Source organism: Candidatus Thiodiazotropha endolucinida (assembly GCF_001715975.1).
GTDB classification, from domain to species: domain Bacteria; phylum Pseudomonadota; class Gammaproteobacteria; order Chromatiales; family Chromatiaceae; genus Thiodiazotropha; species Thiodiazotropha endolucinida.
Genome location: NZ_MARB01000017.1, coordinates 57672 through 103859, shown reverse-complemented (window position 1 = coordinate 103859; position 46188 = coordinate 57672). Strand labels below are relative to the sequence as shown.

The following is a 46188-nucleotide window of genomic DNA, read 5'->3' as shown; positions in this document are numbered from 1 at the left end:
GGGGCTGTTTTTGCGCCCAGCGGCGTTATCATTCGCTCATGTAGCATAACTACACCTCGCTCATTCTGCCTTGCTGGACACAAAAACAGCCCCAGCAGGGCGTATTGGATTAGTGTTAACAGGCCCTAACAGCCATAAGAGGGAAAATCAGTATTGAATGGTGTCAGGATGTCCGCATTCAGATCATAAGGGAATTTCAGGATTCGTCAATCAATGGCGGCCATCTTTGAAATGTGTGGGGCATCATCTACAATCGATAGTCTGTTGACTATCTGGATTGCATGGATATTACGGGAGCGGGAATAATGATTCGATTGGATAAACTCACTATCTTAGGCCTCTCCCTGCTAGTGACGTCCTTTATCGCGGCCTGCGGTGGCGGTGGAGGAGGCGGTGGTGACAATGGGGGTGCACAAAGTGTAACCGTCAGTGGCAGCCTGATCATTCCAGCTTTCGTGGTTACAGACAGCGATGTCAACGATGTGGTGACGACCCCGGTTCCCAACCATCCATTGACCGCTGCTCAGTCGGTACCCAACCCGGTCAATATCGGTGGATATGTAAATCAGCCTCGGGAAGGTTTTCCCGGCCACTCATTCAACTCAGGTGATCCGGACGATTATTACCTCATCGATATGCAGGCGGGTCAGACACTGCTGCTGAATATCGCCGACCTGGCGAATGATGAGGATCTGGATCTGTTCCTTTATGACATCAACGGCACATTGGTCGATGCTTCGCTGGGGGTCACCAAGTTCGAATCACTGCTGATTCCTGCGGATGGCCAGTACTATGTAAATGTCTATGCTGTAACCGGTGCATCCAATTATCTGCTCTCTGTTGGGTTGACACCGCAAGCCCAGCTGCCGAACGGTGCATTCAGGCTATCTGATGATTTTTTACCGCAGCAGGTCTTGGTCCGCTTCAATGAAGCGTCGGTTCAGGCTCGTATTGAGGACCCCCTGTTGGCGCAGTTCCAGTTCGATACTGAAAACTACGGCGGCGGCGTGCAGCGACTGAAACTGAAAGAACGGGCAGGCGTGGTGGCCTCCAGGGCAGTGGTGGAATCGCAGATGTCCGATCAGCAACGGCAAAAGCTCGATACGCTGCTCGCAATCAAGGCATTACAAAAACGCTCTGACGTGGATTATGCGGAGCCCAATTACATCGTGCGCCCCTCGGCAACGCCGAATGATGAATACTACAGCCTGCAGTGGCACTATCCACAGATCAACCTGCCCCAGGCCTGGGATATCACGACCGGGGACAACAGCGTTATCGTGGCGGTCATTGACACAGGTGTACTACTCGGTCATCCGGAAATGAATGGCCAGTTGGTGGCAGGATACGATTTTATCTCAGATGCAGAGAGCGCCGGCGACGGTGACGGCATCGATAGCAACCCCAATGATGAGGGGGATGCGGTCCAGGAAGGCGCCTCCTCATCCTTTCACGGCACCCATGTGGCAGGTACGATTGCCGCGCGTACCAACGACAGCCGGGGTGCCGCCGGTGTTGCCTGGGATAGCAGGATCATGCCGATCCGCGTGCTGGGTAAGCACGGGGGCAACACGTTGGATCTTGCGGAGGGGATTCGTTATGCCGCCGGGTTGTCCAATGCATCCGGTACGACACCATTGAATCGGGCTGATATTATCAACATGAGTCTCGGTGGAAATGCCGACAGCCAGACAACACGGGAAGCAGTGGCGGCGGCCCGCGCCGAAGGTGTGATCATCATTGCCGCGGCGGGAAACGAGAACACTTCCCAGCTCTCCTATCCCGCTTCGAATCCTGGTGTGGTTTCGGTAAGTGCGGTGGACATCAATCGCAATCTCGCCTTCTATTCCAACTATGGCTCGATGATCGATGTGGCGGCGCCGGGTGGTGATCTGCGATTGGATCTCAATGGCGATTCGAGGCCCGATGGCGTATTGAGCGCAGGAGGGGACGATTCATCCGATACGCTCAGCTATCAGTTGGTGTTCTATAATGGTACCTCCATGGCGGCACCCCATATTGCCGGGGTGGCGGCGCTGATGAAGGCGGCATATCCCGCTATGACACCCGCAGAGTTCGATGCCATGCTCGCCGGAGGAGAACTGACCAGCGATCTTGGTGATACGGGAAGAGACGATCTTTATGGCCATGGCTTGATCGATGCCTTCAAAGCCGTGGACGCCGCGCAACAACGGGGCGGGGGAGGGGTGTCTGTGGATCCGGCATTGAGCGTCAATCCTCAGAGCTTGAACTTCTCCCATAATCTGCAGAGCACCACGCTTTTCATCGAACAGATCGGAGGGGATCTGGGAAGTGTTCAGATTTCAGAAGATATCAGTTGGTTGACGCTACAGGCCAACCAGGTCGATGCTTCCGGTTATGGCAGTTACAGTGTCACCAGCGATCGATCCGGACTGGCTGCGGGTACCTATTCGGGGACTATCCAGATCAACGCCGGAAGTGCAAGCTCGTCAGTGGAGGTCATTATGCAGGTGCTCGATGCATCGATTTCCGGTGATGCAGGCATTCACTACGTACTATTGGTGAATAACGATACCGATGAGGTCATGCAGCAATTCCAGGTTGATGCGGTTGGTGAGAACGTTAACTACAGTTTCAGCGAAGTGGCATCGGGTGACTACCTGATCTTTGCCGGTTCCGACATGGATATGGACGGTATCATATGCGATGCCGGCGAGTCTTGCGGCGCCTATGCAACCGCTTCACAACCCAGCATAATCACCGTTGAATCGAACGATATCATCGAACGGGATTTTACGGCCTCGTATGAATACCAGTCGCCGAGCTCACAATCCCTTGGAATTCAAACCCGGACACTATTGTTGAGACGGCTGGATACAGAGTAAATGAGCCGCTGGAGTTGGCAACGATGCCTGATTCCAGCTCAGTAAGAACTGGAGAATGCCAGGATGTTACGATACATGATGCAATACGATTGGAAGAGATTGATCGGTTTGGGACTGATACTGCTGGTTTCTTCAGGGTGTAATACTATGGCCTCTTCATCCGTCAGTGTGCTTAAACAGGGGTACGTCTGCAGTGTCAACCAGCCTGCGGGCCTGCAGTTGGTATCCGATGCTGTAGCGAAACAGGCGGACAGTACCAGAATTGGCGTCGATACGCCGCAAAAAGATGCGGATACCAGCTTGGATCCGGAGCAATTCTGGATAGTCAGGGTCAATATGGGACAGCAACCCAGTGGCGGGTATGCCCTTCGTCTCATTTCCGACCAACTTGAGATCTCATCCGATACGGCAAGGGTTGCCTTGGAGTGGCTGCAGCCTAAACCCGGATCCGTGCAGATTCAGGCATTGACCTATCCTTGTCTCTATCTGAAGATTGCCAGGGGCAACTACTCACGTTTGGAAATCGTCGATCAAGAGGGTGTGGTCAGACATCACCTGAGTCTCAATTAGTACTTGCCGAAATAACATTGGTGCAAATCGAGTCGTAAAATTTATATTACAAGCTGTCCTCTATCCTGCTCCATGCCCGGCTGATCGTGGATAGCCTTAACCATATAAATTCATGAACTATGTTGTTTCTGGATCTTTCATCAATATCCCTCCATGTGCTTTTCACCAAACACTGTTCGTAATAGAGTGATAGGCAGCGGCTTACGGAACAGTGATTATTTGTAATAATTTGACTGTGGTGTGCAAAAATACCGAGTAAAAATTTCTAATAGGACTAGCATATAGATATAGCTTTTCGGTGAACAACCTGTCATAGGGGTATTCGTGCCGTGTTAGTAGAAGATGCAATGACTTCATTTGATGCACCACATCCTGCCGCCGTGTGGGCTGAAGCCATCTCTCTGGATCCGCTTCAGGTGGATTGTGTTACCACCATTATGTTGACGATTCTCGACAATCAATGCGAAATGGGGTTGGAAGAGCAAATTGCACTCATGGCGATCTACGGTGTGATGAAACACCGTGACGGGATTGTTTTGGAAAAGGCTGTGCATCAGGCCATTGAACGTGCACAGTTATCCAATGATCAGCAGATAACAGACGAGATCCATGAGCTTCGCCTGTATGCCGAGCGGGCCATCCCGCGGCAGATCATGCGCTATTTCAAACGTTTCTTACAAGAGTCTCTGTACGGATTCTGACCTGCAACCCGGTCAGCTTGGTGGAATGATGGAGAAAGAGAGCCAGAAAAGGGCAGCTTCGTCATCCTCTTTCAATGACTCCTTCAGAATGACATTGCCTGACTTAGTGACCCAATGAATCACCGATTCCATTCCCTGTATGACGGGAATCTGGGGATTGTTGTTGGCCGGTGCACCGAGTTGTTGCCAGAGTTGTTGTTTCAACAGTTCATGATAGTTGCCGCGGTAGCCGATCTTTACGCCATTGATCCAGCTGTCGTGGAAAAAAATGGTTACGTAGTGGGCCGGGATATCGTTGTAGATGCCGATGCGTGCGGCACATAATCGATTGCCGAAACCACTTAATTCATCTTTGCATGTCCAGAATATGTCGGGAAATACCTGTTTCAAATCCTCTTCGCTGATTTGATTATCCAGCGCTTCCAAGTTCAATGCGATCTCATCCTCGCCCCATAAGGTCAGCAGTACGATATCCGTGCGTCGCTGTCCGTCTTCCGTAAAGACCAGCCAGAATATCGGGCCGATAACAATGAAGAAGATCAAGAAACGTTTATAAAAAGAGGGTATTTTGAAATTCATGAAGTCATTGACGTTATTTGATGTCGGTATTTATTTCGGCTGCGACGTTACAGTTGTCGATCGCTGATACAATGTCATTCCCCACTACCCCATCGGTATCTTTCAATACCGATGGGGGTTCTGGGTTAGGGGCTGGAATCCATCAAGCGGTAAAAAAACCGTCCGCCAGACACCAAACAGCGGGATGCTACCTGTTTTCCCTGTTGTCGATCAGGTTGTCAACCACAGTAGGATCAGCCAGGGTAGAGGTATCTCCCAGGCTTTCCAACTCGTTGGCGGCAATCTTGCGTAGAATACGGCGCATGATCTTGCCGGAACGGGTCTTGGGCAGACCGGGTGCCCACTGAATAAGGTTGACCTTGGCAATCGGACCGATTTCGGTACGTACTAGTTTTACCAGCTCAGCCTTCAGCTCATCGCTTCCTTCTGTCCCCGCCATCAGTGTGACGTAAGCGTAGATGCCCTGTCCGGTCAAATCATGGGGATACCCGACCACTGCCGCCTCTGCAACCTGGTCGTGCAGCACCAGGGCGGATTCGATCTCAGCGGTACCCAGGCGATGACCTGAAACATTCAGTACGTCATCGACACGGCCGGTTATCCAGTAGTAGCCATCTTCGTCACGACGAGCGCCGTCACCGGTGAAATAGTAGCCGGGATACATGGCGAAATAGGTTTCAAAGAATCGTTTGTGATCGCCATAAACGGTGCGCATCATCGAGGGCCAGGGGTATTTGATGGCCAGATTGCCCTCGGCAGGATTGCCGTCGATCTCAACACCTTGATCATCGAGTAATACCGGGTCCACCCCAAAGAAGGGACGGGTCGCCGAGCCGGGCTTCAACGGTGTGGCGCCTGGCAGCGGTGTCAACATGTGGGCGCCGGTTTCGGTCTGCCACCAGGTATCGACGATTGGACAACGCTCATCACCGACTACCCGGTGGTACCACTCCCAGGCCTCCGGATTAATCGGTTCGCCCACGGTGCCGAGAAGACGCAGACTGCTGCGGCTGGTCTTTTTCACCGGCTCCTCGCCCGCACTCATCAGAGAACGTATCGCGGTGGGTGCGGTATAGAAAGTGGCGACATTGTGTTTGTCGCAGACCTGCCAGAAACGTGAGATATCGGGATAAGTCGGGATCCCTTCGAACATCACACTGATTGCGCCGTTGGTTAATGGACCATATACGATATAGGTGTGGCCGGTAACCCAGCCTACATCGGCTGTACACCAGTAGACCTCTCCGTCCTTGTAGTCGAACACAAGTTTGTGAGTCATCGCCGCCTGTAGCAGATAACCGCCGGTTGTGTGAAGCACGCCCTTGGGTTTGCCGGTTGAACCGGAGGTATAGAGTATAAACAGAGGATCGTCTGCCGCCATCTCTTCTGCGGGACAGTCGGTTGATGCACTTGACATGGCTTCGTGGTACCAGACATCCCGGTCTTCATTCCACTCCACCGGGTCGCCGCCACGTTTGACCACCAAGCAGGTATGAACATTCGGGCATTGGGCGATGGCCTTGTCGGCATTGGCTTTCAGGGGTACCCTCTTGCCGCCGCGCATCGACTGGTCTGCGGTGATCACCACCTGGCAATCGGAATCGAGAATGCGGTCGCGCAATGCATCCGGCGAGAAGCCGCCGAATACGATGGAGTGAACGGCGCCGATACGCGTGCAGGCGAGCATGGCGACTGCGGCCTCAGGAATCATTGGCAGATAGAGAGAGACCCGGTCTCCTTTTTTCACACCACGCGATTTCAATACATTGGCAAACTTAGAGACCTCTTCGTGAAGTTCACGGTAGGTGATCTTGCGATCCTCATCAGGGCTGTCGCCCTCCCAGATGATGGCCACCTGATCACCACGGTTCTCCAGGTGACGGTCGAGACAGTTGTAGGCGACATTCAGTGTGGCGCCTTTGAACCACTCGATGTGCAGATCGTCTTTACCGAAACTCCAATCGACAACTTTATCCCATTTCTTAAACCAGGTGACATACTGTTCGGCTTGTTCCCCCCAAAAGCCTTCCGGATCAGAGATCGACTGCTGATACATTTCCTGGTATTGGGCATCGTTGATATTTGCCTGTGCTGCGAAATCGGCAGGGACGGGGTAGGTCTTGTTTTCTGACATTGGGTTCTCCTCAACGGTGGTTTTTCATTTTCAACAGCAGCTGTGTCTGTGTATGCCGTTACTTTGTTAAGAGCATGCTAGATTATTCCTAAAAAATATAAACCGATATATGAAAACGGTTTTTCTCCAGAATTCTCACTATTCTATTGCCAGTCATCGTGTAAGGAAACGCTTTAGTTGACATTGGCTCAGTTGTGGCACCATCTCAGATGCCATGGCTAAAAACAACTCAGCAGTGGCGACAGCGTCACTCAATGCGTTGTGCGCCTTGTAATTGGGTAAATTATAACGCGGGCGCAGGTTGAACAGACGCAGATCTCCCGGTTGGATGGTGTGATTGCGGTGTTCAAAGATGCGTTGCGCCAATACCAGGGTATCGATAATCGGGATGACAAAGGGTGCGCCGAACAATTTTTCACAGGCGGCACTGATGAACCTCTGCTCAATCGCGGAATAGTGCACCAGCATGACTTTGCCGGCCATGTGATGCAGGAGTTCCTGCAAGGCATCATGGATCGAAACACCTGTCGCTGCCTGGTCATCGGTAATCTGATGGATGACCGCCGACTCTTCCGGGATCTCCTCGTCGATCGTGATCAACTGGTGACGTGCAGTCTCGAGTTTGATGGTCATGTGATTCATCTCAACCAGGCCAAAGCTGAGAATTTTGTCTTTGTGCGGATCGAGGCCGGTGGTTTCAAGATCCAGGGAAACGATCGATAGTTGCTGGCATTGGGTGGTTTTTGCGGTCAGCGGGGTAGAGAGATAGTCATGCAGAATCCCCGGTTCGGCTTTAGCCAAAGCCCTTTTTCGCAGAGAGTCCAAGCTGAGAAATCTTGAAAACATAACTATACGAAACGACCACCCTGGTAGCGGTTTTCCATGGCGTCCTGCATCTCCTGGATTACCCTGAAGGCATCCTTCAGGTGCCTGCGCTCCAGATCTGAAAGCTCTTCCGGTGACAGATAGTTGTCCGGCTTTAACCCTTTACGGATCTGCTCGGCCTGGTGATAGATGCGGATGCTGGCGATAAACTCCAATGCGTCGACCAGGTTCTCTCCCATGTCTCGGCTGAGGACGGTCGTTTCCGCCGCCGCCTCCAATCTCTCTGTGGTATTCACGGGTGTGAGTCCCTGATCAAGCGCGAATACGCGGGCGATATCGGTGATGGGTACGATACCCCGGTGCTTGATGTCGAAGGTGTCATCATGTTTGCCGTCATGGATCAGAACGAAGGTGCGGAAGAAACCGAGTGGTGGTCGGTGATGCAGGGCATTTGCCGCCATGTAGGCGGTGAAGATGCCGTTACCGCGGGTTTTGCTGAGAATATCGCTCTGCAATTCCTTGAAGAGCTCTACCTCGCCATAGATGGGGCGCAGGTCGAAAAAGATACTCGACAGCATCAACGCCATCGGTTCGGGTTTGTTGATCCAGGCATTGAAATACTTTCGCCAGATCCGCAGCGTCTGCCGCCATTTCGGATTTGTCGCCATGGCATCACCGGGGCAGTAGATGAAACCACAGGCATTCAGACCGTCGGAGACCCGATTCGCCAGACGCTCAAAATAGTCCGCGTGCTCAGGTTTCATCTCATCCGATATCAGCATGGCATTGTCCTGATCGGAGTGGGATGTCTGTTCACCACGCGCCTGAGAACCTCCACACAACCAGACGTAACGTACCGGTGGCGGTCCAAGTTCGGCCTCGGCCATCTCGATCAGGCGTGCAGTCAATGAATCGGTGATAGAGGATATGGCCTCGCCGATGTGTAGTGCGGAGGCATTGGAATTGGCGAGATGGAACTGAAGGTCAGGCAGCCGCTCGCTAACGTGAGCCAGGTCGTCCACGGTGGCGGACTTGCGGATATCACTGGCCAGGTAGGCCGAATTCGTGGATTGGTGCCGCGCCAGATCGGTTGCGGTCAACATGCCGACAACCTCATCTCCCCGTTTTACAGGAAGATGATGGACATGGAGCCGCGTCATGGTCATCAATGCCTGGATTGCCATGGTGCCTTCCTGAATGGTCTCCAGATTGGTGGTCATGATCTGGCTGACCGGCTGATCGACGGAGACACCTGCCGCAATACAGCGTTTGCGCAGATCCCTGTCGGTGATGATGCCCGCGAGTTTCGTGCCTTTAAGGATCATCACCGAAGAGACATTTTTGTCACTCATCAACTCCGCCGCCTGGCGGATGGTGCTGTTGATATCGATGGTGACCGGTGTCTTCTTGATCAGATCGGAGACCTCTACAGTCATTTCTGCGACGCAATTCTTATCCTCGCCGTAGTCCTGCAGGGTTCTAACGGCCTGTTTCAGCCGATCCCTGATCGATTCTGCGAAGTGGCGGTCGAAGGCCGGCTCTGTCTTGCGCAATGTTGTCAATACGTAGCACGGCAATTGATAGATCAGGCTATCCTCGACCGCCAGGCCGTGGCTCGCCCTGCTGAAATCGATCAACTGGCAATCGGTGGTGTAGAGGCCACCCTCAGCCAGCTTCTCCACCAGGTTATCCTCATCATCACGAAGCTCGATGGCGCCGCTACGCAGGATATAGATAAACCCCTGCGTCGTGTCAGCGGGTGGGAACAGGCTCCCTCGGCGCAGATAGCGAATTTCGAGGGACTTGGGAAGTTGATTGAGTTGCTCTTCCGGCAGGGCATCGAAAGGGGGGCGTTGTGCCAGAAAATCGCGAATCTCGACCAGTTCGATTTCCATAGGAGTGGCTCGCATACGGCTGGAATTGAATCCCAGTAGTATGGTGAAAAATGTTCATTTTGTAACTATTCAACAGCCCCCTGGTACCAGGCTGGTGAATAGTCACTATACAATGTGTATGCGTTGCAGTTAAAAAGGCCCCGCCGAAGCGGGGCACTCAGTTACTGCTTTAGAGTTTTTGATTAGTGATCGATGGCAGCATCCGCGCCTTTAGGTACACGGATATCCTCCACCAGGTGCTGGATGTGTTCCGGCGGCGGAGCCGTGATCTTGGAGACAAAGATGGCGACCGCGAAATTCACTATCGCACCGATGGCGCCAAAGGCGTTTGGCGAAATGCCGAGGAACCAGTTCGGGCCCAGATCACCGAGGAACGAGGTACCCGGAATGAACATAATGCCCTTGTGCTGGAACACATACAGCATGGTGACGCCGATACCGGAGATCATGCCCCAGATCGCACCCGCACGGTTCATCTTCTTATAGAAGATACCCATCATCAGTACTGGGAAGATGGAACTTGCCGCCAGACCGAAGGCGATGGCCACGGTGCCGGCCGCGAAATCCGGCGGATGGAGACCGAAGTACCCGGCCAGGCCGATGGCGCCCGCCATGGCGATACGTCCTGCCAACAGTTCGTTCTTCTCCGAGATGTCTGGCATGAAAACACCTTTCAGGAGGTCATGCGAGATGGAGGAAGAGATCGCAAGCAGCAGACCGGCAGCAGTGGAGAGGGCGGCCGCCAGACCACCGGCAACCACCAATGCAACAACCCAGTTGGGCAGATTGGCGATTTCCGGATTGGCCAATACCATGATGTCACGGTCGACCTTGGTCATCTCGTTACCCTTCCAGCCATAGCTCTCGGCCTTGGCTGCGAACTCCTTGTTCTTCTCGTTGTAGTACTGGATACGGCCGTCGCCGTTCTTGTCTTCCCACTGCAACAGACCGGTCTTCTGCCAGTTCAGCATCCACTGAGGCACCTTGGCGATTTCGATGTTGCCTTCGGCGCTTCCGACTTCACCGGTTTGAATCGTGTTCATCAGGTTCAGGCGTGCCATGGAACCGACAGCAGGTGCTGTGGTGTAGAGAATGGCGATGAAGACCAGTGCCCAACCGGCTGAAGAACGTGCGTCCTTAACCTTGGGTACGGTGAAGAATCGGATGATAACGTGGGGCAGACCCGCAGTACCGATCATCAGGGAGAGGGTATAGACAAACATGTTCAGCTTGCTGCCCATGACCTGAGTCGTGTACTGGTTGAAGCCCAGATCGGTCACCACCTGATCGAGACGATCCATCATATAGGTGCCTGAGCCATCGGCCATGGAACTACCGATACCCAACTGCGGGATCGGGTTGCCGGTAATGTTCAGGGAGATGAAGATCGCCGGTACGGTGTAGGCGAAGATCAACACACAGTACTGGGCGATCTGGGTATAGGTGATACCCTTCATGCCGCCCATTACGGCGTAGATGAAGACTATGCCCATGCCGATGTAGAGGCCGGTGTCGTATTCGGTCTCGAGAAAACGAGAGAAGGCGACGCCGATGCCCTTCATCTGACCGATTACGTAAGTGATCGAGGCGATGATCAGACAGATGACCGCGACGATACGCGCAGTACGCGAGTAGTAACGATCACCGATGAACTCAGGTACGGTGAACTTGCCGAACTTACGCAGATAGGGAGCGAGCAGCAGTGCCAGGAGCACATAACCACCGGTCCAACCCATCAGGAAGACAGAAGCGCCGTAGCCATTAAAGGCGATCAGGCCTGCCATCGAGATAAAGGAAGCGGCGGACATCCAGTCAGCAGCGGTCGCCATACCGTTGGCGACGGGGTGTACGCCCCGGCCAGCCGCATAGAACTCACCTGTGGTTCCCGCGCGTGCCCAAAAGGCGATACCGATGTAGAGGGCGAAGGTCGCGCCGACTACGATATAAGTTAATGTTTGCAGATCCATGAGTCAGTTTCCCCCATTAGTCCTCATGGACGTCAAATTCGACATCCAGAGCATTCATGCGTTTAGCGTAGACGTAGATCAGCACCAGAAAGGTATAGATCGAGCCGTTCTGAGCAAACCAGAATCCCAATCCGACACCACCGATCTTAATGGTATTCAGCGGTTCCACTAAGATGATGCCGAATAGGAACGAGCAGATAAACCAAATCGCCAGTAAGATGCTTACTAAGCGAATATTGGCTTTCCAATACTGTTCAGCAGTTTTATTCATGTCATGATCACTCCGCCATATAAAGAAGTTCTGTCATTAAGCGTGTCTGTCACTTGCGATGACTCCTGTCGTTATAGAGTGAAGCGAGATGATCTATCCCTGAAGTGAACAAACACCACGTTGTGTTACCGCGCCGATAGCGATCACACAATGCACTATTTTGTGGCGATAAACTGGATATTGTCAAATAAAACAATAGCTTAAGCGTTAAAACTTTATGCTGCATGGCAGCATCTGCGTTACCATAGGTAACGTCGGTGTATAGGGTATGTAACCGAAAGAATCGCCACGCGTTTCCATCGGTAAGAAACATTTTTTTTCCATGCTCGTGGGAAGGAGCGGAAAACGGTTGCCCGATCTCACCGGTTATACTCGGAGATCGGTACCGGGTTGGATCAGAGATGCTTTCACTCTACCGTGATAACATAAATTTCAGACCGAACCGTAACCCGCCTGAAGAGAAATGCCGGCCAGCTCTCATGATGGTGGATCTCGACTGTCAGCAAATTGTTGACTATATGACCAGGCAGTGTGGACATTTTTGGTAGACCCAGATGATCAAAGCAATCAAAGATTTTTTCGATAGCTATCTCATCCCGAATGTTGAAGAAGAGAGAGAGCAGTTGGAGCATTCGATAAGGTTGGCGGTTGTGGTATTGCTGATCGAGATAGCCGAGGCAGACTATGAAAATGCGCCTGAAGAGCGGCATGCCATTCTGAATGCGATACAGAAACAGTTTGCCTTGAACAGGGTATCGGCAGAGCAGCTGATAGCGCTTGCCAGGCAGGAGCATCAAGAATCCACCGACTATTTTCAGTTTACACGCCTGATCAATGAACACTACTCGGCAGAACAGAAGGTCAAAGTGGTGGAAGCATTCTGGCGGGTAGCCTTCGCCGATCAGGCACTACACCATTATGAAGAGCATGTCATTCGTCGGCTGGCCGATCTGATTCACGTGTCTCACAGTGACTTTATCGCTGCAAAACATAGGATTATGAACTCTTCTTAAGATTTAATTGCTTATTTGACCCTCATTGATGACTCCATTTCCTAATCGGTTCCGACGGTTCATGGTATAGTCAGAAGTGTGAAGTTATAGCTGCAGTTTGATGGAAGCAACACTCATGCAAAACAAAGAAGATCCGAAGAAAGCAAAATCATCACTTAAGGGGCGCTTGCTGATTGTAGATGATGAATCTCGTCATGCGGATAGCCTGGCAATGATGGTGGCCAGTTGGGGGTATGACGTAGACACCGCCGAGGATGGGGCAAAGGCCGCGGGTCTTTTGATCTCCAAGCCGTTCGATGTGGTGTTGCTGGACCTCCACATGCCGGTGGCGGACGGCTATAAGGTCATGGATTTCATTCACAAGCGTGGGCTGAAGACACGTATTATCACCATATCCGGTGATCCCTCCATGGATGACGCAATCAAATCACTGAAAAAGGGGGCGGATAACTTCATTCGCAAGCCGGTGACTCCGGTCGATCTGCTCAAGGCAATTGACGAGAGTCTGAGAAAAAAGGTCAAGGAGGAGCAGAGGCAGGGGGTCAAACGAAAGATCGAGATTAAGAGCAATCTGCACCGCATGATGTTCGATGTCGCTCCCAATCTTCAGTTTCTACTCGATACCAAGGGTAATTTTCGCATGGTGAATACGGTCTTCACCAAAGTGACCGGATATTCCAAACAGGAGATTCTGGGCAGGCATTGGAGTTCATTGGTTGAGGGCGACCAGATCGATCGCATGCACCATGTCTTCGAAGAGCGGCGTACTGCACCGGACAGATTTCCGGAGGTCGAGCTCAGATTGCGTTGTAAAGAGCCCGATGGTGAGAATCCGGGCAGGAAGCCTAAAACCCTTCTGGTGGCCCTGCAGTCCAGAAGGCTCTACACGCAACAGGGTAAAAAACGAGTCTTTTTTGGCACCTATGGCGTTGGACGTGATATCACCCAATACAATAAGATCGAAGAACTCAACAAATATCAGGAGTTCCATGATGACCTGACCGGACTCCCCAGCCGGGTGCTCTTCGAGGATTATCTCAGCTTCGCGCTGACACAGGCCAAACAGGACAATACGCCGTTGTGTCTTTTACATGTCGTGTTGGTGGACTTAAAACAGATCAATGAGCGTTACGGCCACTCTGCTGGTGATGAATGTTTAAAGACCATTTCAGCCAGACTTAAGCGTCAAGTCCGCAAGGGCGATATTCTTTTGCGCATTGACGGCAGCGAATTTGCTCTCTTATTACCCCATATTCAGGATGAAAAATCGGTCATTCATATCTCGGAAAAGTTGCGTATCGGGCTCTCCAATCCAATTGAGGTCAATGGCAGAAACATCACCCTCGATCTGACCATCGGATCGGCAGTCTTTCCGAAAGACGGTGAAAACAGCGACGAGCTGCTTCGTCATGCCCAGACCAGTCACGGGTTCCACCCGCTGTCGAAGCAACGGCATCTGCTGCAGACATCGAACTGGATCAAGCTGATAAAGTCACAGCATTGATCCTTAACCCGCGATCGCCTCTTCTAACCGTAGGGTGCGGCTTGCCGCACCGAAACCATCCTCTGGCGCTGCGGTATCCCTGATCATGCTTGTGAATGGTGCGGCAAGCCGCACCCTACGGGCGATTGGTTTAGCCGCAAATTTACCCAAATTACCGCGAACCATTGCAAGTGGTATGTTAAGGCTGTGTCTGTAGATGACATCCTGGGGAGTTCTGAACCCTTAGCGTAGGGGAATTACGATTTCATGCTACAGATAGATTGCGTTTGTTTGCGGTGATTGGCGTCCATTTGCGGCTTGCTAAGATCCCTCAACTTTTCTTGCCCTTTTTCTCCCGGGGAATGCCGAAACGCTGTCGACGCTCCCATAGCGCTTTGCGGCTTATTCCCAGCTGTTTGGCAAGCTCCGTTTCGGTCATATGATCCTGGTTGTCGAGTACAAAATGGCGAAAATACTCTTCAAGGGATAGATTATCGGCGGGATTGTTACTGTCCATGCGTTTGGTGGTGATATGGTGGTCGATGGCCAGCAACTGAGGTGTGATATGGTCACCTTCGCAGAGGATAACCGCACGCTCGATTGTATTTGCCAGTTCTCTGATATTGCCGGGCCAATGGTAGCGCCTGATGGCTTCAAGGGCGCTCCTGCTGAGGCTCAATGATGGACGGTTGAGCTGGCGACAGTATTTGGTCAGGAGAAATTTAGCCAGCGATTTGATATCGCTGCCCCGCTCCCGAAGCGGAGGCAGGGTCATTTCAACCACACGCAGGCGGAAATAGAGGTCGCTTCTGAAAGTCTGCTGTTGGACCAATTTACGTATATCCCTGTGGGTGGCGGCGATAATCCGGATATTGGGTCCACTGTTCGACGTCTCCTGCTGAGCGCTATAGTCATCACCCTGCAATACACGCAGCAGCCGAGCCTGCGCAGCCATGGAGAGTTCGCCGACCTCATCCATAAAAAGGGTACCGCCATGGGCCTTCGCAAGCAGTCCGCCACGCCGGGTCTCGCCTTCATTCTGGTGGCCGAACAACTCGATCTCCACCTGATTTTCAGGTACAGCGGCACAGTTGAAAACGATAAAGGGCGATTGACTGCGTTGGCTCTTTTCATGCAGTGCACGTGCGACCAGTTCTTTTCCGGTGCCCGACTCCCCGAGAATCAATACTGTGGCATCAGTGGGTGCTACCTTATCGATGCGTTTAAAGACATCGATCATTGCCGGGCAGTCGCCAATCATGCCCCTTACCGGATAGCTTTTATCCACCTCCGATTTGAGAAACTCCTGCTGACGGAGCTGGCGATCTTGTTTGATGATTCGCTCCACCACAATCAATAACTCATCGTGGTCGAAGGGTTTGGCGATATAATCGATGGCCCCCAGTTTCATCGCATCCACCGCAGAACGGATACTCGCATAGCTGGTCATGATCAGAACCGGTACCGGTGCCGCGGCCTCGATTATTTGGGTCCCGGGCGCACTGGGTAACCTGACATCACTGATGATCAGGTCGAAGGAGGCGAGGGGGCTGGATTGCGCCTCTTCTACCGAACCCGCTTCCGTGATTTGATAGCCGTTACGCTCGAGCAGACGCTTGACTGCTCGGCGGATGACCTCCTCGTCTTCGATGATGAGTATCTGATTCATGATGTCTCTGCGATGATGGCGTTCAGGCCTGCCTTTGGAAGATCGATAATGACCCGGGTGCCCTTGTCTTTTTCAGAGTCGATGCTGATGGCGCCCTTGTGGTCTGAAACTATTTTATAGGCGATGGCGAGTCCGAGCCCTGTGCCGTCGCCTGGAGCCTTGGTGGTGAAAAACGGTTCGAATATATAACCTACATCCTGCTCCCCGATGCCTTCGCCCTGGTCCTGCACCTCGATTCTCACCAGATCATCGATTTCATCGGCGCTCAGTTCCACTCGACTGTCGGGTGGCGAGGCATCGCATGCATTGGTGAGGATGTTGACCAGGATCTGCGAGATACCCTGGCGATCCGCAGTGATCGTGAGGTCGGGTGGACACAGGTTTTCACAATGGACCTGACGTCCGTGACGGGTTAATTTCACCAGACGCATCGCTTCGTCCGCCACCTCCCGTATTGAGAAAACGCATATATCGCCGCCGATACCGCCACTGCGGCTGAAGTTCATCAGTGTCTTTACGATTGTGGTGATGCGTTGGGTCTGGTTGATAATCTCTTCGATACTTTCCCGCACCAATTCCGGATCGTCCTCGTGGCGCAGGTTCTGCGCCAGGGATGCAATGCCGGTCACCGGATTTCCAATCTCGTGAGCCACCCCCGCCGCCAGCCGGCCGATCGAGGCCAAACGTTCGCTGTGGGCTAATTCAGCCTCCAGTGTCTCCAAGTCGGTAAGGTCCTCCATCAGCATAACCTGGCTGGTGCGCGCCTCTTCCACGGGGTGATCCACCGGCAGTGGTGCCGGAATGGCGGCCTTGTGCAGATTGAACCAGCGACTCTTCCCTTGATGCGTGACTTCCAGATGGTGTATGTGCTCATCCGATGCGGAGGCGAAGCCTGTCAGCAGATGTCCCCATGGGGGAGGCAATCTGTGAATCGAAACGCCGATGGCATCCCGAGCGGGCACACCGGTCATCACTTCCATGGCCAGATTCCAAATGGTCACTGTGCGTAGCCTGTCGATGGTGCAGACACCCAGCGGCAGATCGAGCAGGACCTGCCGGTGATAACGACGCAGATTGTCGAGGTCGGCACTGAGACCGCGCAGCCGCGTGCGTGAGTGCTCTAGCTGATCCTCGATAAAACGCATGGAATCTGCCAGCGCGGACTGGGTGTGGATATCCAGTTGCAGCCTTCGGTTGATGATCATGTGCGCCAGCTGCGGCCCCAGCAGACCGGACAGATTTCGCTCAATACGTTCACGCAGTCGACGCAGTTGCGCCGGACGTGTCTCGTTGACCGGCAGGCTGAGGTCTCTGAGCGCCTGTTCCACCTCCCGTTGTGCGGCTTCGCTACCCAGCATCTGCGATAATTGTTTGGTGAACTGGGCGGTTGAAACGGCGTTGACCATGCCCCCCAGAGGCACCAATGACTCGCTGCAACAGGCCTGCGCAGCCTCTCTTTCGCCTAGACTCTGCTTACTCAGCAGAGACCCTAAAACAAACAACAGGGTGTTGGCGGTGAGTGTCCAGAAAGTTGCGAATTCCCACTTGTCCATGCCGGATGTAGCCAATAGGGCCGGTATATCGAATTCGGTCCGCACCAAACCTGAACTCTCCAACAGCGGGATCAACAGTGTTCCCGTCCAGACGCCTATACCGGCCAGCAGGCCCAGGATGAAACCGAGACGGGTGGCGCGACGCCAATAGAGAAGTCCGATGATACCGGGAAGGAACTGAGCGACCGCGACGAAGGAGATCAAGCCTAGCTGGACCAGTCCCTGATGCTTTTCCAACAAAACATAGAATCCGTATCCCGCCATAATGATCAGGGCGATCAACAGTCTGCGGCCCAATAGCAGCCAGCGATAGAGATTGACCTGCGGATCGGGAAAATTGGTGGGGAGCAGGATGTGGTTCAATGTCATCGACGACAGCGCCAGCGTGGTGATGATCATCATCGCACTGGCTGACGAAATACCGCCGATAAAGGCGAGAAACGGTAACCAGGAGGGGCCTTGATCGAGGGTGATGCCGAGGGCGAAATAGTCGGGTGGCATGCTGAGACCGAGGGCCTCTCCACCCCAAAGAATCAGGGGTATCGGTAAATTGATCAGCAGGAGAAAAAGAGGGAAGCCCCAGGTGGCGGTCTTCAATGCCTTGGGTTCCAGGTTCTCCGCGAACAACATATGGAATTGCCGTGGTAACAGAAAGGCGGCTGCAAAGGCCAGTAGCAACAGGGTCGACCAGGGACCCTCTCTGACTGGCTGATAGAGGCGATCGAGCATCTCAGGATGTGCGGCAAGCCATTTGTCGAGGCCTGAAAACCCATCGAATACGCCAAACAGCGTCACCAGGCCGATGACGAGTAAGGCCACCAGTTTGACGATCGATTCAAATGCAATCGCCAACACCAGGCCCCGGTGTTTTTCGCGACTGGCGCTGTGTCTGGCGCCGAACAGGATAGCGAACACCACCAGCGTGGAACAAAAGATCAAGGCCAGGATGCGTGGCGCCACAGTATGGCTGATCATCTGCAGGGAGTCGGTGACTGCGCGGATCTGCAGTGCAATATAGGGCAGGGTGCCCACCAGCATGAACAGGGTGACCAGAATGCCCGCCAGTTGACTGCGATAGCGGAAAGCGAACAGGTCGGCCAGGGATGTCAGCTGATATTCACGGGTAAGGCGAAGCAGTGGTTGAATCAGGATTGGCGTCAGGGCGAATGCCAGTGTCACGCCCAGATAGATGGTCAAAAAGAGATAGCCTTGGGTCTTCGCGAAGCCGACGCTGCCGTAGAAAGTCCAGGTCGTGGCGTAGACACCGAGAGAGAGAACATAGGTCAAAGGGTGGCGTATCAGGCGCTCGGGAATTCGACCGCTGTCTCCCGCATGGGCGATGACGAACAGCAATCCCAGATAGAGAAAGCCTATACCAAACAGTAACCAGAGATCATGGCTCATGGTGTCGTTGATTGATCCATGCAATGAAGCAAATGACCGCCAACCAGATGAGATAGGGGAGGTACCATGGACTTCCCGGAGAAGTCCACCAGATCATGATGGGCGTTGAGAAGAGCAACAGGATCAGCAGACCCAGGGCTACGGTGCGGTCAATCAGTCGGTCGGGTGGCGGTTGTTCTCGCATCCCTAGAGCCTAGCAGTCGTTACTTTAAGTAACAACCCCCGGCAAAGAAAAGCAGCCAGCTTCAGTCGCTGGCTGCTCGGGTGTGTCTGTGTTGAGCGATATGGAACGTCAAGAAGTTTTCTGGCCGTGAATATTGTCGATCATCTCATGCAATTTGGCAGACAGCTCGGTGGGCTCAAATTTCGGCACATAGGCGTCTGCGCCCACGCCCTTGCCCAACGCCATATTGGCGTCTGCCGAAAGAGAAGAGTGCATGATAATGGGAATATCGCTGAAGCGGGCATCCTCCTTGATCTTCTTGGTAAGCACATAGCCGTCCATTTCCGGCATTTCTACGTCGGTCAATATGATCTGTATGTAATCGCTGGGTTTGTGATCGGTGGCGGCAGCCCGTTCGGCGACCTCTTTGAGTTTGCTCCAGGCCTCTGCGCCATTGGTGGTGCCGATATATTTGATGCCCATATGTTCCATGGTGCGGATGATTTGATCACGGGCGACGGCGGAATCGTCGGCGAACAGCAGTGTGATATCGCTATCGCCGATATCCTGGATGCCATCGAAAATTTCCGAATTCTGTCCGAATCCCGATGTCTGGCTGAGGACCATCTCCACATCCATGATCATGACCAATCGCTTATCCTTCAGCTCCGTGACCGCGGTCACCAGTCCGCCATGCTGCTGCGCCATCATGGTCGGTGGCACTTTTACGTCTTCCCAGGCCAGGCGCTCGATGGTATCCACTGCATGCACCAGGAAACCCTGCACATTTTTGTTGTATTCCGTGACGATTAGAATACTCGGCCTCTCTTCCGTCTGAATACCGCAGAAATCAGGCAGATTGATCACAGGAATCATGTTTCCCCGCAGGCTCACCATTCCCTCTACCGATGGGGGCATGTCCGGCGCATGGGTGATTTCCGGCACCAGCATCACTTCACGAACCTTGAAGACATTGACGCCATAGGTCTCTTCTCGGCCGGTTCGGATATCTTTACCCAGGCTGAAAAGAAGGACCTCCAGTCGATTGGTGCCGGCCAGGCGCGTACGGTCATCTACAGATTTAATAAAATTTGACATGGTCCTGTTACTCTAAAAAAGAGGGCGTTTTCTGTGGTCGGAGCGGAACTTGATAATGCTGAAGCTCTGTTCCTCATGCATTTTGTAGCGGTCAGGCAGCAAAAAGCTTTAGCCGGTGCAGCCTGTTTCGCTGCAGAACATGGTCGTTTCACAGGTGTCATCGAAATCAGGATGAGCGAGCATGCCGGATTAACGGTATCCGGTCATGTTGGTCACGACCGGATTCGCGGGCAATGACTAAATGACTGGAAAAAAAGTATCTTTTACACCAAGATCTGATTCATAAGTCTTTCGATGGGTAAATAGAGGAGAATCGGTGTGAATCCGGAGAAGGTGGTTTTTGGTTTTTTCATTGTACTTGCCCTGACACTGAATTTTGGTTTTTTTGTCGGTGAACTGGACAACCCGGATCATCACCATGTCTACGAGCTGTTTGCAGTCATCGTGGTCAATCTGATCGCCACTGTACTCAAGTTCGGTGATCGGACCCAGATGGGTGCGGTACTACTGGCTACCAGTCTGGTTGCCTTGCTGCAGCTGTTCGCCGCCGCCCTTGTATGGACGGTGGCGGTGCACGTCACCGAGAGCGGTCTTACCACGGTCACCATGGCCAGTATCGTCTCACTCTCCGGCGGTGTAATGTTGGCGAATGTGGTTTCCGTAATATTGTTGATCATCGAGACCGTCATGCTACGCCGTTAAACAGAGCCAGGCGCGGTCGTTTCACCCCATGAACAATATCTTCTTTCTTATCTTCAGGCGCATGCGGGCGCCGCTGTTGATCCTGGTGATGACCTATTCGATCGCCATGCTGGGTCTGGTGCTGATTCCGGGCAAGGATGCCGACGGAAATGTTGTATATATGGATTTCTTCCATGCCTTCTACTTCGTCAGTTTCATGTCCAGCACCATCGGGTTCGGCGAAATACCCTTTGCCTTCACTGCGGGACAGCGTCTATGGGTCAGCTTTTCCATCTTCTTTACCGTGGTGGTGTGGCTCTACTCCATCGGTACGGTATTGGCCCTGCTCAAGGATGAAACCTTTCAAAATGCTTTAACTGAGCGGAGATTTACCAAGCAAATCAATAGAATGCGTGAATCTTTTTATCTTGTTTGCGGGTATGGTCAAACCGGTGAGGCATTGGTCAAGGCATTAACTGACAGAAACCAGCACGCGGTTGTGATCGATATACTCCAGGATCGTGTCAATATGCTAAAGCTGGAGAATCTGCGTGAGTATGTTCCCGGCCTGTGTGGCGATGCCAGTCTGCCGGACCATCTCCTTGAAGCCGGCCTTAAGCATCCGCTGTGTGAAGGGGTGGTGGCGCTGACCAACGCCAATGAAGTCAATCTGATGATCGCCATAACAGCGAAATTGCTGCATCCCGAAATCGGTGTGATCTGTCGGGCCGACTCCCATGATGTGGAAAAAAACATGGCCTCCTTCGGCACCGATTTCATCATCGATCCTTTCGATGCTTTCGCGCTGCATCTGGCGACCGCTATTCAGGCGCCATGCCTCAGTCTGTTGCAGGATTGGCTCTCCCTGGGGCAACGGGATATGCTCAACGATCCTGTCTATCCCCCCTCGAAAGGACTCTGGGTGATTTGCGGTTATGGCCGCTTCGGCAAGGCGGTCTATGAAAAGCTTGTGCGCGAGGGGTTGGAGGTTATCGTTGTGGAAGCGGAACCCCAGATGACGGGGACTCCGTCCTCACCCTACATTGAAGGCAGGGGCACTGAGGCGGACACCCTTCAGCAGGCGGAGATTGAGCGGGCGGTCGGCCTGGTGGCGGGAACCGACAACGATGCCAACAATCTCTCCATCATCATGACCGCAAGGGAGTTGAACCGGGATTTGTTCGTCATCTTACGCCAGAATCTCAAGCACAACGATGCAGTGATAGAGGCTGTAGGGGCGGATATGGTGATGCTGCCCAGCGATATTATTGCCAACCGTATTCGGGTATTGTTAGGTGCTCCGATGCAGCACCAGTTTGTTAAACTTGTTTTACATCAGGATGATGAGTGGGCCTGCCAGCTGATCAGCAGGATATCCGCCCTGGTGACGCATCACGCGCCGGAGGTGTGGGAAGTGGCTTTTTCCGAGCGCGATTCACATGCTGTGTGTGCTTTCGTCAAACGCGGCAATCAGCTGACTCTTGGGGATCTGATGACGGATCCCCGGGATAGACACAGTAAACTCTCCTGTATTCCGCTGATGCTCTATCGCCACAATGACTATTTTTTACTGCCTGAAATGGACCTCAAGGTACAAAAAGACGATCATTTGCTCTTCTGTGGATCTTACTATGCCAAAAACCGCATGCTCTGGACCCTGCAAAATGAGAATGCCTTGAACTATATTCTAACGGGTGAGTCCAGGCCGGAGGGGTGGGTCTGGCGTCTATTAAGAAAAAGAGAGGTGATATGAGACCACTACTGGAAAAACTCCACAAAGACCATATCAATCTGGCTCGTCTGCTCGATTTGTTGAGTAGAGAATTGGATGCACTGAGTGCCGGTCGTGAAGCGAACTTCGATCTCAAGATCGAAATGCTGGATTACATCGAGCACTACGCCGAACAATCGCATCACCCCACCGAAGATCAGATCAATAAAATTGCCTTCCGCAAGAAATCGATGCAAGCACACAAGGCACTCTACGATCGAATAAGCAAGGAGCATGGCGACCTGATCGGGCTGGCTCGAACATACAGAAAGACCCTGGAAGGGGCCATGCAGGGTGAGGTGCTGTTGAGAGAGGAGGTGGAGACGAGGGGCAGGGAATTCGTCGCCCTGCAGCGACAGCATATCGACCTTGAGGAACAAGAGGTCTTTCCTCTGGTGGAGAACGCCCTCAACGACAAGGATTGGGAAAAACTCGAGGGTCAGATTTCACATGGCGAGGATCCCCTGTTCCACCGCCAAGACTTCAATCGATTCCGCAGTCTCATCGACTATTTGAAGGCGCACGAAGACGAATAACATCTGATTCACAACTACGCTCAACATCTTTTTTAAAACATCATTTATACGCCTGCTGGCCCTAGCCTAAGGGTCGAATGCAATGGCAGGCAGGGTAGGCTAAGGATAGGTATAGCCTGGCCGATAAGCTCTCAAGAGTGGTTAAATGCAGATTCAGTTATGATGTTTTCGGATTACAGGCAATACACCTCCCTGTCCATTATTCCCATGAGGTTTCTGGTATTGCTGGTTCTTGTCATACCTCCTTGTCTCAATGCCGCTGATCTGGAAGATCAGCTCTACATGGCGGGTATGCATGAGTCTGTCTGGGAGTTCTCTGGGTCGGATTATAGCTGTGAGCTGAAACATGAGGTACCGCAGTTCGGTGTGGCCCGATTCAGACGAATTGCAGGTGAGAATCTGCACTTTTTCATCACTAGCTTTCAACCGGTGCCAGAGTCGGTTGACGGGTTTGTCAGAGAGCTCTCGCCGGCTTGGGAGCATACTCCACCGGACACCCTGCAACTTTCAGTTGCGATACAGACAGGGATGCGGCCGATGGCCTTAAAACGGAAGCAGGCCGGGTGGTTGCTGACCTCATTGACCAAGGGTCAGATCGGCAGTTTCTCCTTTCCGGATTGGGACGACAACCGCAGACAGGTCAGGGTGCCATTGTCACCGGTCAAATTCCAAAAGCCCTATCGTGAGTTCAAGCGCTGTCTTCGCCAACTGCCGAATAGCGGGGGATTTACTGAGTTAAAGAACTCAACGGTTCATTTCGCACTGGATGTCGACGCCATCGACAATCGTGGAGAGCAACAACTCGCTCGGTTGGCCGCTTATGTTCTGGCTGATGAGAAGATCAACCGCATCATTATCGAGGGTCATGCGGACGACCAGGGATCGACGCGATACAACAAGCGTCTTTCGGCAAGGCGGGCGGCAAACGTCTACAATTATCTTTCCGGCAAAGGCGTCAAAGAAGGGATGATGATCCAGCAACACTACGGAGAGTCCCGGCCTAAAATAGCAAAGCGGACAGCGCGCGCCAGGGCAGCCAACCGACGGGTCGAAATCAATCTCCGGCAGAGCCCACCGGATTAGTGTTAACAGGCCCTAAGATTAGTTTTAACATGTCCTAGTATATGGATATGGTGCCAACATCACCCCCTGTCGCAGCTCAACTGACATGGTTTGAAAAAACCTGGCAGGCATTCTGTCGTCTTGTGGTCCGGGTGTTTTATCGTCGATTTGAGGTTGTCGGCAGCGAAAATCTACCAACGGGACAGGGTGCTATCTTATGTGCCAATCATGTTAATGCCCTGGCGGATGCCGTGGTACTGCAGGCTGCGACAACCAAAGCCATTCGGCCACTGGCGCGAAGCGGTCTGTTTGATAATCCAATACTCAAACCTATCCTGGGCTTGATCGGTGCCGTCCCTATCTACCGGCGTGGTGATCCGGGGGTCGACGTCAGTGACAATAGCGCTACATTCAGACGCTGTTATGAACTATTGGCGAAGGGGGAGACCCTTATCATATTTCCGGAGGGCCAGAGTCATGACGTGCCCCGGTTGATGGCATTGAAGACCGGGGCCGCGCGTATGGCGTTGGAAACGATCCAGGTTACAGGCAGTGAGCCGGCGGTTATTCCCGTTGGTCTGACATTTCCCGAAAAAGGCCAGTTTCGCAGTTCAGTTCTGGTCCAGTTCGGTAAACCGATTGACTTGACACTCTCGGAACAGAAGACGGATGAACAACGCGTTATCGAATTGACCGATCGCATTCGCAATGGTTTGGAAGCCATAACGTTGAATGCCGAGAGTTGGGACGAGGTGAACCTGATCACCAGATTGGAGCGATTTTTCGCCTTTCGTCACGGTAAATACCGGCAACGCAACCTGCAGCAACGTCTGCGTGCCCAGCAACGCCTGATAGATGCGCAACGTTTGCTGAGAAAATATGAGCCCGATCGGGTGAGGGCATTGATAAGCCAATTGAAGCAGTTTGAAAAAGTCTGCCGTTACTGTGGAGTGAAGGATTACCAACTGAATATAGAGTACAGACCAATGTTGATTGTGCTTTATCTGCTGCGCGTGATCTGGATGTTGTTGATTGTCTTGCCGGTGGTCATGTGGGGCGTCATCAACAGCTACCTCCCTTATAAACTGACCGAACACCTATCGCTCCGTTTTGCCAAGGGACCCAATCAGGCTGATACGACCAAAATGGTGTTGGGATTGGGTTTTTTCACGATTTTCTGGTTGGTACAGAGTTATCTAGTTTACCATAATTTCGGTTTGATATGGATGATCGCATATATTCTAAGCCTCGTTGTCAGCAGCGTAGTGGCCCTGATGGTGCGAGGAGAGATGCGCCGAATAAGGGAAAATGTCAGAGTGTTCCTGCTCTTCCTGCGCCGACGGGATCTCAAGGCATACCTGCAGTACAAGCGTCAGGAGTTGGAGCAGGAATTAGCCCGAATGGTTCGTATCGCCAACCGCCTCTCTCATCACTGAAAAAACAGATTTGAGACCTCATGAAGCATGCGTTTCCACTTACAGTGTTGTTGTTGATCGTATCATCGCAATCCCTGGCGGTTCAGACTGAGTGCGTTGTTTTATTGCATGGTATGGGACGTACTTCATCTTCGCTCAGTGCCATTGAAGAGTCGTTGCGGAGTCGACGCTACCATGTATGGAATGAGAGTTATCCCAGTTTGACTCAAAGCGTTGAGGAGTTGTCCGCGCCGGCGATTGATGCCGGATTAGTCTATTGTGAGGCAAAACAAGTGGAAAGGGTCCATTTTGTCACTCACTCCCTGGGGGGCATCCTCGTCAGATACTATCTGCAGGATCATCATATAGAGAATCTCGGCCGGATCGTGATGCTGGCGCCACCCAATCGGGGCAGTGAAGTCGCCGATCAGATGAAGGATGGTTTTTTCTACCGGAACATCATGGGACCGGCGGGTCAGGCGTTGGGTACGGACGAGAAGAGTCTGCCCAACAGCCTGAAACCTATTGCCGGAGAAATAGGCATCATTGCCGGCATCAAAGCGGGGGAGTCCTGGTTTCTTCCCGAGATCCCCGGAGATGATGATGGCAAGGTCGCGGTGGAACGGACCAAGCTGCCCGAAATGAGGGATTTTCTGTTGGTGAATGTGGGACATACCTTCATCATGGATGATGATGAGGTAATCCGTCAGGTGTCGTATTTCCTGCAACATGGTCTGTTCGACAGGTCGAAACAGGTCCAAACCACAGACGGTGCTGCAACGGAGTGGCCCTGGTGGGGATTGAGACGTGAGAAGATGGTGGGCGCAACAGGGATCGAACCTGTGACCTCTGCAATGTGACTGCAGCGCTCTCCCAGCTGAGCTATGCGCCCGCAAATAGCGAGAGGGGCATTCTAAAGAGCTATTCGAAGTGGGTCAATCGAGTGTCCTCGCAAAGCCCGGTAGTTAAGAAATAGCCGCCAATAACGCAAATCACAGCAAATGAACGCAATCAGGTTCTGCCATGCCGGCATGGATTTGTGTGAACTGACGGTAATTTACGTCCATTTGCGGCTTCCGAATCACTCCGGGTCTGATAGAATCGCGGTTTTGCCAGTAACCGGATTGCCTGCCTGACCATGACTGTTCGTACCCGATTCGCTCCCAGCCCGACCGGCTATCTCCACGTGGGTGGTGCCCGAACCGCCCTTTTTTCCTGGCTTTATGCCCGCAAGCATGGTGGAAAGTTCGTGTTGCGAATCGAAGATACCGATCTGGAGCGTTCGACCATGGAGTCGGTAAATGCCATTCTCGAGGGTATGACCTGGCTCGGTCTGGAGTACGATGAAGGACCCTTCTACCAGACCAAGCGTTTCGACCGTTATGATGAGGTGATTCAGGATCTGCTGGTGCGTGGATTGGCCTATCGTTGTAACTGCAGTCATGAGCGTCTCGACAGGCTGCGGGATGAGGCGATGCAGAACAAGCTTAAACCCCGTTACGACGGCCACTGCAGGCACCGTGATGTGAGCCCGGACGAGCCCCATGTAATCCGCTTTCGAAATCCGGAATCGGGTATCGTCGTGGTGGACGACCTGATCAGGGGAAGGGTTACATTTAACAATGAGGAGCTGGATGACCTGATCATCCGACGCACCGATGGCTCACCCACCTACAATCTGACCGTAGTGGTCGATGATCTCGATATGAGTATTACCCATGTCATACGCGGTGACGATCATCTCAACAATACACCGAGGCAGATCAACATATTGCGGGCTCTGGATGCGGACCCGCCCCAGTATGGCCATGTACCGATGATTCTCGGCGATGATGGCTCGAGGCTGTCGAAGCGGCATGGCGCAGTGAGCGTGATGCAGTACCGTGAAGCCGGTTTTCTGCCAGAGGCGTTGCTCAACTACCTGGTGCGCCTGGGTTGGTCCCATGGGGATCAGGAGATCTTCAGTGTCGATGAAATGATCGAACTGTTTGATATCGATGCGGTGAACAAGGCGGCCTCCAGCTTCAACACAGATAAGCTGTTATGGTTGAATCAGCACTATATCAAGCAGGAGAACCCGAAGCGTATCGCCCACCTGTTGAGTCCGCATATGGGGGATCTCGAGATCGATCCCTCGCAAGGGCCCGATCTGGTGGATGTGGCGGAAGCCCATCAGGAGCGTGCGAACACCCTGGTTGAGATGGCTGAGATGAGCGCCTTCTGTTACCGGGATTTCGAGAACTATGAGGAGAAGGCGGCCAAAAAGCACCTGCGTCCGGCTGCCAGGGAACCCCTGCAACGCATGCGCGATGTATTGGCCAGCCTGGGTGACTGGACAACGGAGACACTGCATAGCGTGGTGGATCAGGTCTCTGCCGAACTGGATGTGAAGATGGGCAAGGTGGCCCAGCCGTTGCGTGTGGCCCTGGTGGGGCGCGCTGCCTCCCCGGGGATCGATGTGACCCTCTATCTGGTGGGGAAAGAGGCCAGTTTAAGGCGCATCGACAAGGCCCTTGAATATATCGTTCAACGTGAAGCCAATGCCGGTTGAGTCGGTGTTAACAGGCCCCAGGGTCACAACTAAGTCAAGAAGCGAATAACATGAGTAAACCGGAACCCAGCACAACGACCAACTTCATCCGCCAGATCATCGATCAGGATCTGCGGTCGGGTAAGCACGGTGGACGGGTGCATACCCGGTTTCCCCCCGAGCCCAACGGCTATCTGCATATCGGCCATGCCAAGTCGATCGTACTTAATTTCGGTATCGCCCGGGATTATCAGGGATTGTGCAATCTGCGTTTCGACGACACTAATCCCCATAAGGAGAATATAGAGTTCGTCGACAGTATTCAGGCGGACGTCCGTTGGCTCGGTTACGACTGGGATGATCGTCTCTTCTACGCCTCGGACTACTTTCAACAGCTCTACGACTTTGCCGTTGAACTCATCCAGGCCGGCAAGGCCTTCGTCTGCGATCTCGACAGCGAGCAGATGCGAACCTATCGCGGCACCCTGACCGAGCCTGGCCGGGAGAGCCCCTATCGCACCCGTTCCGTGGAGGAGAACCTGGATCTGTTCGCCCGCATGAAGGCGGGTGAATTCGCCGATGGGGAACGTGTTCTGCGGGCCAAGATCGATATGGCTTCACCGAATATGAATATGCGTGATCCAACCCTGTATCGAATCCGCCATGGTGTGATTCATCATCAGACCGGTGAGGCCTGGTGCATCTATCCGATGTACGACTATACCCATCCGGTCTCGGATGCCCTGGAGGGCATCACCCACTCCCTCTGTACCCTGGAATTCGAGGATCACCGGCCACTCTATGACTGGGTGCTCGACAACATCTCCATTCCCAGCCATCCGCAACAGATCGAATTCTCACGCCTCAATTTGGAATACACGGTTTTGAGTAAACGCATGCTCACGCAATTGGTGGAGGAGGGATTTGTCGAGGGATGGGATGATCCGCGCATGCCGACGATTGCCGGGATGCGGCGTCGCGGTTACAGCGCGGCATCGATACGGGAATTCTGTCAACGGATCGGTATCACCAAATCTGACGGCCTGGTTGAGATGGGCATGCTGGAAAACTGTATTCGCGAGGATCTCGATGCCCATGCGCCGAGGCGTATGGCGGTGCTGCATCCACTCAAGGTAGTGATCGAAAACTATCCAGATGAGAAGAGCGAGACATTGACCACATCCAATCACCCCAAGGATGAGACCATGGGGGTACGTGAAATCGAATTCTGTCGAGAGGTCTATATCGACCGGGCTGATTTTCGAGAGCAGGCGAATAAAAAATACAAGCGTCTGGTGACTGGGGGCGAGGTGCGTCTACGCAATGCCTATGTCATCAAATGTGAAGAGGTTGTGAAGAATAACCAGGGTGAAATAATCGAGCTGCGTTGTAGCTACGATCCTGAAACCCTTGGAAAAAACCCTGAGGGGCGGAAGGTCAGGGGTGTCGTCCACTGGGTATCCGCCAGGCATGGCATAAAAGGTGAAGTCAGACTCTATGATCGTCTGTTCGGCAAGGCAGACGCGGGCCGGGTCGATGAAGGGGGCCGTTTTACAGATAATCTCAATCCCGATTCCCTGCGCACCCTGACTGACTGTTGCTTCGAACCGGCGTTGGGGTCAGCGATAGCGGGCGAACAGTATCAATTTGAGCGTGAAGGCTATTTCATGCTCGACAGCCGCGAGGCCGCCAGAGAGGAGCCGGTCTTCAACCGCATCATCACCCTGCGCGACTCCTGGGCGAAGATCGACAAGCCGGGGGGGTGAGGGGGTGTCAGGATTCATGCCGCAAATGGACGCCAATCACCGCAAATAAACGCAAAAATCAAGCTAATTTACAGGGTACACACATTGTAAGTCAGTTGCGTCAATTCGCGGTGATTGGCGTCCATTTGCGGCAATATTTTTCTCTTGACCTGTATGGTCTAAGGATCACCGGGACGGGAAAAAAGCAGTGGACAAAAGTGCCATAATCACCTAATATTCGCGGCTTTCCGGGGCCATAGCTCAGCTGGGAGAGCGCAACACTGGCAGTGTTGAGGTCGGCGGTTCGATCCCGCCTGGCTCCACCAATTTCTTGCACAGCAGGCGCCGATTCAACAGACCTGGGTATCCACACCCGCTTATGTCCATGGAACCCTCCTCAACGCGATCACTCGACAGGCTGGCTATATGCTCTGGATCGATATTCTGATCATCGCGATCATCGCGCTTTCGGCAATCATCAGTCTGATCCGCGGCTTTGTACAGGAAGCCATCTCTCTAGCCACCTGGATCGCCGCATTTATGCTTGCCTGGCTGTTCTTCCGTCCGCTGGCAGTGGAGCTGGAACCCTGGATCGATGTGCAGTCCATCAGACTGGGCGTAGCCTACGGTATAATTCTGATATTGGTGCTGATCATCGGGGCAGTGGCGAACCATTTCATGAAAGTTTTGGTGAGTACCACGGGGCTGACAGGTACCGACCGTCTTATAGGGATTTTCTTTGGTGTCGCGCGGGGCGCTGTAGTGGTCGCCGTGCTGATTCTGCTTGCAGGGTTGACCCCGTTCCCGAATGACAATTGGTGGCAGTCATCACAATTGATCCCCTATTTTAAGGATATAGCTCTTTGGCTGCAGAGCTATCTGCCTAGTGATATTGCTGCAAACTTCCACTACTGATCCGGAGAACTGAAGCATGTGCGGTATTGTGGGAATTGTGGGTAAGACACCCGTAAACCAGTCACTCTATGATGCACTCTTGGTGCTTCAGCATCGAGGGCAGGATGCGGCCGGCATCGTTACCTGTGAAAAGGGCAAACTCTATTTGCGCAAGGCCAACGGCCTTGCCAGAGATGTTTTTCATACGCGCCACATGCTGCGGTTGAAGGGTAATATGGGCATCGGTCATGCCAGATATCCCACAGCCGGTTGCTCTTCATCCGCGGAGGCTCAGCCGTTCTATGTCAATTCACCCTACGGCATTACCCTGGCGCACAACGGTAATCTGACCAACACCACTGAGTTGACCAGGGATCTCTTCGTCGAAGACCTGCGTCATATCAATACCTCATCCGATTCAGAGATACTACTCAATGTATTTGCCCATGAGTTGCAGATGCAGAATAAGCTGCGGATCGCTTCGGAGGACATCTTCAAGGCTGTAGCAGGGGTGCATCGCCGCTGCCGGGGCGCCTATGCGGCAGTAGCCATGATTCCGGGGGTCGGGTTGCTTGGATTTCGTGATCCTCACGCCATACGCCCCATCGTCTATGGCAAGCGGGAGACCGATCTGGGGACGGAATACATGATCGCCTCGGAGAGTGTCGCCTTCGACACCCTGGGATTCGAGCGGGTTCGCGATCTGGAGCCGGGTGAGGCGATTTTCATCAGTAAAGAGGGTCAGCTGCATTCCCAGATGTGTGCCGCCCACACGGTAAAATCCCCCTGTATCTTTGAATTTGTCTACTTCGCCCGCCCAGACTCCATCATTGACAATGTGTTCGTTCACAAGGCCCGATCGCGTATGGGCAAGAAGCTGGCGAGAAAGATCATGAGGGAGTGGCCGGATCATGATATCGATGTGGTGATTCCGATACCGGATACCAGTCGGACAGCGGCCCTGACCCTGGCCAATGAGCTGAAACTTCGTTACACAGAGGGTTTTATAAAAAACCGCTATATTGGCCGTACCTTCATCATGCCCGGTCAGACAGTGCGCAAGAAATCTGTCAGGCAAAAGCTCAATGCCATCGATCTCGAGTTCAAAGACAAGAATGTCCTGCTGGTCGACGATTCCGTGGTCAGAGGGACCACCTCTCAGCAGATCGTGCAGATGGCACGGGAATCGGGCGCCAAAAAGGTCTATTTTGCTTCAGCCGCGCCACCGGTGATCTATCCCAATGTCTATGGTATCGACATGCCCGCTGCCAGTGAGTTGGTGGCGCACAACAGAAGCGTGGAAGAGGTGAGGAGTATTATCGGTGCAGACCGCATGATCTATCAGGATATCGAGGATCTGATCGATGCGGTACAGAAAAAGGGCAAGACCGATATCGAACGCTTCGACACCAGTGTTTTCAATGGCGATTATGTCACCGGTGATGTCAGCGAAACCTATCTGGAACAGCTGGAGCTATTGCGCAACGATGGCGCCAAGAGCAAGGACGAGACGGCTGAGAAGAGTATCCTTGATCTTCACAACGATGTGTAAGGCGGATTACTGTCGGATGCGGTCGTAGTAGCGTGCCCGGTAGAGCAGGCGGGCCTGTTCCCCATCTGTGAAACCGCTCCGGGTATGTAACACGTTATTAGAGATCAAACCCTGTCCGGCCTGAAGTTTTGCATGAAATTGCCAGGGCGAGGGGCTATGCAGCAGTGATTTCATGTATTTCACCGCCTCTTTGAGCAAGGGATCATCCAGCCATTCGATACTGCGGCTTCTGTCTGTATAACGCATATGTAAATGGCCATCCGGGTAAACGGTAAAAACCGGTCCCGTACGCGCAGGCCTGAGTTCTTCGCCGTCGACGATATTGGCCGGGATGGTCATGGCCTGAGGGTTCATCAAGGCACGGATGTAGGCGGGATTTCGCTCCATTATCTGAATAAACAGGATCTCATGATCAAGCAGGTCATTCTCACCACCTTGTTCTGCGGGATTGACGCAATGCAGCAGCAGTGCATGGATCTGCTGCTCAGGAAGGTTGTAATAGCCATCAGTGTGCCAGGCGATGGGACGGTCGGAATAGGGGATATAGCCGTTTCGCAAGGCATCCGATTGTACGGTCAACGAGGAGATGGCGTCATCATCTGCGCACATATTGTGATCCAGATGGCTGAGACCGAATGCCGAGCCAAGATCGCTGATAATGTGTTTATCCGAATCATGCCCCGAGAGGCCTGCCCAGATCGCCATATTGGTCTTTCGGCAAAGGGAGAGGATTTTATCGTGCTCAGCTGTTGAGAGCCGGCGCGGATCGCGGATTTCGACGATCAGTTCCCCCACTGTTTCAGGGTAACTGTCGAGCTTTCCATCCCGCCAGATCGCATAGGCGTCTTGGTTTTCGGGCAGGAATGGTGATGGATGGTGTTTGGACATGCCAGCAATTTTCGCAGATTTTGTTGAGTGTTGGTATGATATTATTGTTTGCCCTAAGCCGGCTGGAAAAACAAGCGATTATTTACGGATAGGCATCCGAAGACAGGGGTTCAGGAAAGTTAATCTTTGAGGCGCACAATTATGCATGCAGTCAAGCAACGTCCGAAAATGCCCAAACCACTATCCTTGCCACTACGGCTGATACCCCAAAAGGCCCATGGTGTTATTCTGAGCTCAGTCTTGAACAGACTGTTTCGAAACGAGCTTCTGGAAGGGGAGTTGGATTTTCTGCAGGGACGGGTTGTACAGATCAAGGTGAGTGATCTTGGTCTTGGTTACAATCTGACATTGACCAATGGCGTGATTTCGGAAGCCGGCGGCATGAGAGTAGATCTGAGCATAACCGGGTCCGTTTACGATTATCTTTTGTTGATCAGTGGCAAAGAGGATCCGGATACCCTGTTTTTCCAAAGGCATCTCGTCATGGATGGCGACACAGGACTGGGTGTTCATTTGAAGAACATGTTGTCAGCCATTGAACTCGAGCAGTTACCGCTACCAGCCGAAATCCGTCCCTATATAGAACGATTTATCCGGGTTTACGAGAATCTGCCCTATATGTCTGCCCGCTCATAATTTTTCCCGGTTACCCAGCATTCTCAACTATCCGCTCTCGCCCTACATCTCCCTCACGGTGGGTGTTATGAAGGCAAGCCGCAAATGGACGCAAATGATAATAAGCCGCAAATGAAAGCTATTTTTAGCGTTTTAACTGTCCTGTTTGGAGCGGTAGGTTTGTGTTACACCATGTTGTACAGTAAATATAATTGTAATTGCGTTTATCGCGTTCATTTGCGGAGATAAAAAAGCATTCGCGAGTATTCGCGGCTTTCTTATACATCTCAATATCATCAAGTCACCGATTCAGTGGTTGCATATTGTGGTGTGGGTATCAGGTGATTTTTTCCACCAACGATTCGACAGTGTAGCTGCCAGCAGTATACTCAGTCTGGCAGAGGCAAACGGTTGACGATACAGGGCTGGCCTTGGATTTTTGCTATCAGCTTCTGGGTCTTCTCAGGTGAGCCACTGCACCAATAACGCTGTTGGCCCGTATCCGGATTGGATGAGAGGATCTCTTCATCAGATAACCTGCGTTGCAACTGTCGAGCAACCGCACGGCCGGTATCGATAATAGTGACCGAGGAACCCGCCACTTTTTCAATGGTGTCTTTCACGAAAGGGTAGTGTGTACAGCCTAACACCAGGGTATCGACACCTTTTTCGAGGACAGGTTTCAGTGACTGTTCTACAAGCTCGACGGTTTTACCGTGAGTTGCACCGTTATGTTCTATTGCCTCTACCCATCCATGGCAGGGACAATAGAATATATCGGTACCATTCGCATGCTGCTGGACAAGGCTCTGAAATTTGCCACTCACCAGTGTTCCCTCTGTAGCGAGTACACCGATCACACCGTTCTGGCTGTTTGCTGTTGCCGGCTTGACTCCGGGTTCCATACCGATAATTGGGAGAGGATAGCTGTTTCGTAAATGCGAAACGGCAACGGCAGTCGCGGTATTGCAGGCAATGACGATAGCCTTGACTTTTTGCTCAATCAGAAACTCTACGATGTACTTGCTGCGTTCGAGTATGAATCGGCTTTCCTTGCTGCCATAGGGGAGATTGTCCCTGTCTGACACATAGATAAGATCTTCACTCGGCAACAGGTCGCGTATGTGGTGCAACACCGAGAGCCCACCAATACCGGAGTCAAAAATACCGATAGGCAGGCTAGACGACATCATTGGTTTCCCGAGCTTGCAGCAGTCGTTTTACCTCATATTCCACTGATTTGTACTCTTCCATTAACTGCACCGCCTGCTTTGATGCGGTCGCATGCTCAAGTTTTTGCACTGAAAAGTCGAGTGCAGGCACACCGCATGACGATGTGGAGCCGCGCATCTTGTGAGTAATCTCCTTCAAATTTGTCCAGTCCTGCTTGTGGATATATTTTTCAATGTCTTCAAGCTGTTGCGGCAATTCACTGCAGAGCTGACTGAACATTTCCTTTGCCAGAGTCTCGTCGCCGCCTGTGATATCGAGAATTTTCCTCTTGTCTATGACAACAAGCTCGTTTTTATCAAATGCAATATTCTCATTGTCAGTGTGTGATTCATAATAATCATGTTGTTTGTTTTGATTGAAAATATTCTTGATTACAGACCACATCTGTCGTTCGTCGATTGGTTTTAGCAGATAGCCATCCATCCCGGATTCCTTTATTTGATTTCTGGTGGCAGGAACGACGTCAGCAGTCAATGCAATGATCGGTGTATGTCTAGTGTCTGCTTCATTATGTCGAATAACTTCTGCGGCTTTAGTGCCTTTCATTTTCGGCATATGAATATCTATCAAAATCAGGTCAAAGTTCCTGAGCAGAGTCTCTGAAATCGCGCTTAAACCATCACTGGCTTCCGTGACATTGGCGCCATTGTTGCGCATGAGGGTGCTGATAAGTTTGAGATTGATATCATTATCATCGACGACAAGAATATTGTAATTTTCCAGACTTGGATTGGATAGGCGGATATCTTGTTTTGCAACAGATTTTGTACTGCGTGGAGAACCGGAGATGATCCTGTCCAGGGTGTCTGTCAGTTTTCCAATACTGAAAGGCTTGGACAGATAGAAGTCATCACTGATCGACTGAAATTTCTCGATAATGACTCTTTCCGATGCACTCAACAGTACCAAAAACGGGATGCTGCAGATGGCACGCAACCGGCGAATTTCACTTTCGGCATATCCGGATTGGATTTCACTATTCTCGAAACCCATTACTATTACATCGTATCGATCGTCTGGTACCACGGGAAACTTACCCGTTGTGGTTGTAATATCAAAAGACTCCAGGATGTGCTTTATGGCTAAGAAAGACAATTTATGATTGTCGCAAATCAGCGCCTGTTTACCACTGATGAAGTGAGTATGTGGCTGTATTTGGCTCAGTACGGGTTTTTCAAGAGGTATGGTTACAACAAAGTTTGAACCCTTCCCGGGATTGCTGATAAGCTCGATATCACCGTTCATCGATTGTGCGAGTTTTTTGCATATACTTAAACCAAGGCCGGTTCCGCCGTAAACTCTGCTGGTCGATGAATCAGCCTGCTGAAATGATTCGAACAGAGTCTCCTGGGCTTTCTTCTCGATCCCGATACCGGTATCAGTAACAGAAAATTTCAGTATGCATTTGTTTTCGGACTCATCATCGACCATCACCCGTATAATGACATCTCCCTGATGGGTAAACTTGATAGCGTTGCTGATCAAATTCACCAATATTTGCCGAATCCGCGTCTCATCGCCAATGAGCGTGTTGGGAACATCAGAGTAGACGAGTAAAATCAGCTCAAGCCCTTTATCATGGGCGGATGGCGATAGTAATACAGTAGGTTCCTCAAAGCACTCATGTACTTGAAATGGAGTGGTTTCAGGTTCGAGTTTTCCATATTCAAGTTTAGAGTAATCAAGTATCTCATTAATAATATCCAGGAGATTGCTGGCTGACTTGGAGATTGTGTTGACAAGGTCGCGTTGCTGCCTTGAAAGGTCTGTCTTAAGCAGTAAATTGGTAAATCCCAGAACACCATTCATAGGAGTTCGAATCTCATGGCTCATATTGGCAAGGAATTCCGATTTTGCCTTGCTGGCTGACAATGCCCGCTTCTTTGCCAGATCGAGTTCTACATTTTGAATCTCCAGCGCTTCCATGGTTTCAGTGAGTTCCGAGGTTGCCTGGTCAATCTGTTGTTGCATCGTTTCATGTGACCTCTGTATCTGGCTTGTCATAGCGTTAAAGCCCTCTTCCAGACTTCGTATCTCACCCTTAGATACTTCAGGAACGCGGGCAGTCAGTTCACCATCCCTCATGCGAGAAACAACCTGGGTCAATCTTCCTATAGGCCTGATAACAGATCTGCTCAATGCTAATGAAAAGAATGCTGTGCATATCAAACCAATCACCAGCATTATGATCGAGTTGCGTATAATGATTATTCTGTTGTCGATGAGTCGTGTTTTGCTGAGGGAGAGAACCACCCTGCCCATGCTGCGATTGATGTTCTCTTTGCTGTTTAAGCCCTGGTCAGGGTAGTCAACAATATCGATGTCTTCAATTACGTAGATCGCAGGTGCGTAAAATTCGGCAAGATTACTCGGGTCCTCACTATATTGTTTTGTCATACTGGACAGAAGGATGTCGGATGCATCATAGACATCGATACTGTAGACATCTGTTTGCAGGAAGACAGGTCTCAGGCTCATTTCCAATATTGACTTGTCACGGGTGAATATGCCGTAAACGCTTATGGATGCGGATTGGTTGGCTATTGACACGCCCCTTTCGTTGAATGATTCATCCAGCCTGACGAGCTGAGTGCTGATCAAGTAGACTGTCAAAATAAAGGCGAGGATGAAAGCTGGCAATAAGCTGATCATCAGTGCCTGAAATCGGAGTGATTTTATCTTAATCATGATAGTCAATTAATCTGTTGATCATTGTCTCTTCAAGTTTATTGACAGATTTTGTTGGAAAATCCAATGATCTTGCCACTTCAGAATTAAAAAGTATGGAAAAATACTCTGCGTATTGTTCCCGATTATTGATTTTTTCTTCCGAATATATTTTTACGATATTGTCCCGGACATGAAAGGCGATATCCTCAGGTGAAGAATAGACTGCAGCCAACGCACCGGCCTTGACATAGGCAGATGAAAACCCAATCAATGGAATACGCTTTCTATAGGCGGAAATCAGAATGTTGGAGACAGTGGTTTTGTTATGTATTTTTGTATCAGGTACAGCCAGCAGGATGTCTACATTGTAAAGCAAACGGTTGAGAGAAGTGCCGATTTGATCGGTATCATCTATTTTCTCTATATTGAGATTCAGTTCCAGCTCAGATGCGGACTGAATAAGTGCTTTTTCAACAGATTCATCATTACTGCTGATTACAACCCCTACGTTTCTAAAGCCATCGGACAGAGCATTGATTAAAAGCATGCTTCTGTGCTGTGGTTGATCTAGATACAAGTAGTAATGATCAGGAGTATCGCTACCATCGTCAGAATGAATTTTACTGTCTTTCGGAATTAGCGCGGAAAATACGATATGTTCATTAAGGTGTTGCCTGGCGTGAGCAGCAGCTTTAAGACCCAGGGTAACTATCACCCTTTGGTTAGGATGAAGCTTGTTGTCAAGAGTGGAAATCTGACTGATTTCAAAGTTCGCATCCTGGCACATAAGCTGCCGGTTCCTGCACAGCTTTATCGTGGAATTGGTAATTGCTGTAGCCACGTCAAGGTAGACATCATCGTTGCCGCTCAGCAGGATCAGAATATTACTCTTTTTTTCATGCGCGGGAACAGCCATTGCGAGCATAGTGATAACCAGCATGAGGATGAGATAGGAATACTCTTTGATACAGACCGCACAATGCACGGATTCTCTTCCCGGAGCAGGTGCGCCACTACGGTTTGTATCACCTCGTGAGCGGTAAACAGCTGATTTATTGCTGTCAGGTAGTGGCATTTCAGTAGTAAGCTAGAAAGAAGCTTTTCCTTGTAGGTAGATGCGTCTTTCCCATACGTTATCAGCATCGATACGTTCGTTATGATAAAAGTCCAAATTTTCATTATGCAGGTTCTGCAGGATCAGAGAGACGTCGATGCTGTGTCCTGAAATGTCGAAATGCTTGTTCAGCTTCAGATCAAGGCGGCTGAAATTGGGTACTGCGTCTCCCTCGCCAGGCCACTCCATTTCGTCAGTAAAGTAGTAGGCGCCGCTTGCAGTGAAGCCATCATCAAAACTGTGGCTGGCAATCAGGCTGAATGTTCTTTTGGGAATCTTTTCCTCGGCATTTTCACGAAAACTCGCAATACCGTCTTTGATCCGTTTCAGCTCGTTTCCGCTGATGTCGAGATAACTGAATCCCATGAAGATCAGATCTCTGTTTGTGGGGCGGAAATCGATTTCAAATTCGATTCCGTTGATTTCCACTTCTCCGAAGTTGGTATAGGTGAATGCGCCCCGCTGATACAATCTGTTCAGTTGATTCAGCACCTCAAGTGCGATCACGTCTGTAATGCCACGGTCGGGATCGGTGATATCAAAGTGAATGTATTGGTCGATGATATTGGAATACTCTTCATGGAACAGGCATACGTCAAAGTTGATGCCATAATCTGTAAAGTTTCCGAAATACCCGACTTCAACACGTTCTATCTGTTGAGGATCAAGTTTTTCCGTGCTTATTATCCAGGTATTGAACTCATCCTCTCGTGAACCAAGATACAAAGATAGGTGGGCATTGTCCTCATAGATAGTCGGCATACGAAACGCCCTAGAGCCACTTATTCTTAAAGTGCTTGAATTCGACAGGTGATAGTTGACCCCAAGCCTTGGAGAAAAAACATGATCTTTACCCTCAAACTTCTCGAGCATTGCTCCGCCATTGATAACCGTTTTTGGGGTGGCATACCATTCAGCATTGAGGAACAGCCTATAGAGGTCTCTGGAGATAGGATTGTCGTCCTGAAGCAGCCAAAAGCTTTCACCACGATCGTGTCTGGCACCAATTCCCCAGGCAATGCGCAGATCCTTTACCGGTTCGGAAGTATGCTCAAATTCCAGATCATAGCGGTGAGATTTCAGACCGATATATGAAAACAGCATTGGCGAGTCGGTCAGGTTCAAAGCGTTCAAAAAGGCATCGAAATTATACAGGCCGCCAGATAACGTGGCCGCAAAGAGATCCGCTCTTACAGATTCGTCAAACCCCTGCAAATCATCGAGGGATTCTATTTGCTCAGACAGGGATGGTGTCAATATCAGGTCATCGACAGAGTAGTAGTTGTGATAAAATTGCAGGCTAATCTTGTTTTTTTCAGACAATACCCGATTCCATTCGATAAACTGATAATTATACTGATTATCAAGTTCCCTTTCCTGCTGTAGCAGGCTTGGCAACCCTTCATCGTAATTACCGTATGCTACACCTACAGTGGTACGAATGGAGTTATCAATATCGATGTTATAATCACTGTCGAATTTCAGCCATTTTGCCCGTGATGAGTCGTCTCGGTTGTCGAAACCTTCCCCCTCTTTGTAGCTTGTCGATATTCGATAATCCAGTTTGCCGACACTGTCTGCAAAGGCCGCTTCAACATAACGGGTTCTTTCATAACCGGTTGTTGCCGAAAGCATGGTACCGGGAAGATCCGCCGGGTGCTCCGTTACAATATTAATCACACCGGCATAAGAATTGGATCCATATGCGGCGGCATTCGGCCCGCGAATCACTTCGATGCGTAATATTTCATCCAGGCTTAGATAGATTTCTGTCCAAGGAATACCTCCGAACAAAGGATCATATATCGACCTTCCATCTATCAGGACCTGCATGTCTCTGGCATATTCATCCGCATGACCATGATAGGTAACCGTGGCACTGGTGCCGGAAAAAAAGCCAACTGTGAAACCAGGCACCAGTCTGAGAAGATCCGGCAGGTTCAACGCGGCGCTGGCCTGGATCATTTTTTTGTCAATGACTGTCACGGCCGTTGGTGTATCGGATTGTGCCTGCGAAAGCCTCGATGCAGAAAGCACGATCGGCAGATCGTCATAAAAATAGCTTTCTGTGAAAGCCAGGGTGTCGTCATTGCTATCGGAAGGGTTCGAAAATACGACTAGTAATAACCCAGCCAGGATGTGTCGATTTATATAGTATCTATAGTGATGCATGTGCAAACCCTGTACTGTACGAGGTTTCATAGCAATTAAGAGATCGTGTGGGTCACTCACTTAGCTCGGCTTTCATATGGTGTTACCAAATCTCTCTCCCCATGCATTGATTGGCGCCTTTTCAGGTGCAGAGCCTATCGGATAAGTGTTAGCAGACCCTGGCACAGGTAGTGTAATGGCGACAATCAATTGTCAACATTGAATATGATACACCACACACGACAAAGGGTTATATCTCAATACATGGCATGTGCGGATCTAGGATATGGATTCCGGATATCCGCTGTCAGGGTATTGGCGTTCTAGGTTGGTATTCGTACGGGGGGGCGGCAGGAAAGAACGCCAGATTCAATCAGGGGAATTAAATTCTTTTTGCCCACTTGTTCCATGCCAATAACCGTTACATGCACCAAGCGGTATAAATCTACTGAGATCCATCACCTCTTCATGGTGCAGGGCTTTATGGAAAGCATCCACGATGTTGGCTGTAAATGTGGATTGAGGGCTGATTCTTAATACATCGACCTGCAATTGTTTGAGTAAGGGTATCTCGTCAAGCAGATTACAGGTTTTCGCGGATACGGTCTGGATACCGTTCAGGGCCAGAAAGGGCTCTTTTTCCTGGGTGGAAAGCAAACGCCCATCAGGATAATCGATACATTTGTATTGACAGTCATCTTTGGGAAGATTGTGGGAGCGTGCGGTGAAACATCTGGCTGAAAGGGTCAATGGCATACGTCCATAGGAGAAGACCTCAGTTTCGATTCCATCCGGTCGTTTCGCTTGAATCTGTTGCAGTGTCTGATTTGATAGTTCTATCGGAAGAACCCAGCGTTTCAGCCCTTTCGATGCCAATAGTGCGAGTGTTGCCGAATTATATATATTGACACTGGGGCCGGTCACAAAGGGAAGTCCCTTTTTACTCATGATATGGATAGCGCCGATATCGTTGGCCTCAATCACGAAGCTTCCGTTGTCACATAATCGCCTGAGCGTCTTGAGTTCTGACTCAGCCTCAATCAAAGCAAGCGATGAGAGCACGATCTCCTTGTTGCATTGCCGGCTCAGTTTAGCGGCCAGATCAAGCCAGTCACTGGTACGGAGACTGCGTCTCTTAGAGCAGACAGTCTCACCCAGATAGATGATATCCACAGGCATTTCCGCCGCTTGAGCATAGAAATCAAATAGTTTATCCCGTGACCAATAGTAAAGTACCGGGCCGAGAGAGAGTTTAGGTACTGTATTCATCATTATTGCCAAGGTCGGTAGTAAGGGCCCAATGTGGTACTGGTCCCCTCTGAGACCTGATCCAGAATAGTGTTCCAAACTGAGGTCGCTTGAAACTTATCGGGATTGTGCAGGCAGCTGTCTATCGCCTCGTGCCAAACCTTGGTGACCTGGCCCACATACGCGGGAGTGCGTTGACGGCCTTCGATCTTGATTGCCTTGATGCCGGCTCGATACAGCTCTGGAAGCAGTGCCAATGTATTCAGTGAGGTGGGTTCTTCTATGGCGTAAAAAGTATTGTCGCCCACCGCAAAGCGCCCCTTGCAGATCGTTGGGTAGCCGGCTGTTTCATGTTTCCCGTAACGATCTGTCAATAGGCCGCCCAAGCGCGATTCCAGTCCCTGGGGGGTTTCCCGGTATTCAACGAACTGGGCGGGTGAGCAAGCGCCATGGGTATTCGGCGATTCACCGGTGACATAGGAGGAGAGGATACAGCGTCCTTCCACCATTACACAGAGACTGCCGAAGCCAAATATTTCAATCTCGACAGGGGTGTTTTCCACCACCTGCCTGACCTGGCTGAGTGACAAAACGCGGGGCAGCACCGCACGTTTGATGCCAAATGATTCGTGATAAAAGGCGAGTGCCTCATAGTTGGTGCTCGAAGCCTGAACAGAGAGATGCAGATTGAGCTCCGGCCATTGCCGGCTGGCATAGTCGAGTACACCTATATCGGCGCAGATAAGGGCGTCAACCGAAAGCGAAGCGGCGCTGTCCACGGCTTGACGCCAACGTTCCCAGCCATCCGGGCGTGGATAGGTATTGATTGCCATGAAGACGCGTTTGCCATGCTCTTTTGCATAAGCAATGCCTTCCCGGGCGCGTTTTTCATTGAAATTCAATCCGGGAAAATGGCGCGCATTGGTGTCATTGCGCAGTCCGAAGTAGATTGCGTCAGCGCCATTATCAACGGCAGCCTTAAGCGATGGCAGGTTACCTGCGGGACAGACCAGTTCCATAATCGTGCATACTCGTTCAGGCAACCTGTCGACACGTCGTGCGTCGCCGTTGCAGTTCAGTCGTGATAGCGTTCAGCACAAGCCATTTCCTGGCACACCAGAGAGGAGCCAGCAGGATTGTCTCCGAAGCGGTGCCGGTAAGACGGTGCCAGACCACATTCGAGGGTGTCTGTTGCACCAGATCGGCCGCAATATCCACATAGGCCTCCAGGGTGAGCGGTCGATATTCACCCCGACGCCAGGCGTTGGCCAGCTGAGTCCCCTTGACTACATGCAATGGGTGGAGTTTCAGGCCGTCTGTGCCCAGCTCCAGCACCCTTTGCAATGTTTCTGTAGCGTGGTAGGCCGTCTCTCCGGGCAGTCCCGCGATCATGTGGGTGCAGACCTTGAGTCCTCGGTTTCGCGCGCGTAATACGCTTTCTCTATACTCGGCAAAACCGTGTCCACGGTTAACCCTGGCGAGAGTTTCATCAAAGGCCGACTGCAGACCGAGTTCCAGCCATACCTCTTTTCCCTGGTCCTGATAACCGGCAAGCAGGTCGATAACCGTATCAGGCAGGCAGTCCGGTCGGGTGCCGATGGAGAGGCCGATGACATCTTCATCCGCCAAAGCCGCGTCATAAAGTGCGGTCAATTTATCGATTTCAGCATAGGTATTGGTATAGGCCTGAAAATAGGCCAGATACTTGCGGGCACCGGTTCGTTTCAATATCACGCGCCGGCCCGATGCCAGTTGCTCACTGATAGGCTTGGGCTGGCGCCCATTGGGACTGAACGAGACATTATTGCAAAAGGTACATCCACCGCTGCCCTTGCTGCCGTCCCTGTTGGGGCATGTAAATGCAGCGTCTAGAGCAATTTTATGTACACGCTCGCCATAGCGCTGCAACAGGTATTGTCCGAATGTGGATGCTTGCTCCGAAAGAGTTGTCATCGCATACACCCGGGCTAGCCGACCTCGTTCAGGAAGCGACGACGAAACTTTACGTTCATCGCTTTTGCGATCTCTTCACACGCGGCAATGTCGACTCCCTCCATTCCGACGATCGCGGTTGCCGTCACATCGGCGATATATTCGGGAGCCCTACGCAGGAATTCAAGCATTGCCTCATAGGAACCAGGCAGGTTGGGTCTACAGTGGATGTCATAGATCTCACTGTTCTGGGCATTTAGTGAGATTGAAATTGCGTCCACACAATCTCCGAGCTCCGGCAATGTGTCATGCTTGTGTATCAAATTGCATAAACCATCGGTATTTACGCGCACCCGACCACCATGCTGTTTGATATGTCTGGCCACTTCAAGCAGCAGGTTCAATCTCAGTGTCGGTTCGCCATATCCGCAAAAGACCACCTCATCGTAGCCAGCCGGATCATTGATCGAGGTAATAATCTCTTCTGCTGTTGGGCGGTGATCGAAGGTAAGATCATAACCTTTGACCATCATGTCGCCATGGGTTTTTGGACAAAATGCACATTCCAATGTGCAGCGATCCGTAATGCTGAGATAGAGGTTGTTTCCAATTTGATAACTTATCTGTTGTTGCACTTTCTACTCTGGTCTGGAAATAGGAAGTGTCATCCTAGCGTTTGCATTGACTGAAACAATGACTTTGATCAAAGCAATCAGGTTGGGGTATCGGATATGAATAGTTAATGGAAGATGTGCTCAGCAATCACAGGATCTCTTTTTGGCATCTGAAGATGCGTGCCCGGGGATGAATCCGGATTCATTGCCGTCACGAACTGATCGATTGCACGGTTTTCTGGCAAATAACCTTGAAATTGTCGTACTGCCGGCGTGTCACACCAGGACCGCTTATGCCGTTGTCTGCATAAAAGAGCCCCACCGGTTTGCCCTGAATAAAGACCGACATTGAGACGAATCCACTGTTGTTTATCTGCTCCAAGGCTGATTGGGGAATCATTGGCAGGTACTGTTCAGCATTATCCCTGTTTAGTGATATTGCTTGTGGTTTATTCATTAAGGCCTTGAATAAATTTGGTTTTGTCATAGTCAATGCAAAGCCTTTCAGAGAGAGCTGCTGTTCCGACTCCACCACGAACCGGGCTCTGAGGGCGCTTTTGTCCGGGCTGAGCATGGCAAACATGGTTCTGCTCAATCCGAGTTCCTCATGCATCTGCTGCAAGGCGTCATTGAGTAATGCCTGCAATGGATTGACACGTTTCTTTGTTGCGGGTTGTGAGACAGCTTTCTTCTCATCGCTGGGAGAGGTTTCAGGGCGGGTTGCGTGTTGCGGCTGTGGGGACGGTTTCGCATCGGGGCTGGATTCAGGTGTGTCAACCGGTGCCTGCCGGGTTGTCTCGGGTGAAACGGCAGCATCCGCTGTCTCGGTTTCGTGGGCTGCCAGACCAACAGAAATGAGATGGAACGCCGGCAACGGCAGGGTGAGCCTGTGTAAACCGCGAGCTGCTTCCGCTGCCAGGCGGTGCAGATAGGCAGTCGCTTCCTCGTGTGATATCTCAAGAAACTCCGCCAACAACTCGATGTCATTATCCAATTTCTCATGCTGCCAGCCCAGACTGCTCTCTCTGGCAAGGATCGAAGCCAGCATCACGGAAAGCGGTTTTGGCAGGTGGCTGCTGGATAACCCCTGTGATTCGTGTACCAGCTCAGGCAGTTGCCACTTCACACTCAACTGAACGTTTAACTCTTCCAGGGTAACACCCAGGATCTCCTGAGCGGCGCTCTCGCGCGGTGTTCGCTGGATGATTTTCCTTTGCACGGAGCGCATATCATCCGGTGCTATGGCCCACAATGCCATCTCTCCAATGTCGTGGAGCAATGCGGCGGTATAGAGTGAATCGACTTCCTGCCATCTCTGCATTTCAGCGATATGACTGGCATAGAT

The 46188-nt window shown here is 51.5% G+C and carries 37 protein-coding genes and 2 tRNA genes (1 of these 39 cut by a window edge); 17 read left to right on the top strand and 22 right to left on the bottom strand.

What is annotated here, in order from left to right:
- Positions 1 to 305: 305 nt before the first annotated feature.
- From CODIS_RS14550 to CODIS_RS14540, 3 genes are all read left to right on the top strand, one after another.
- The gene (locus CODIS_RS14550; RefSeq protein ID WP_069126615.1) at positions 306 to 2867 is read left to right on the top strand and encodes a S8 family peptidase; all 2562 of its coding nucleotides are present in this window, start codon (positions 306 to 308) and stop codon (positions 2865 to 2867) included.
- A 63-nt stretch (positions 2868 to 2930) separates the two neighbouring features.
- The gene (locus CODIS_RS14545) at positions 2931 to 3437 is read left to right on the top strand and encodes a protease complex subunit PrcB family protein (RefSeq protein ID WP_069126612.1); all 507 of its coding nucleotides are present in this window, start codon (positions 2931 to 2933) and stop codon (positions 3435 to 3437) included.
- A gap of 347 nt (positions 3438 to 3784) precedes the next feature.
- Positions 3785 to 4138 (top strand): hypothetical protein, encoded by a 354-nt coding sequence (locus tag CODIS_RS14540; protein ID WP_069126609.1) that lies wholly within the window; start codon positions 3785 to 3787, stop codon positions 4136 to 4138.
- A gap of 12 nt (positions 4139 to 4150) precedes the next feature.
- Here CODIS_RS14540 and CODIS_RS14535 read toward each other — a convergent pair whose 3' ends face one another.
- The 6 genes from CODIS_RS14535 to CODIS_RS14510 form a co-directional block, all read right to left on the bottom strand.
- Entirely contained in the window at positions 4151 to 4717 is a 567-nt protein-coding gene (locus tag CODIS_RS14535; RefSeq protein ID WP_069126606.1) for a hypothetical protein, read from the bottom strand.
- A gap of 187 nt (positions 4718 to 4904) precedes the next feature.
- Complete coding sequence (gene acs, locus CODIS_RS14530) at positions 4905 to 6851, bottom strand: acetate--CoA ligase (protein ID WP_069126603.1); 1947 nt, start codon at positions 6849 to 6851, stop codon at positions 4905 to 4907.
- A gap of 153 nt (positions 6852 to 7004) precedes the next feature.
- On the bottom strand, positions 7005 to 7652 hold the full coding sequence (locus CODIS_RS14525) for an exonuclease domain-containing protein (RefSeq protein WP_235615237.1): 648 nt from the start codon (positions 7650 to 7652) through the stop codon (positions 7005 to 7007).
- A gap of 47 nt (positions 7653 to 7699) precedes the next feature.
- Positions 7700 to 9571, bottom strand: a complete 1872-nt coding sequence (locus CODIS_RS14520; RefSeq protein WP_069126597.1) for a putative nucleotidyltransferase substrate binding domain-containing protein — start codon at positions 9569 to 9571, stop codon at positions 7700 to 7702.
- Between the two features lie 182 nt (positions 9572 to 9753).
- Positions 9754 to 11538, bottom strand: a complete 1785-nt coding sequence (locus tag CODIS_RS14515; protein ID WP_069126594.1) for a sodium:solute symporter family protein — start codon at positions 11536 to 11538, stop codon at positions 9754 to 9756.
- Between the two features lie 16 nt (positions 11539 to 11554).
- Positions 11555 to 11809 carry a DUF4212 domain-containing protein gene (locus CODIS_RS14510; protein WP_069126591.1) on the bottom strand — a complete coding sequence of 85 codons (255 nt, stop codon included), beginning with the start codon at positions 11807 to 11809 and terminating at the stop codon, positions 11555 to 11557.
- 554 nt (positions 11810 to 12363) lie between these two features.
- On the opposite strand from CODIS_RS14510, the gene CODIS_RS14505 reads away from it, so the two are divergent.
- Both CODIS_RS14505 and CODIS_RS14500 read left to right on the top strand, forming a co-directional pair.
- The gene (locus CODIS_RS14505; protein ID WP_069126589.1) at positions 12364 to 12822 is read left to right on the top strand and encodes a tellurite resistance TerB family protein; all 459 of its coding nucleotides are present in this window, start codon (positions 12364 to 12366) and stop codon (positions 12820 to 12822) included.
- Positions 12823 to 12937: 115 nt separating this feature from the next.
- Positions 12938 to 14326: a diguanylate cyclase gene (locus CODIS_RS14500; RefSeq protein WP_162420240.1), complete on the top strand. Its 1389-nt coding sequence runs from the start codon at positions 12938 to 12940 to the stop codon at positions 14324 to 14326.
- 310 nt (positions 14327 to 14636) lie between these two features.
- On the opposite strand, the gene CODIS_RS14495 is transcribed toward CODIS_RS14500, so the two are convergent.
- The 4 genes from CODIS_RS14495 to CODIS_RS14485 form a co-directional block, all read right to left on the bottom strand.
- On the bottom strand, positions 14637 to 15974 hold the full coding sequence (locus tag CODIS_RS14495; RefSeq protein ID WP_069126585.1) for a sigma-54-dependent transcriptional regulator: 1338 nt from the start codon (positions 15972 to 15974) through the stop codon (positions 14637 to 14639).
- Positions 15971 to 18931, bottom strand: coding sequence for an ATP-binding protein (locus CODIS_RS14490; RefSeq protein ID WP_069126582.1), 2961 nt, complete (start codon positions 18929 to 18931; stop codon positions 15971 to 15973). Before CODIS_RS14490 ends, CODIS_RS14495 begins: the two co-directional genes overlap by 4 nt.
- Complete coding sequence (locus CODIS_RS20560; protein ID WP_083220787.1) at positions 18921 to 19115, bottom strand: hypothetical protein; 195 nt, start codon at positions 19113 to 19115, stop codon at positions 18921 to 18923. Before CODIS_RS20560 ends, CODIS_RS14490 begins: the two co-directional genes overlap by 11 nt.
- 108 nt (positions 19116 to 19223) lie before the next feature.
- Positions 19224 to 20192, bottom strand: coding sequence for a chemotaxis protein (locus CODIS_RS14485; protein ID WP_069126579.1), 969 nt, complete (start codon positions 20190 to 20192; stop codon positions 19224 to 19226).
- Between the two features lie 33 nt (positions 20193 to 20225).
- Here CODIS_RS14485 and CODIS_RS14480 point away from each other — a divergent pair, with 33 nt between their 5' ends.
- From CODIS_RS14480 to CODIS_RS14455, 6 genes are all read left to right on the top strand, one after another.
- Entirely contained in the window at positions 20226 to 20429 is a 204-nt protein-coding gene (locus CODIS_RS14480; protein WP_069126576.1) for a hypothetical protein, read from the top strand.
- Between the two features lie 81 nt (positions 20430 to 20510).
- Positions 20511 to 20894 (top strand): DUF6394 family protein, encoded by a 384-nt coding sequence (locus tag CODIS_RS14475; protein ID WP_069126573.1) that lies wholly within the window; start codon positions 20511 to 20513, stop codon positions 20892 to 20894.
- Between the two features lie 28 nt (positions 20895 to 20922).
- Positions 20923 to 22626, top strand: a complete 1704-nt coding sequence (locus CODIS_RS14470; RefSeq protein ID WP_069126570.1) for a potassium channel family protein — start codon at positions 20923 to 20925, stop codon at positions 22624 to 22626.
- Entirely contained in the window at positions 22623 to 23180 is a 558-nt protein-coding gene (locus CODIS_RS14465; RefSeq protein WP_069126568.1) for a hemerythrin domain-containing protein, read from the top strand. Before CODIS_RS14470 ends, CODIS_RS14465 begins: the two co-directional genes overlap by 4 nt.
- Before the next feature lie 159 nt (positions 23181 to 23339).
- Positions 23340 to 24263, top strand: a complete 924-nt coding sequence (locus CODIS_RS14460) for an OmpA family protein (RefSeq protein ID WP_083220786.1) — start codon at positions 23340 to 23342, stop codon at positions 24261 to 24263.
- A gap of 47 nt (positions 24264 to 24310) precedes the next feature.
- On the top strand, positions 24311 to 25678 hold the full coding sequence (locus CODIS_RS14455; protein ID WP_162420238.1) for a lysophospholipid acyltransferase family protein: 1368 nt from the start codon (positions 24311 to 24313) through the stop codon (positions 25676 to 25678).
- A gap of 248 nt (positions 25679 to 25926) precedes the next feature.
- On the opposite strand, the gene CODIS_RS21425 is transcribed toward CODIS_RS14455, so the two are convergent.
- Both CODIS_RS21425 and CODIS_RS14445 read right to left on the bottom strand, forming a co-directional pair.
- Positions 25927 to 26388 carry a hypothetical protein gene (locus CODIS_RS21425; protein ID WP_069126563.1) on the bottom strand — a complete coding sequence of 154 codons (462 nt, stop codon included), beginning with the start codon at positions 26386 to 26388 and terminating at the stop codon, positions 25927 to 25929.
- A gap of 85 nt (positions 26389 to 26473) precedes the next feature.
- Positions 26474 to 26549: transfer RNA gene (locus tag CODIS_RS14445), tRNA-Val, on the bottom strand.
- A 246-nt stretch (positions 26550 to 26795) separates the two neighbouring features.
- Here CODIS_RS14445 and gltX point away from each other — a divergent pair.
- From gltX to purF, 5 genes are all read left to right on the top strand, one after another.
- Positions 26796 to 28208 (top strand): glutamate--tRNA ligase, encoded by a 1413-nt coding sequence (gene gltX, locus CODIS_RS14440; RefSeq protein WP_069126560.1) that lies wholly within the window; start codon positions 26796 to 26798, stop codon positions 28206 to 28208.
- A 50-nt stretch (positions 28209 to 28258) separates the two neighbouring features.
- Positions 28259 to 29953 carry a glutamine--tRNA ligase/YqeY domain fusion protein gene (locus CODIS_RS14435; RefSeq protein ID WP_069126557.1) on the top strand — a complete coding sequence of 565 codons (1695 nt, stop codon included), beginning with the start codon at positions 28259 to 28261 and terminating at the stop codon, positions 29951 to 29953.
- A gap of 229 nt (positions 29954 to 30182) precedes the next feature.
- A tRNA-Ala gene (locus CODIS_RS14430) sits at positions 30183 to 30258 on the top strand.
- Positions 30259 to 30358: 100 nt separating this feature from the next.
- Complete coding sequence (locus tag CODIS_RS14425; RefSeq protein ID WP_069126555.1) at positions 30359 to 30847, top strand: CvpA family protein; 489 nt, start codon at positions 30359 to 30361, stop codon at positions 30845 to 30847.
- A 16-nt stretch (positions 30848 to 30863) separates the two neighbouring features.
- On the top strand, positions 30864 to 32378 hold the full coding sequence (gene purF / locus CODIS_RS14420) for an amidophosphoribosyltransferase (protein ID WP_069126552.1): 1515 nt from the start codon (positions 30864 to 30866) through the stop codon (positions 32376 to 32378).
- A 6-nt stretch (positions 32379 to 32384) separates the two neighbouring features.
- Here purF and CODIS_RS14415 read toward each other — a convergent pair whose 3' ends face one another.
- Positions 32385 to 33266: a TauD/TfdA family dioxygenase gene (locus CODIS_RS14415; RefSeq protein ID WP_069126549.1), complete on the bottom strand. Its 882-nt coding sequence runs from the start codon at positions 33264 to 33266 to the stop codon at positions 32385 to 32387.
- Positions 33267 to 33407: 141 nt separating this feature from the next.
- Between CODIS_RS14415 and ubiT the strand changes: the two genes are divergently transcribed.
- Positions 33408 to 33902, top strand: a complete 495-nt coding sequence (gene ubiT / locus CODIS_RS14410) for a ubiquinone anaerobic biosynthesis accessory factor UbiT (RefSeq protein WP_235615236.1) — start codon at positions 33408 to 33410, stop codon at positions 33900 to 33902.
- A 368-nt stretch (positions 33903 to 34270) separates the two neighbouring features.
- Here ubiT and murI read toward each other — a convergent pair whose 3' ends face one another.
- The 9 genes from murI to CODIS_RS14365 form a co-directional block, all read right to left on the bottom strand.
- Positions 34271 to 35074, bottom strand: coding sequence for a glutamate racemase (gene murI / locus CODIS_RS14405; protein WP_235615235.1), 804 nt, complete (start codon positions 35072 to 35074; stop codon positions 34271 to 34273).
- Positions 35061 to 37802, bottom strand: coding sequence for an ATP-binding protein (locus tag CODIS_RS14400; RefSeq protein WP_069126544.1), 2742 nt, complete (start codon positions 37800 to 37802; stop codon positions 35061 to 35063). Before CODIS_RS14400 ends, murI begins: the two co-directional genes overlap by 14 nt.
- Positions 37795 to 38859 carry an ABC transporter substrate-binding protein gene (locus tag CODIS_RS14395; RefSeq protein ID WP_083220785.1) on the bottom strand — a complete coding sequence of 355 codons (1065 nt, stop codon included), beginning with the start codon at positions 38857 to 38859 and terminating at the stop codon, positions 37795 to 37797. The genes CODIS_RS14400 and CODIS_RS14395 overlap by 8 nt, the downstream gene beginning before the upstream one ends.
- 12 nt (positions 38860 to 38871) lie before the next feature.
- The gene (locus tag CODIS_RS14390; RefSeq protein WP_154723141.1) at positions 38872 to 41130 is read right to left on the bottom strand and encodes a TonB-dependent receptor plug domain-containing protein; all 2259 of its coding nucleotides are present in this window, start codon (positions 41128 to 41130) and stop codon (positions 38872 to 38874) included.
- A gap of 288 nt (positions 41131 to 41418) precedes the next feature.
- Positions 41419 to 42318 (bottom strand): U32 family peptidase, encoded by a 900-nt coding sequence (locus CODIS_RS14385; RefSeq protein WP_069126633.1) that lies wholly within the window; start codon positions 42316 to 42318, stop codon positions 41419 to 41421.
- A 2-nt stretch (positions 42319 to 42320) separates the two neighbouring features.
- On the bottom strand, positions 42321 to 43316 hold the full coding sequence (ubiU, locus tag CODIS_RS14380) for a ubiquinone anaerobic biosynthesis protein UbiU (RefSeq protein ID WP_069126532.1): 996 nt from the start codon (positions 43314 to 43316) through the stop codon (positions 42321 to 42323).
- A 16-nt stretch (positions 43317 to 43332) separates the two neighbouring features.
- Positions 43333 to 44250: a tRNA modification radical SAM protein MnmL/YtqA gene (gene mnmL / locus CODIS_RS14375; protein ID WP_069126529.1), complete on the bottom strand. Its 918-nt coding sequence runs from the start codon at positions 44248 to 44250 to the stop codon at positions 43333 to 43335.
- Between the two features lie 14 nt (positions 44251 to 44264).
- Entirely contained in the window at positions 44265 to 44864 is a 600-nt protein-coding gene (locus tag CODIS_RS14370) for a TatD family nuclease-associated radical SAM protein (RefSeq protein ID WP_069126527.1), read from the bottom strand.
- A 190-nt stretch (positions 44865 to 45054) separates the two neighbouring features.
- A protein-coding gene (locus tag CODIS_RS14365) for an HDOD domain-containing protein (RefSeq protein ID WP_162420236.1) crosses the window boundary here: on the bottom strand, positions 45055 to 46188 show its 3' portion. It continues 297 nt past the right edge of the window; only the last 1134 of its 1431 coding nucleotides appear in the window; the start codon falls outside the window, past its right edge; it ends in the stop codon at positions 45055 to 45057.

What these genes read in the sequence shown, in the direction of transcription:
- CODIS_RS14550 (WP_069126615.1), top strand. Translation starts at nt 306, where the DNA reads ATGATTCGATTGGATAAACTCACTATCTTAGGCCTCTCCCTGCTAGTG.
- CODIS_RS14545 (WP_069126612.1), top strand. Translation starts at nt 2,931, where the DNA reads ATGTTACGATACATGATGCAATACGATTGGAAGAGATTGATCGGTTTG.
- CODIS_RS14540 (WP_069126609.1), top strand. Translation starts at nt 3,785, where the DNA reads ATGACTTCATTTGATGCACCACATCCTGCCGCCGTGTGGGCTGAAGCC.
- CODIS_RS14535 (WP_069126606.1), bottom strand. Translation starts at nt 4,717, where the DNA reads ATGAATTTCAAAATACCCTCTTTTTATAAACGTTTCTTGATCTTCTTC.
- acs (WP_069126603.1), bottom strand. Translation starts at nt 6,851, where the DNA reads ATGTCAGAAAACAAGACCTACCCCGTCCCTGCCGATTTCGCAGCACAG.
- CODIS_RS14520 (WP_069126597.1), bottom strand. Translation starts at nt 9,571, where the DNA reads ATGGAAATCGAACTGGTCGAGATTCGCGATTTTCTGGCACAACGCCCC.
- CODIS_RS14515 (WP_069126594.1), bottom strand. Translation starts at nt 11,538, where the DNA reads ATGGATCTGCAAACATTAACTTATATCGTAGTCGGCGCGACCTTCGCC.
- CODIS_RS14510 (WP_069126591.1), bottom strand. Translation starts at nt 11,809, where the DNA reads ATGAATAAAACTGCTGAACAGTATTGGAAAGCCAATATTCGCTTAGTA.
- CODIS_RS14505 (WP_069126589.1), top strand. Translation starts at nt 12,364, where the DNA reads ATGATCAAAGCAATCAAAGATTTTTTCGATAGCTATCTCATCCCGAAT.
- CODIS_RS14500 (WP_162420240.1), top strand. Translation starts at nt 12,938, where the DNA reads ATGCAAAACAAAGAAGATCCGAAGAAAGCAAAATCATCACTTAAGGGG.
- CODIS_RS14495 (WP_069126585.1), bottom strand. Translation starts at nt 15,974, where the DNA reads ATGAATCAGATACTCATCATCGAAGACGAGGAGGTCATCCGCCGAGCA.
- CODIS_RS14490 (WP_069126582.1), bottom strand. Translation starts at nt 18,931, where the DNA reads ATGAGCCATGATCTCTGGTTACTGTTTGGTATAGGCTTTCTCTATCTG.
- CODIS_RS20560 (WP_083220787.1), bottom strand. Translation starts at nt 19,115, where the DNA reads ATGCGAGAACAACCGCCACCCGACCGACTGATTGACCGCACCGTAGCC.
- CODIS_RS14485 (WP_069126579.1), bottom strand. Translation starts at nt 20,192, where the DNA reads ATGTCAAATTTTATTAAATCTGTAGATGACCGTACGCGCCTGGCCGGC.
- CODIS_RS14470 (WP_069126570.1), top strand. Translation starts at nt 20,923, where the DNA reads ATGAACAATATCTTCTTTCTTATCTTCAGGCGCATGCGGGCGCCGCTG.
- CODIS_RS14465 (WP_069126568.1), top strand. Translation starts at nt 22,623, where the DNA reads ATGAGACCACTACTGGAAAAACTCCACAAAGACCATATCAATCTGGCT.
- CODIS_RS14460 (WP_083220786.1), top strand. Translation starts at nt 23,340, where the DNA reads ATGATGTTTTCGGATTACAGGCAATACACCTCCCTGTCCATTATTCCC.
- CODIS_RS14455 (WP_162420238.1), top strand. Translation starts at nt 24,311, where the DNA reads ATGGTGCCAACATCACCCCCTGTCGCAGCTCAACTGACATGGTTTGAA.
- CODIS_RS21425 (WP_069126563.1), bottom strand. Translation starts at nt 26,388, where the DNA reads ATGTTGCAGGAAATACGACACCTGACGGATTACCTCATCATCATCCAT.
- gltX (WP_069126560.1), top strand. Translation starts at nt 26,796, where the DNA reads ATGACTGTTCGTACCCGATTCGCTCCCAGCCCGACCGGCTATCTCCAC.
- CODIS_RS14435 (WP_069126557.1), top strand. Translation starts at nt 28,259, where the DNA reads ATGAGTAAACCGGAACCCAGCACAACGACCAACTTCATCCGCCAGATC.
- CODIS_RS14425 (WP_069126555.1), top strand. Translation starts at nt 30,359, where the DNA reads ATGCTCTGGATCGATATTCTGATCATCGCGATCATCGCGCTTTCGGCA.
- purF (WP_069126552.1), top strand. Translation starts at nt 30,864, where the DNA reads ATGTGCGGTATTGTGGGAATTGTGGGTAAGACACCCGTAAACCAGTCA.
- CODIS_RS14415 (WP_069126549.1), bottom strand. Translation starts at nt 33,266, where the DNA reads ATGTCCAAACACCATCCATCACCATTCCTGCCCGAAAACCAAGACGCC.
- ubiT (WP_235615236.1), top strand. Translation starts at nt 33,408, where the DNA reads ATGCATGCAGTCAAGCAACGTCCGAAAATGCCCAAACCACTATCCTTG.
- murI (WP_235615235.1), bottom strand. Translation starts at nt 35,074, where the DNA reads ATGATGTCGTCTAGCCTGCCTATCGGTATTTTTGACTCCGGTATTGGT.
- CODIS_RS14400 (WP_069126544.1), bottom strand. Translation starts at nt 37,802, where the DNA reads ATGATTAAGATAAAATCACTCCGATTTCAGGCACTGATGATCAGCTTA.
- CODIS_RS14395 (WP_083220785.1), bottom strand. Translation starts at nt 38,859, where the DNA reads ATGCCACTACCTGACAGCAATAAATCAGCTGTTTACCGCTCACGAGGT.
- CODIS_RS14385 (WP_069126633.1), bottom strand. Translation starts at nt 42,318, where the DNA reads ATGAATACAGTACCTAAACTCTCTCTCGGCCCGGTACTTTACTATTGG.
- ubiU (WP_069126532.1), bottom strand. Translation starts at nt 43,316, where the DNA reads ATGGAACTGGTCTGTCCCGCAGGTAACCTGCCATCGCTTAAGGCTGCC.
- mnmL (WP_069126529.1), bottom strand. Translation starts at nt 44,250, where the DNA reads ATGACAACTCTTTCGGAGCAAGCATCCACATTCGGACAATACCTGTTG.